48 protein-coding genes and 2 tRNA genes (2 of these 50 cut by a window edge) are annotated in these 57,671 nt (G+C 58.5%); 14 read left to right on the top strand and 36 right to left on the bottom strand.

The features are described 5' to 3' along the window. Positions 1 to 811: the 3' portion of a plasmid partitioning protein RepB C-terminal domain-containing protein gene (locus NCS58_RS01020; protein WP_250537653.1), read on the top strand. 164 nt of this gene lie to the left of the window's left edge; only the last 811 of its 975 coding nucleotides appear in the window; its start codon lies off the left edge, out of view; the stop codon is at positions 809 to 811. Positions 812 to 1,551: 740 nt separating this feature from the next. Here NCS58_RS01020 and NCS58_RS01015 read toward each other — a convergent pair. The 6 genes from NCS58_RS01015 to NCS58_RS00990 form a co-directional block, all read right to left on the bottom strand. Further along, on the bottom strand, positions 1,552 to 3,504 hold the full coding sequence (locus tag NCS58_RS01015) for a hypothetical protein (protein WP_250537652.1): 1,953 nt from the start codon (positions 3,502 to 3,504) through the stop codon (positions 1,552 to 1,554). 462 nt (positions 3,505 to 3,966) lie between these two features. Continuing rightward, a complete protein-coding gene (locus NCS58_RS01010) occupies positions 3,967 to 5,409 on the bottom strand; it encodes an FAD-dependent oxidoreductase (RefSeq protein WP_250537651.1) in 1,443 nt (480 codons plus the stop codon). Continuing rightward, positions 5,406 to 5,867 carry a hypothetical protein gene (locus tag NCS58_RS01005; RefSeq protein ID WP_250537650.1) on the bottom strand — a complete coding sequence of 154 codons (462 nt, stop codon included), beginning with the start codon at positions 5,865 to 5,867 and terminating at the stop codon, positions 5,406 to 5,408. Before NCS58_RS01005 ends, NCS58_RS01010 begins: the two co-directional genes overlap by 4 nt. A gap of 128 nt (positions 5,868 to 5,995) precedes the next feature. Then, the gene (locus NCS58_RS34310) at positions 5,996 to 8,623 is read right to left on the bottom strand and encodes a helicase-related protein (RefSeq protein ID WP_250537649.1); all 2,628 of its coding nucleotides are present in this window, start codon (positions 8,621 to 8,623) and stop codon (positions 5,996 to 5,998) included. Next, positions 8,620 to 10,629: a hypothetical protein gene (locus tag NCS58_RS00995; RefSeq protein ID WP_250537647.1), complete on the bottom strand. Its 2,010-nt coding sequence runs from the start codon at positions 10,627 to 10,629 to the stop codon at positions 8,620 to 8,622. The genes NCS58_RS34310 and NCS58_RS00995 overlap by 4 nt, the downstream gene beginning before the upstream one ends. Next, positions 10,626 to 11,978: a hypothetical protein gene (locus NCS58_RS00990; RefSeq protein ID WP_250537645.1), complete on the bottom strand. Its 1,353-nt coding sequence runs from the start codon at positions 11,976 to 11,978 to the stop codon at positions 10,626 to 10,628. Before NCS58_RS00990 ends, NCS58_RS00995 begins: the two co-directional genes overlap by 4 nt. 342 nt (positions 11,979 to 12,320) lie before the next feature. Here NCS58_RS00990 and NCS58_RS00985 point away from each other — a divergent pair. Then, positions 12,321 to 12,396, top strand: a tRNA-Ala gene (locus NCS58_RS00985). Between the two features lie 206 nt (positions 12,397 to 12,602). On the opposite strand, the gene NCS58_RS00980 is transcribed toward NCS58_RS00985, so the two are convergent. Further along, positions 12,603 to 13,718, bottom strand: a complete 1,116-nt coding sequence (locus tag NCS58_RS00980; RefSeq protein ID WP_250537643.1) for a site-specific integrase — start codon at positions 13,716 to 13,718, stop codon at positions 12,603 to 12,605. Between the two features lie 794 nt (positions 13,719 to 14,512). Between NCS58_RS00980 and NCS58_RS00975 the strand changes: the two genes are divergently transcribed. After that, positions 14,513 to 14,722 carry an AlpA family transcriptional regulator gene (locus NCS58_RS00975; protein ID WP_250537755.1) on the top strand — a complete coding sequence of 70 codons (210 nt, stop codon included), beginning with the start codon at positions 14,513 to 14,515 and terminating at the stop codon, positions 14,720 to 14,722. Here NCS58_RS00975 and NCS58_RS34305 read toward each other — a convergent pair. Next, the gene (locus NCS58_RS34305; RefSeq protein WP_250537762.1) at positions 14,642 to 14,836 is read right to left on the bottom strand and encodes a hypothetical protein; all 195 of its coding nucleotides are present in this window, start codon (positions 14,834 to 14,836) and stop codon (positions 14,642 to 14,644) included. The genes NCS58_RS00975 and NCS58_RS34305 overlap by 81 nt on opposite strands. On the opposite strand from NCS58_RS34305, the gene NCS58_RS00965 reads away from it, so the two are divergent. Beyond that, positions 14,835 to 16,013 (top strand): hypothetical protein, encoded by a 1,179-nt coding sequence (locus NCS58_RS00965; protein WP_250537642.1) that lies wholly within the window; start codon positions 14,835 to 14,837, stop codon positions 16,011 to 16,013. The two genes, NCS58_RS34305 and NCS58_RS00965, sit on opposite strands and share 2 nt — an antisense overlap. A gap of 57 nt (positions 16,014 to 16,070) precedes the next feature. Here the strand turns inward: NCS58_RS00965 and NCS58_RS00960 are convergent, their stop codons facing one another. From NCS58_RS00960 to NCS58_RS00925, 8 genes are all read right to left on the bottom strand, one after another. Continuing rightward, positions 16,071 to 16,571, bottom strand: a complete 501-nt coding sequence (locus tag NCS58_RS00960; RefSeq protein ID WP_250537641.1) for a phospholipase D-like domain-containing protein — start codon at positions 16,569 to 16,571, stop codon at positions 16,071 to 16,073. Positions 16,572 to 16,637: 66 nt separating this feature from the next. Next, positions 16,638 to 17,381: a type IV toxin-antitoxin system AbiEi family antitoxin domain-containing protein gene (locus NCS58_RS00955; RefSeq protein WP_284502089.1), complete on the bottom strand. Its 744-nt coding sequence runs from the start codon at positions 17,379 to 17,381 to the stop codon at positions 16,638 to 16,640. Positions 17,382 to 17,686: 305 nt separating this feature from the next. After that, positions 17,687 to 18,742, bottom strand: a complete 1,056-nt coding sequence (locus NCS58_RS00950; protein WP_250537638.1) for a hypothetical protein — start codon at positions 18,740 to 18,742, stop codon at positions 17,687 to 17,689. A gap of 997 nt (positions 18,743 to 19,739) precedes the next feature. After that, positions 19,740 to 21,245 carry a TniQ family protein gene (locus NCS58_RS00945; RefSeq protein WP_250537636.1) on the bottom strand — a complete coding sequence of 502 codons (1,506 nt, stop codon included), beginning with the start codon at positions 21,243 to 21,245 and terminating at the stop codon, positions 19,740 to 19,742. 1 nt (position 21,246) lies between these two features. After that, positions 21,247 to 22,185 carry a TniB family NTP-binding protein gene (locus NCS58_RS00940; RefSeq protein WP_250537634.1) on the bottom strand — a complete coding sequence of 313 codons (939 nt, stop codon included), beginning with the start codon at positions 22,183 to 22,185 and terminating at the stop codon, positions 21,247 to 21,249. Between the two features lie 12 nt (positions 22,186 to 22,197). Further along, complete coding sequence (locus NCS58_RS00935) at positions 22,198 to 24,114, bottom strand: Mu transposase C-terminal domain-containing protein (RefSeq protein ID WP_250537633.1); 1,917 nt, start codon at positions 24,112 to 24,114, stop codon at positions 22,198 to 22,200. Positions 24,115 to 24,125: 11 nt separating this feature from the next. Beyond that, positions 24,126 to 24,797 (bottom strand): hypothetical protein, encoded by a 672-nt coding sequence (locus NCS58_RS00930; RefSeq protein WP_250537632.1) that lies wholly within the window; start codon positions 24,795 to 24,797, stop codon positions 24,126 to 24,128. A gap of 453 nt (positions 24,798 to 25,250) precedes the next feature. Next, positions 25,251 to 25,694 (bottom strand): helix-turn-helix transcriptional regulator, encoded by a 444-nt coding sequence (locus tag NCS58_RS00925; RefSeq protein WP_250537631.1) that lies wholly within the window; start codon positions 25,692 to 25,694, stop codon positions 25,251 to 25,253. A 375-nt stretch (positions 25,695 to 26,069) separates the two neighbouring features. Here NCS58_RS00925 and NCS58_RS00920 point away from each other — a divergent pair, with 375 nt between their 5' ends. Further along, positions 26,070 to 28,649, top strand: a complete 2,580-nt coding sequence (locus NCS58_RS00920; RefSeq protein ID WP_250537630.1) for a DNA phosphorothioation-associated putative methyltransferase — start codon at positions 26,070 to 26,072, stop codon at positions 28,647 to 28,649. A 138-nt stretch (positions 28,650 to 28,787) separates the two neighbouring features. Here NCS58_RS00920 and dndE read toward each other — a convergent pair whose 3' ends face one another. The 10 genes from dndE to dnaA form a co-directional block, all read right to left on the bottom strand. Continuing rightward, entirely contained in the window at positions 28,788 to 29,153 is a 366-nt protein-coding gene (dndE, locus tag NCS58_RS00915; protein WP_250537628.1) for a DNA sulfur modification protein DndE, read from the bottom strand. Continuing rightward, complete coding sequence (dndD, locus tag NCS58_RS00910; RefSeq protein WP_250537626.1) at positions 29,143 to 31,164, bottom strand: DNA sulfur modification protein DndD; 2,022 nt, start codon at positions 31,162 to 31,164, stop codon at positions 29,143 to 29,145. Before dndD ends, dndE begins: the two co-directional genes overlap by 11 nt. After that, complete coding sequence (dndC, locus tag NCS58_RS00905) at positions 31,154 to 32,638, bottom strand: DNA phosphorothioation system sulfurtransferase DndC (protein ID WP_250537625.1); 1,485 nt, start codon at positions 32,636 to 32,638, stop codon at positions 31,154 to 31,156. Before dndC ends, dndD begins: the two co-directional genes overlap by 11 nt. Positions 32,639 to 32,671: 33 nt before the next feature. After that, on the bottom strand, positions 32,672 to 33,754 hold the full coding sequence (gene dndB / locus NCS58_RS00900) for a DNA sulfur modification protein DndB (protein WP_250537624.1): 1,083 nt from the start codon (positions 33,752 to 33,754) through the stop codon (positions 32,672 to 32,674). A gap of 350 nt (positions 33,755 to 34,104) precedes the next feature. Next, positions 34,105 to 35,322, bottom strand: coding sequence for a hypothetical protein (locus NCS58_RS00895; RefSeq protein ID WP_250537623.1), 1,218 nt, complete (start codon positions 35,320 to 35,322; stop codon positions 34,105 to 34,107). Next, a complete protein-coding gene (locus tag NCS58_RS00890; RefSeq protein WP_250537622.1) occupies positions 35,319 to 37,424 on the bottom strand; it encodes a hypothetical protein in 2,106 nt (701 codons plus the stop codon). Before NCS58_RS00890 ends, NCS58_RS00895 begins: the two co-directional genes overlap by 4 nt. A gap of 12 nt (positions 37,425 to 37,436) precedes the next feature. Then, positions 37,437 to 38,057 (bottom strand): hypothetical protein, encoded by a 621-nt coding sequence (locus NCS58_RS00885; RefSeq protein WP_250537621.1) that lies wholly within the window; start codon positions 38,055 to 38,057, stop codon positions 37,437 to 37,439. Between the two features lie 259 nt (positions 38,058 to 38,316). Next, entirely contained in the window at positions 38,317 to 40,800 is a 2,484-nt protein-coding gene (gyrB, locus tag NCS58_RS00880) for a DNA topoisomerase (ATP-hydrolyzing) subunit B (RefSeq protein ID WP_061116704.1), read from the bottom strand. 112 nt (positions 40,801 to 40,912) lie between these two features. Further along, complete coding sequence (dnaN, locus tag NCS58_RS00875; RefSeq protein WP_061116703.1) at positions 40,913 to 42,016, bottom strand: DNA polymerase III subunit beta; 1,104 nt, start codon at positions 42,014 to 42,016, stop codon at positions 40,913 to 40,915. 264 nt (positions 42,017 to 42,280) lie between these two features. After that, the gene (dnaA, locus tag NCS58_RS00870; protein ID WP_061116702.1) at positions 42,281 to 43,861 is read right to left on the bottom strand and encodes a chromosomal replication initiator protein DnaA; all 1,581 of its coding nucleotides are present in this window, start codon (positions 43,859 to 43,861) and stop codon (positions 42,281 to 42,283) included. Positions 43,862 to 44,265: 404 nt separating this feature from the next. On the opposite strand from dnaA, the gene rpmH reads away from it, so the two are divergent. From rpmH to yidC, 4 genes are read left to right on the top strand one after another with little or no spacing between them, the layout of a single operon-like run. Further along, complete coding sequence (gene rpmH, locus NCS58_RS00865) at positions 44,266 to 44,400, top strand: 50S ribosomal protein L34 (protein WP_004198824.1); 135 nt, start codon at positions 44,266 to 44,268, stop codon at positions 44,398 to 44,400. A 23-nt stretch (positions 44,401 to 44,423) separates the two neighbouring features. Further along, positions 44,424 to 44,948, top strand: a complete 525-nt coding sequence (gene rnpA, locus NCS58_RS00860) for a ribonuclease P protein component (RefSeq protein ID WP_409241521.1) — start codon at positions 44,424 to 44,426, stop codon at positions 44,946 to 44,948. Between the two features lie 59 nt (positions 44,949 to 45,007). Then, positions 45,008 to 45,325 carry a membrane protein insertion efficiency factor YidD gene (gene yidD / locus NCS58_RS00855; RefSeq protein ID WP_061116925.1) on the top strand — a complete coding sequence of 106 codons (318 nt, stop codon included), beginning with the start codon at positions 45,008 to 45,010 and terminating at the stop codon, positions 45,323 to 45,325. 8 nt (positions 45,326 to 45,333) lie between these two features. After that, entirely contained in the window at positions 45,334 to 47,004 is a 1,671-nt protein-coding gene (yidC, locus tag NCS58_RS00850; RefSeq protein ID WP_250537620.1) for a membrane protein insertase YidC, read from the top strand. Positions 47,005 to 47,074: 70 nt separating this feature from the next. Here yidC and NCS58_RS00845 read toward each other — a convergent pair whose 3' ends face one another. Further along, complete coding sequence (locus tag NCS58_RS00845) at positions 47,075 to 47,491, bottom strand: transcriptional regulator (RefSeq protein ID WP_250537619.1); 417 nt, start codon at positions 47,489 to 47,491, stop codon at positions 47,075 to 47,077. Positions 47,492 to 47,803: 312 nt separating this feature from the next. On the opposite strand from NCS58_RS00845, the gene mnmE reads away from it, so the two are divergent. After that, positions 47,804 to 49,192: a tRNA uridine-5-carboxymethylaminomethyl(34) synthesis GTPase MnmE gene (gene mnmE, locus NCS58_RS00840; RefSeq protein ID WP_250537618.1), complete on the top strand. Its 1,389-nt coding sequence runs from the start codon at positions 47,804 to 47,806 to the stop codon at positions 49,190 to 49,192. A gap of 169 nt (positions 49,193 to 49,361) precedes the next feature. On the opposite strand, the gene NCS58_RS00835 is transcribed toward mnmE, so the two are convergent. Next, entirely contained in the window at positions 49,362 to 49,598 is a 237-nt protein-coding gene (locus tag NCS58_RS00835; RefSeq protein ID WP_061116924.1) for a hypothetical protein, read from the bottom strand. Between the two features lie 469 nt (positions 49,599 to 50,067). Here NCS58_RS00835 and NCS58_RS00830 point away from each other — a divergent pair, with 469 nt between their 5' ends. Continuing rightward, complete coding sequence (locus tag NCS58_RS00830) at positions 50,068 to 51,204, top strand: sensor histidine kinase KdpD (protein ID WP_250537617.1); 1,137 nt, start codon at positions 50,068 to 50,070, stop codon at positions 51,202 to 51,204. Between the two features lie 96 nt (positions 51,205 to 51,300). Here NCS58_RS00830 and NCS58_RS00825 read toward each other — a convergent pair whose 3' ends face one another. Then, positions 51,301 to 51,771: an SgcJ/EcaC family oxidoreductase gene (locus NCS58_RS00825; RefSeq protein WP_250537616.1), complete on the bottom strand. Its 471-nt coding sequence runs from the start codon at positions 51,769 to 51,771 to the stop codon at positions 51,301 to 51,303. After that, entirely contained in the window at positions 51,768 to 52,394 is a 627-nt protein-coding gene (locus tag NCS58_RS00820) for a LysE family translocator (RefSeq protein ID WP_250537615.1), read from the bottom strand. Before NCS58_RS00820 ends, NCS58_RS00825 begins: the two co-directional genes overlap by 4 nt. A 400-nt stretch (positions 52,395 to 52,794) precedes the next feature. Between NCS58_RS00820 and sap1 the strand changes: the two genes are divergently transcribed. Further along, a complete protein-coding gene (gene sap1 / locus NCS58_RS00815) occupies positions 52,795 to 53,139 on the top strand; it encodes a surface attachment protein Sap1 (protein WP_250537614.1) in 345 nt (114 codons plus the stop codon). A 261-nt stretch (positions 53,140 to 53,400) separates the two neighbouring features. Then, entirely contained in the window at positions 53,401 to 53,952 is a 552-nt protein-coding gene (locus tag NCS58_RS00810) for a YaeQ family protein (protein WP_250537613.1), read from the top strand. Between the two features lie 10 nt (positions 53,953 to 53,962). Here the strand turns inward: NCS58_RS00810 and NCS58_RS00805 are convergent, their stop codons facing one another. The 6 genes from NCS58_RS00805 to NCS58_RS00780 all read right to left on the bottom strand — a co-directional run bounded on the left by NCS58_RS00805 (position 53,963) and on the right by NCS58_RS00780 (position 56,839). Continuing rightward, the gene (locus NCS58_RS00805; RefSeq protein ID WP_250537612.1) at positions 53,963 to 54,370 is read right to left on the bottom strand and encodes a VOC family protein; all 408 of its coding nucleotides are present in this window, start codon (positions 54,368 to 54,370) and stop codon (positions 53,963 to 53,965) included. Positions 54,371 to 54,481: 111 nt separating this feature from the next. After that, a tRNA-Ala gene (locus NCS58_RS00800) sits at positions 54,482 to 54,557 on the bottom strand. 66 nt (positions 54,558 to 54,623) lie between these two features. Beyond that, the gene (locus tag NCS58_RS00795) at positions 54,624 to 54,968 is read right to left on the bottom strand and encodes a c-type cytochrome (protein WP_250537611.1); all 345 of its coding nucleotides are present in this window, start codon (positions 54,966 to 54,968) and stop codon (positions 54,624 to 54,626) included. Then, positions 54,965 to 55,771 (bottom strand): BON domain-containing protein, encoded by an 807-nt coding sequence (locus NCS58_RS00790; RefSeq protein ID WP_061116920.1) that lies wholly within the window; start codon positions 55,769 to 55,771, stop codon positions 54,965 to 54,967. The genes NCS58_RS00795 and NCS58_RS00790 overlap by 4 nt, the downstream gene beginning before the upstream one ends. A 23-nt stretch (positions 55,772 to 55,794) precedes the next feature. Then, positions 55,795 to 56,382 carry a phosphoheptose isomerase gene (locus NCS58_RS00785; protein ID WP_061116675.1) on the bottom strand — a complete coding sequence of 196 codons (588 nt, stop codon included), beginning with the start codon at positions 56,380 to 56,382 and terminating at the stop codon, positions 55,795 to 55,797. 103 nt (positions 56,383 to 56,485) lie between these two features. Continuing rightward, positions 56,486 to 56,839 (bottom strand): YraN family protein, encoded by a 354-nt coding sequence (locus NCS58_RS00780; protein WP_250537610.1) that lies wholly within the window; start codon positions 56,837 to 56,839, stop codon positions 56,486 to 56,488. An 80-nt stretch (positions 56,840 to 56,919) separates the two neighbouring features. Here NCS58_RS00780 and rsmI point away from each other — a divergent pair, with 80 nt between their 5' ends. After that, positions 56,920 to 57,671, top strand: partial view of a 16S rRNA (cytidine(1402)-2'-O)-methyltransferase gene (rsmI, locus tag NCS58_RS00775; RefSeq protein WP_250537609.1) — the 5' portion only. It continues 139 nt past the right edge of the window; 752 of the gene's 891 nt are visible here — the first part of the coding sequence; the start codon lies at positions 56,920 to 56,922; the stop codon falls past the right edge of the window.

The raw sequence follows: 57,671 nt of genomic DNA, 5'->3' as shown, positions 1-57,671 counted from the left end.
ACCGGAAGACAAGTCTACTGGGCAACATGTACTGCTTGACGGACACATTCGGCTGCTTGCAATGCAAGAGCTGCAGTTCCCAGAGGCCGTGTGTCTGATCGCCACGGACGACGAAAGCTATACATACAATAATCGCCTCAACAGGCTTCCGACAATCCAAGAACACTTCATGATCCGGAGAATGGTCGAAGGCGGCGTTTCTCCGGACCGCATTGCGAGGGCACTTGCCGTTAATGTCACCTCAATCATCAAAAAGATGACACTGCTCGAAGGTATCTGCGATGAGGCTGCAGAGCTACTTGGCGACAGACAGTTCTCCGCAGAGCTGTCCAGGGTTCTTCGAAAAATGAAGCCGACACGGCAAGTCGAATGCGTCGAGCTGATGGTCGCTGCAAATAATGTGACGGTACGGTATGCCGAAGCTCTGCTGGTGGCAACACCGGTCAACTCCTTGATTGCCGGCAAGAAGCCGGCCAAGGTCAGCGGCATCACGTCGGAGCAAATGCTCAAGATGGAAAACGAGATGGGCAACCTTCAGGAACAGTATAAGCTCGTGGAGCAGACATACGGGCAGGATGTACTGAACCTCGTGCTCGCTAAAGGGTATCTTGCGAAACTGCTGGAAAACGAATCTGCCTGTCAATACCTGCGACGGCACCATCCTGATCTGTTTTCGGAATTCGAAGCGATTGTTGCAACGATTTCCCTAGAGCAACAGCAGTTCGGGATCGCCAGTGCAGCTGGCAATTTAGTAGCAGCGCCGAAGAGAGCGCGCGAGCGAGCAAGCGGTGACTCTGCGTCTCCCAAATGAACAGCGCCCCCGTATTCGATACCACTGGTGCATCGCTCGCTGTGTTCCTACAGTGATTTTCTTCCCTTCGCGCAGCTTTCGGTTAAGACCAACAGCTGGCAGGCTTTTAGTGGGCGATTGAACGCTCGGCCACAAAATAACTGATCGCCCCCTTGTTCTCAAACAAGCCGATCCGAAGATCAGGACAGGGTTACTTCTTAGTGACGTTGTGAATTTGCGAACCCGCAGGACGCGAGATTGGTGCGACGGGGAGCGCGCTCGGGCTAACGGCACCGAGATTGAAACGACTGACACTCCGCGAAAGTTGCAGACATTGCCGGAACGACCACATGACCAGGCATCCGACGTGTCGTGATAGTAATCGCGCGATTGCAGCGCGAGCGGAACGCAAGGCGAGATGCTGGACGCATCGCAAAACTGACTGCGTCATCTCCCGTCAAGCTGTGCGCATCGGCCTTCTGCCTCCTCTGCGACGTAGTCGGGGCCCTCATTGCAAAGATGAACCCGTGGACCACGTACATCGCCGTCCTGTCGGCCTCCTGCCATCGCAGCCCCATTTGGATGGCCCTGTACGGTGGATACGGGAGCACAGCGCTCGGGCGTCGTGAATGCTGGAGCGCCGTCCGGTTGCGGACATAGGCCAGCTCGTGCGGACTCAGGGAAGTCTAGGTGCATCTGCTGCGCCCATTACAGCACAACCGATGGATGCGACCGCATCGGTAGCTAAAACATTGCATGCACTATGCGACGACTGACGATGCCATGTCTGACGTTCCCCTGTCAGCAACATCGCGCCTGAATGCTTTCTCGCCACTTTCTTTCCCCAACGAGAAATAGGCTTGGACGAAATCGTCATCGACAAACTGGTTGACCGTCGGCTCATGAGGGAAACCGGCATCGTATGCCGCGCGCAAACGCAGAGGCAAAGAGTGCGATTCGAGTGCCGACAGCTTGATATAGATAAGCTCTGCCGGTATCGCCTTGCTTCCTTTCCCGTATTCTATCTTTCCACGTGTCACCACAGTCGGTTGACCCCGTTTGATATCTAGATTGATAGTAGCGCCGAAGTCCTCGAAGCAGCGGCGCGCTGCGATCGCGAGGTCAAAGTACTCGTAGTTGGGATCATAGCCTGCGTCGACAACAATGATTCGTGTGCATTTGCGTGCCACAAGTTCATACAAACCAAGATTTTCGAAGTGACCGCCGTCGCTTAACCGAATCCACGCGTCCGACGGAGCATTCACTTCAAGGAAATTTCTGATATTGCACGTAAAGCTCGGCCACGATGTCGCAAGCTTCGCGGTTACGGCAGGATTGCGAACCCATACGCCCAAGCCAATATTCAAGAACGCAAGCGTCATACGCTTCAGTGGTGACATTCGCGTTGGATGTGTGTCCACCGCAGCGGCCGATGCTGCGACAAGCGTCCAGAATCGGTCTTGCGCGCTGGACGTGAACGTTCCTCGCGATTCCCACCGGGAAGTTGCAAGATAATCTGTCGCTCGCGATCCACAAAAGTGAGGCGTGCAAGCGAAGTTTACCCCGCCCCGACGCTTCATTTCATTGATTGGATCAACTGGCGCACCTTCAAATCTCTTCTTCAATACATCTTTTGATCGGCCATTTACGCGCGAAAATTGCGCAAAGCAGTTGATGATGTGTATAGGGAATGTCTCTGTTGACGCGGTATCCCGTAACTTCAACCCGAAAAGCTTTTCCCATGATGGTTTAAATGTAAATCGCAAGCTGAATCGGTAGTAAAGCAGCGCGCCGTTCAGCGCGTTTGGACTTACCCATACGATCAGCGCGCAACCCAACGCAATGAGGATAGTCAAGATCGACACGTTTTCGAGCCCTAACCACCGGCCGAACCCCTCGATGCGACCCCGTCCAGCGAGTAGACACAGCGTCACCGAGAGCATGGCCACTGGCAATACGGCGGGCTTGATCAACCTCTGACGCCGCCTGATGTGGGGTTTGTCGGGCGTGGCGCATAACAAGGCAAGAGCGACGAAAATCAGTCCGGCCGAGATCGAAGCATAGAGCCATAGGGCATTTGACGACGAAAATCCAAAAGAGCGGGCTATGAGGAACAGAGCTGAAAATACGAAATAGGTGATCGTAAGATCTAGAAAACTTGCAAATTTATCGTTCTTTCTAAAATAACAGACAAAGCTGCACACAAGAAGAATGATAGTGCCACCTCCAAAAGCAATTGCTGGCAGCCATAAGTGTTGTAGTGCGGCTACTGCCAACGTCGCTGCTACAAATAGAAACGCCGTGATCGGGAGGGCGACTGAGAATGCAAACGTGAGCAGAAACGGAATTACCGGTAGCAACCAACTGGACAGGAAGCCGCCTCGAGTTTTCATTCTTTCGAGACACTCACTGATCATCCGTTCGTTCAGACGTACGTTGCCTTTCATGCGTCGTGCGAGAGCGGCTGCTGTGTAACCTCCGCCGGAAACGCTGGACACGTAATCAACTTCGTTCCAGCGTCCTTGCGTAAACATGGCCGAGATAACGCCTAAGCAAAAGCAAGCGGAACGTATCCCGCCGCCAGAAAGAGCGAGACCAATCCTACTGTCGGCCTTGGAATCTACACCCAATTCTTTGCGCCGCGCGAGATAGTGCTTCTTCTCGTCAACCAAAATTTCATCAAACGTTGCCGTATTCGTTTTTTTTTCAGTCACCTATCTGCGCCCCGCAATCATGGTCTGATATTCATTGCCTTTGTAAAGCCACGTCTAACTTGCTTTCTATTTGAGCGGGCAATGCGCTGACCTCTCCCACTGCCCGCTACGCGCCGATCGAGTGTACCACCCGTGATTGGGACTTCGAGCGGTCTATGGGAGTACAGAACTTACCCGCAAGTACACCATCCGTAAGCTAGCCGCTGCAAATGGGCCAACACATGAGCGTAACGCGCGAGCAAATGTGTGCGAAACCATGAAACGCAACTCAGGATTCGAAAGGCACCCTTTTTGCGGTTTCAGTGTGGCGATGAGGTTGACGCAAATAGCTAGCGTCTCTTGTACCGGCCCGTCCGATTCTGACTCGATCGGACACTCCGTAGCCGTTCACGCTACCTTGCTAATCCGATTCGAGGATGCCACTCCGCTGTTATTGGGCCCGAACCCTTGCTGATTGCTCCGTTAATCCGGAACCATGAGTGGCAGCGGAATAGCCGCCATACTCGTACGGTCGGCGCGGGTTTTTGGGTTCAACTTGACCATCTTCGACTGCGGTACGGTGTCGGAGTCGGCACCATAGCGGACTGCGATCCAGCGGAAGAAATAATGCTTCGGGTCGTCCTCGAGGGAAATGAAGAACCCGCGTTTCCCATCACGAACGGTCGGCCTGGCGTCTGTGATGCTCGCTTCCCGATGTACGCGGTAGGTAAGTACGCGCCTGTATGCCCCGAGCTTCTGGCATTGTTCGATCAGGTGTACCACAAACCGGTTCAGCAGGTATGCCTTGCCAAAACACCGCTCCCGCATGACATGATGGACTTCACCTCGACCCTCGCGTAGTTGTCGCCGTACGGCCTCCCGCACAACGGCCTCCCCGGCGAGCGCCGCTGCAACCGATTGGCACCGCGTATCGATATCCTCGAAGCTTCCCGTTCCAGACCAGGTGGTCACAAGCCGACTCTGCCGTTCGAGCGCTTCGAGACTGGGCGCCCAACGATCAATCGCTTCTGCAACCGCCGTATCCAGCCTCAAATCGCGGATCAGCTGAAGCGGATGGTCATGCTTCGTCAGAAGACGCAGGACGTCCTGCAGCGCGCCATCGCCACCACCAAAGACGCAGGAGTTGGCGTGGCGAGTTTTGTCCAACTTCAGCTCGTCATTGTCCCAGAAGGACTTCCCCCTGATGCGCGGAAAGCCAGGAAGTGCGACACGCTCCTCTCCCATCCCCGCCGCGAGCACAATGTAGTCCGGGCGGAATGACGTTCCCCCATGTGCGGGCTTCCCTTGGTGATCAAGGCACCCTTTGGGAAGCACATACTCGGGACCTGGCGGCACACCCGCGACCGTCTCCGTACCATGGTATGCGACGAACGCACGCACGTAAGCTTCCACTTCCGCAGGCACGACACCAAAATAGAAGCGTGCCGTCCCCGGCAAAAACCGATGCGCGACCAACCAGTCGTCCAAATTTTCCGCGAATTTGGCTGCCGGAATCGGATGCGCAGCCGTCCATTTCGGCGTCGCATCGGACGGCTGACCTAGGGCACCCGGCGGCGGATAGTCTTGGCAGTCGTGCCCAAGCTCCGGCCATTCATACATGAACGGCCCGACAAATCGGCTCGTCACGCCAGCCTGCAGGCTGAACGGCTTGTTCTGGCTGTCAACGAGCACGACATCCATATCGAGTTCGCACGCCATCGTGGCTGCGGAAACCCCGCCGACTCCGCCGCCAACGATCAGGACGCGATTGCATGTCGGATCGTTTTCCCTCAAGTCGCGTATCAGCAATTGAGCGCGCACGATCTGATCGCGCATGCTGGCATGGACTACGCCCGTCGAGAGGTCGAACGTCCTTGCGGCGCACTTGTGCGCCAGCAGCGCAAGTCCATTGGTTCGCTTCGTCACGAGCGGCCTCCGATACGAGCGAGCAGGCGATCGAAATCGTCGGGCATGGACGAGAATAACAAAGGATGCGACAGCACTTCGCGATATCCGGCGCCCTCGCCGTCCCCACCACCACTGTCGGTGCCTCCCGGTGGCACATCTGGCGGCCGGTTGCCCGGCGGCAGCAGTTGTGGCTCGTCGTCCGACGCAGCATCGAGAAGTGAAGGGCGCGCGAGGTCGGATCTCGGCTCGAGCGGGTGTATCAACTTGTAGCGGCCAGCGCCATCTCCTCTCACCGTCGCAGTGGATTCAAGCGTTCGCAGCACGGCGCCAACGAGCGGCTCCCAACGTTTCGGAAGCGGCGTCCATTCTTCGGAGTGCCGGGAATGGGCGTCCCTGATCTGGTGGATCGTGAACTCAGTCGATCCGTTGGCGTGAAGCTGTCGGATTATTTCAACGATCTGCTGCTCCCTGGACATGTCTAGTCTCGAAGAATATTCGGTTTTCTTGTTATCTCACGCGGCGGCGCTCGCGCAATTCGCGGCACCGCAGTCGGGCTTGCTCAGGTTCGACGCCGCGGTCGGCTTCAACGATGAAGGTCCCATTCTTACGCGCTGTGTTGAATGAATGGTCCAAATAGTCCCGCCGGCCGGAAGTTCGGCGCGGCCTCGTTGATCTCATCGACGACCGACTGCGGAATACCTGCTTCCTGCGCCATGCGAGGTGAGATCACTACACCGTGCAGTTGTGCACGCAGATCGTCCCAGCGCGTTCGTAGCACGTACCAGTTCCACTCGTCGTAGGTGCCCGTGAAGATCACCGGCCGCACGATGATGCGCGGCGTGTCTTCTGCGCTGGTCGCCTCGGCGACGGCCTTATCGAGCGACTTCTGCCACAGACTCCCGATGCGGTCGACACGCCCGATTTGCTGCTCAACCACGCCTGGATTCCATTCGTGATGCAGCAGCACGACCGTCTTGCAAGCCTTGTGTAGATTGAGCCCCTCGCGCCCGACCATCGATTGAGCGACCAGCACCCTTGGAAAACTGTGATCGCGGTTGAACGCTAGTTGCAGCAAACGGCGCGTGCGCTGCGCGGTGTCGCCGTTCATCAGGCGCGCGAAGCCGCCCTGGGGCGCCCTGAGTTCGCTCGAGATGCGCTGCCACAGTGGCATCGCGTCCTGTTCGTCAGCGTCTGTGTCGTCAATATGCTCGCCGCGGTCCACCGACGCATCCACGAACTCGATGAACGCGCCCGCGATCGCCGCCGGCTCCACGGGCGCGTCCGCCGCGTTCAGTAACTCTTGCAACGTGCGCGCGACCTGCGCGAGCGGCGAGGCTTCGTCGCTCTCTTCAGCAGCGGTCACGGAGCGCTGGAAAGCATCGAAGAGACGCAGGGCGAGCGCGTGCTTTGGTACAGCGCCGAGACCTTCGCCCAATTGTTTGATGAGCCGCGTGCGGAACGAACGCCGCTGATTTTCGATTTGCCGGTATTGATTGGCGAGGCGGATCTTGAACGTCTCATAGGCAAGATCGTCGGTACGTCTGAGTTGCCGGTGAGCCGCTTGCACCGCGGTCCATTCGCTATCCGACAGCGTGGCCTGCGGCCACGGACGGCCCGCGTCAAGGCTCTTAAGCATCGAGCGTGCATTCAGCAATTCGGTCAGCGCGCGCAGCGGCGCGGTGAAACGCCCGAACACGAGCACTTTCTCGCCGCGGTCGCACACCTGCTCGATCTCCTTGACGGCCTCCAGAATCGCCGGGTGATCGAAAAGCGGATGTGAGTCATCATCGCGGAACGCCGCGCCAAGCACGCCTTTCCACCAAGCGGCGCGTTGCTTGCGCTTGTAGGTAACCACATCGGGCGGATCGGCGCCGTCGTCAATCGGTGGCGGTGTCGCCTCATCTACGGTCTCATCCTGCTCGGTCTGCCGAAGCCAACCCGCGATGCCGTGCCCGTTCGCTAAGGTCAGATACAACCGGTTGGCGCCCGCGTCCTCGGCGCGCCGCGTGGTGAGCGACAGTGATTCCGCTGCGCATACCGCGCGACGCCACGGCAGCGAAAGCTTAGCCGTCTCCACAAAAATTTCTTGGATCGCGCGATAGGCATGATGCGGCTCACCCGTGTACCGTTCGAAGTCGCTTACATGTCGATCCTCGCGTTTGTCACGCCTGAGCAGATACGGCGCGAGCGCGTCCTGGAACGCTCGCGCAGCATGTTTGTACACATCACGCGTGGGCCGATCCATTGGCGTTTCACGCACGCGCTCGACCGCGCGCGCGTATTCATCGATGCGCGCGTCGATCTCGGAAGACGCCACTTCTAGGCGCGCGAGCGTAGATTTCCAGTCCTGCACGCTCAATTCGACGGGCGTCGCGCTCAGAGCGAGGCAGCGCGCGTTTGTATTGCGCTGAATGACGCGCCCGAACAGCGATGACAGCACCGACTGTTCGCCGCGACTCTTGTGCGCTTCGTCGAGAATGATCAGGTCGAAGACGCCGAGGCCGAGTCCGATCGAGCCTTCGAGCGCGCCGCGCATCGGCCCGTCGCTGCGATAGGCGTCGGCGTGGCAGGAGCGCCGCCAATCGGTGATGGTGCCGAACAACGCATCAGCAAGGCGGCGCGGCACGGCGCGCGGCGGCGCGTACATGGCCTGTGCGATGTACTTCGCCACGCTCGCCTGCCGTGCGCGCTGCGCGCGCTTTTCGCCGTCGGCGGAGTAGCCATAAGGGAGGCGCTTGTTCGTGTGCAGATGCCATTGCGCGTACAACTCGGGCATGAGCGCCCAACGCCACGTGTCGCTGCTGCCGCCGAAGCGCCAGTTGGCGAACGCGTGGGAGATCACGATCGCGTCGTGGTCAAACCACGGGCGTTCCGGTCGGTCGCTGGCCGGGAACCACGCGTCCATATACTGCCGCAGGCTGCGCAACAAGGGAACGTCGGCGATGCCGGCCTCATCGAGTTCTGCCTTCCACTGATACGGTAACGCGGGCGGCACCAGAATCGCGACCCGACCGCCCGCACGAATCACCGCGCTCGCCAAGGCCGCCGCGATGCGGGTCTTGCCCATGCCTACCTCATCGGCAACCAGCAGCCCATTCTGCGCGACCTGTTCGGCGATACGCGCGAGGCTCGCGCATTGCCCATCGTCAAGCCAGGACGAGCTACGGCTCTCGCGCGCGATGTCCCCAAGCCCGACCGCTACCGCCGCCCAGCCCTTGAATTGCTGCTTCACGATGCCTCCCCGATTGGTTCTGCACGCGCCATCTGCCATCTTTCGCCGATGCGATCGAGTAACGCTTCGTACGTTTGGCCATGCGGCGTCGCACCGCATTCGGCATATGTCGGCCGAAACGATTCAACGCGCAACGCCGCGAGCGGATTGAGTTGCATCTCGCGGAACGCGCGCACGCCGTCGCTGTCGGAGAGCAGCGCGAGCGTCTGTTCGAGGCGGCAGCACCACGCGCTCCAGTCCGTTTCAGCGACGGCCGTCTGCCGTTCGGCCAGTCGCTCGATGAAGTTCATCATTTCGCGTACTGCATAGCGCGCGTGTAAATGCTCGCCACTCGGCGGCGCCGGGTTCGGCGAGCCGTCGATGTCGGTGTCGCCACCATCAACGTCATCGCCGGGCGGCTGGGGGAAACTGGCGAGGTGCCACCACGCGTCCTCCAATTCGAGCGCAGGCAGCGCCGCAGCCGCGACACGGCCGAACTCGTCGACCACCGGTATGTCCGCGATCCCAACGCGATCGCCCGCCTGCCAGCGCACAGTGACGACGCGCGGTCGCGGCCCGTGCCAGAGGAATATGTTCGCGCCGCTCTTGCGCGCGCAGGCTTCGCCCGACACGCCTATAACCTCGAACGATCCTCGAGCGTCGTCGCTGACGGCGAGTTCGCCGCTGTCGTCGCTTGTCGGATGCCACGCGAGCCAGGCCACCGGGGCTGCAAGATAAGCGTCCTCGCGCTCGGGCATGTCGCCGCCCACGGTCAGCGCGTCGGGTTCAAGGGTGTCCCGCCTATGCACCGGCAGCACGTTCTCCACAAAATGATGTGGCTCAAATTCCCGCTCGCGCGACCAGATCAAATCGGACGTGGAGAACACGACGCCCGCTTCGAGATTGCCGCCTTGCCGCGCGGCGCGCTGAAAGCCCGGCCCGGTCAGATTGCCTGAGCCGAGATAGACCCACGCGCTCAGGCAATAGGGCGAATCGTTGCGTGCTCTGTAGCCGAGCAAGAATTTCGCGTGCAGCGCGCGGGCCCGTCCGTCGCCGAAAATCGTAGCCGGCTGCGCTGCCGCACGGATCGTCATGTTGGCCTTGTTCATTGCTTTGGCGCTTTGTGCGACGGCTTGGCACGCGAGCGGATTGACGAACACGTCCACCGCCGGATTCGTGGACAGCAGTTTCTTGGTCTTCAGTCGGGCGACGATCGCGGAGAGCGTCGTGGGCACGGCGTTCGACTGCGCGGCGCTTTCGTAAAAGCCCGAGCCCATTGCTAGGCGATTGCTTGCCACGTCGATGCCCGCCTGTGCGATCCGTTCGGGCAACTGGTCAAGCAGCGACTCATCCTCGCTATGAACAAACCGCGCGACGCCGCTCGGCGCGTGTTTGACGCACTGCGCGATCCACGCCGATAAGTCGTCGATGGCGAGTCCCGTGTCGCGCTCTCGTACGGGCGCAGCGGCGTCCAGCAGACGCGTGTCGAACAGCAGGGAAAGACGTTCGAGCATGCCGCGCGCCGCTTGGATGTCCGCGCAACGATGCAGCGTTTCCGCGTCGGGCGAATGGGCTTCGCGCAAGTCGTGCGAATATACGTCGACGCACCACGCGAGATCCAGGCTTTCTTCGACGGTCTGCCGCGTCCAGTTGCCCGTCGAAACGATGAGCCGCACCATCCACTCGCCCCCGCGGTCACGATGACGAAAGCCAAGCAGCGCGACCTTCGCATGCAGCAATGCAAATCTCTTTTCTATGTCGGCACGGATCGGCAGATGCGCAACGCCAGGCGCTTCCAACATCGAAATGGCGGGATTGCCGGGATCGAGCATCACGCCAAGCGCGATGCCGCCCGCATGCGCGCGCTGCGCCGCGGTCTGACGCGTGAAGAGTTCGGCGGCGAGATCGAGAAAATCGGCGTCCGCGGAATAGCCGCACAGCCAGCCGAAGCGGCCTACCCAAGCCTCTTCCGGACCCGCGAACCATTGTGCAAGCGACGGTGGGTGAAGTTTCTCGTCGCCTCTCATACGGCTTCCTCCAACTCGCTTTCGCTCATGGGCGTGACGGCATTCTCCCTATTCAACCAGCGCTCAAGATCACCGTGCAGGTCGGCGTTGAGCAGGAACAGGTTCCGAACTCGGAACGAAAGGCCGGCCGGCCAATCGATCGACGTGTCCGGCGCAGCGGATTCGCCGTCGCCTTCATTGCGCGCCGGTCCGGCTTCGCGCTGCTCCCGGCCCTGATAAGCCGAGCCGGGCACAACGTCGTCGCCACGTAACCGGAGCACCCGACCATCGCGTTTAACGAGTTCGCGTAAGAGGCGTTTGTCGTCAGGCAAGAGGCAGTCGTCGCAAAAATGGTTCGCCTCGGATTCGGTGCGCTTTTCGTCATGGAAGCGTTGCGCGGCGCCGCGCAGCGCGTCCAGCTTGGGGCGGATTCCGCCGGGAAGAACATCGCGTAGCGACAGGGCCTTGCCGTTGCCGCTCTTCTCGTTCTTGCCGATTTGCGCTTCAAGCGCGTCGAGCACGTCAATCGCGGCATCGCGGGCAAGCGTGAAGAACGCGCCGGCGCGCAGGTCATTCCAATGCGCGTCGCTCTCGATCTCGTACGGCCGATCGTCCCAGCCGATCAATACCGAAGGTCTGAGGCGAATCGCCTCGACCCAATCGAGCGCTTCGCAACGGCGCTTCTGTATGTTGGCGGACTCGTTGCGGCCGCGACTCCTGAGGCGCTCGGTCAGCAATGCGCGCGCGCGTTCAGGTAACGGCAGGGTCGGCATGAGGGCAATGCCCAGCGTGTCAAGAGAGCCGATCGAGCTCCCGTCCCCGGTCCAGCCGATCAGGTGATCGGCCACTGTGCGGTTCTTCGGACGCGCGTGAGCGCACGCCGCCTCGATGAAGGCCTGTCCCGCCTCTGAGCACGCGAAGGTGTTGAAACGCGTGCCGTTGGCATCGACGAGACCGAGCGCGGGCAGCGCCTCAACGGTCGACATGCGCATCGGCTGCGTCACATAGAATTTTTGCTCGCGAAGGCGGCGGAACGTCAGCTTTTCCTTAGTCACGCCGCGCATCTTATTCACACCGCGCAGGCGCGGCACCGCCTGCCAGCGGCTCCTTTCGAATCCGAGCCAGCACGCGAGCGCCTCGATCGCATTTGCCGTCTCGATGTTGTTGACCTGACGCTGATACTCGCGTGCGCCCTGCGCGACCATCACGCCGAGAGTGGCGAGCATTACCTGCTTGCCGAACCACACTCCGCCCAAACCCGGCACGGCCAGCTCATTGAAATGCCGCACGGATGCGGAAACACCAAGCGTTCTCACACGCCTTTCGGCCGCCAGTTCGCCCGGGCCGAGTAGCCCCCAACTCAAGGTCATGAATGATTTCCCCGATGTTCTTTTCTTTTCGATGTTCCCCGCCGTCGCGGCCTCTCAGGTTTGCCGCATTCGAACCGGTGCCCGCGAAGCGACGGCAAAGTAGCGCGTCGCGGCACGACCTCCCGACGCGAGCGCACCCGAATCACACACGAAATTGGGGCGTCCGCGCGGTATAGCACGCTCACATGCGCCAATCGAGACGGTGCACACGAGGCAGTCCGAGCGTTTTATCGGCTTGCCGGTGTGAATCTGAAGCCTTGTGAGAAGATTTACCTCGCGCGAATCAGAGTGCCCCCGCTGTGCGCAAGTCAAAAACGGCTTGTGCTAGAATCGTTTGGCAGTGGGGCGGTAGCTCAGCTGGGAGAGCGTCGCGTTCGCAATGCGAAGGTCGGGAGTTCGATCCTCCTCCGCTCCACCAAGAAATTGTCTTTAAAAACAGCGCACTACGTTTCGAATGTGGTGCGCTGTTTTGCATTTGAAGTGGCACGCGGCGGCTACCACGCCCGCCGCTTCAGTCCTACGCGCTACGAGACCGTGTTGCCCGCCATGCGGGACGCTGCAATCGTCGGCGTCCCGGGCCTGTCACACCAGTGGATGCGCCAATCAAGACGAAAACCCGAGACGTTACGAAAGCCTCTTCGCGAGGGCCTCGACGCTTGAGTGGTAGTAGCGCATCAGCATGCGTGGGTCCTTATGGCCCGTAATGGTCGTCAACTCATGCAGCGAGAATTGTGACGCCAGCCGTGAGACCGCCTCATGGCGCAGGTCCTGAAAACGAAGATCAACAAGAAACCTTGTGTCTGGCGTCCCTTTTGCCTCCCGGCACTCGTCTTCGTAGCGTTTCCGTGCTCTTGCTACTGCCCGTTCGAATGCCCTAGTTACGGCATCGCTCCGGATGTCAAAAATGGAGCCGGTCCGGTCCGCTCCAGCGTCGGACTTCGCAGCGCTACCGCTATCTTTCAGCGATCGGAGGACGGCAACTGCCCGAGAAGAAAGCGGTACGTCGCGGGCCGTCCCGCCTTTTGTCTCTGGTAGATGCAATACCCTGTGCTGCAGGTCCACATACTCCCATCGTAATGACACGATTTCGCCGCGACGCATGGCGGTTTCGACCGCCAGCCAGACAATGGACGGCAACAGTGCGGATTCGCTGGCTGTCACAACCCGCTCGAGTTCACTATCGCACGTGCCCCTATCGGCTTCGAGGACCTCTTCAGTCGCCTTGTGAGCCGAGTCTGCAACCAGGCGGCGCTTACGGGCGCTGGCCGGCTCCGGCTTGCGCAACAGTTCCACTGGGTTATGGAGACTTTCGATCCCCCATTCCTTACGTGCCACACTGAACACGTGCGACAAGACGGCCATTCGCCGCAGCACAGTCGCCGCCTTGTAGTCTCCCAGCCATTCGTCTCTCAGCTTTGCTATCTCAACGCTACGAATCGACGCCATCGGTCGCCTAGCCAGCGGTAGCCCCATCCAGACTTTGAGGATGGACGCCTCTTGGACCCAGCCTTTCTTTTCTCGGGATATTTCAGTCTCATACCGTCGCAAGGCCTCGAGGAGGGTGGCAGCCTTCGCCCGACCGCGGCTCACCCACACGCCCCAAGCCATTTCCGATTCGACCATTCCGGCCCAAGCTTCTGCTTCCGCCTTCGTATCAAACGTTTTGCTTTGCGCCGGGTGGCCGCGTCGCCGCACTTGGACGCGCCACTGAGAAGGTCCTCGTTGCGTAATTGTCGCCATCGCGTTGAAGGGAAGGGTTGTCGCGTGCTGCGGGTCTCAATATTTTGCAGTAAAGGCAATAAAGCCCGCTACGCACGTTTTCATTTTCGTTCTCGCAATGCGAAGTCGAGAGCTGATGATCTCAGGTACGCCAGTCACCCTCGATGAATGCGACTGGGGCCGATATTCTTACTCGCGAAGACCGTGTCATGACCTAGCTTGCCTGCAAAGAGGGAGACAAACTGTTTTGCCTGACGAAGACCTAGCTGGTTTGCCACGGGGTACGCCCTTCGACCCGGCGGTACCATGATGGTCGCCGTGCCTCATCCAGCGTTTCCGTTCGTATCTTCCCGACGCTACTCCAGTGTGCCACTCAATAAATGCTCGATGCACCCCCAGATTGGCGCATCTACACTTCTTTCATTCACGGAAAACCGAAGGAGGTCGGCATGCGTCAAGAGAACCAACTATCCGGGCGAGCAGGGCGTGAAGCTGCGCACCTTCGGGGTGCGCGACGAAAAATCAACTCACGTGCTGCCGACGCAGGGATTTTGGCACGTCTGTCCCCATCGGCACTAGCAAATTGGCCAGCCGTAGCCACACAGTTGTCCGATGCAGGTGTGCTGGATTCCGTTGGTGGCGAATCTCTGGTTTGCTATTGCGAAGCATACGCGCGATGGCGTGTAGCTGGGGATCAACTGGCAACGATGCTGATTGAGCTTGGTTTGACAGCCAGTCGCCGGACACATGCGCCAGCGGATCTCCCGCAAACCGCGCCACGACCCGCTGCGACTACAGAAATCAGGCCGGAACCGATTCGACGTGCGTCTAACGCGATCATACGTCGAGCTGAGGTCGAAAGTGAAACGGGCTTGTCACGATCAACCATCTATCAGCGTATCAGGGCCGGAACCTTCCCACCGCCTGTGCGCCTCGGCGCCCGTTCAGTGGGATGGCGTGTCGCTGATATTGACGCGTTTTTGGTCTCGCCTGCCGACTATGTGGCGAACGCCGGAGGCTTCTAAGGTCAAGAACGATTTCCATAGACGCGGCACGCAGTTGACGATGTCGGAGCCGGCTCCGGTCTGCATCTTTTTGTGGTGCATCGTTGTTTTGACCATGGATCGAGGGGTGGGCATGGGTTACTCGTTCACGCGCCAGCAACTTTACGAGTTGGTGTGGACTGGACCAATCTCGACGCTCGCCAAATCGTTGAAGGTATCCGACGTCGGATTGGCAAAGGCCTGTCGGCGCGGCGACATCCCGTTGCCACCGCGAGGCTATTGGGCGAAACTGCACGCCGGCCGACGCGTGACACGTCCGCCACTGCCGCCTCGCGGACCCGGCGCGTCAAGTCGCGTCAGTATTGGAGCCGGGGCGCCTCATGCGTATCGGGCCGACAGTGTCGATGGGTGCGCGAAGCTGGAAGATACGCCCCCTGAGCCACCGACTTATGACGAAACACTCGACGAGGTCGAGGTGCGCATCCGACAGGCGCTCCCGTCGAAATTCCGTTACATGCGCGCGCTCGACAATCCTCATCCGCTCATTGCTCGCCTCCTGCGCGAAGACGACGCACGGCGAGAAGCCACGATGAGATCGGGTTATAGCTGGGATAAGCCACGCTTCGAAAGCCACTTTGAGCAGCGGCGACTCACCATCTTGAGCAACCTGTTCACGTTGCTCGCGGCGGTCGACGTGTACGCTACCGTCCGCGGACGGGAAGCGCGCGAGCTCCTCTTGCAAGTAGGCTGTCAGCATGTGGAATTGAAGGTTGACGCACTGGAGGCGCTGAGACCTCGCAAAGGCCGAGTTGCAGGAAGACGCGGCGAGCCGATGGCGGTCGAAGTGCGCGTTGCCCGCTGGAAACATGGCGAGGCAGAAGAGCGATTGTTCTGGAGCGACGGTGACGCCGGGAGGCTCGAAAATCAACTACGTGACATTGCTGTGGCTCTGGTGCTGACTGGAGAACGACAGTATCGGAAGGCTCGCCAATTTGCCTATGAATGGGACAAGCACGATTTTGAAGAGCGCCGCGAAAAAGCCCGTCAGGCACGCGAAGCTGCCGAAGCACTTGAGCGCGAAGAGCGTGCGCAAGCCGAACGCGACCGGGTCGGACGGCTGCTCGCACAAGTTAATGCTTACCAGCAGGCGCAACAGATCCGCGAGTACGTTGGGAAGGTTGTGGCTTTCCCCCTTGCGATCCAAGGGCGCGCCTTCGACGGAGACCGCGAAGCCTGGGCTCGCTGGGCATTAGCGGTCGCCGAACAGCTCGACCCGTTGACTCCGTCGGCAAATAGCAGGGCAAACGACTGAATAAGTTGCGGCGTAAGGTAGGATTGAACGCTTCCTGGTCAATGGAAATATTGCGCATCAGCGAGGTGTAGCAAGCCGGTCAGCAGCAGATATGTTGGCTTTCGAGCGCTCCGACAAGTGATCGAGATAAGTCTGCAGTTCCTTCTGGATCGGCTCACCGATCAGACCAGTGATCTTTACAGACAGTTCTTCATTCGTTGTCATCGCGCCGTGCGTTATGTTGGCTGATCCGACAAACGCAGTGAAGCGATCGCACGTTTCAAAGTAGTAAAGTTTTGAATGCATGTAGCAAGTGTCGACGACAACAAAGCGAAGGTTCATTGCCTTAAGGGTCTTGCGAGCTTTGGCATCCTTCGAAGTCTTGTCGTTGACGTAGACGGCAATTTCAGCCCCGTTCGAAATCGCGGTTTGAAGCTGTGGAAGCACACACCGGAGACCACCCATTTTCAGCCAGCCCGAGCATATGACGATCCTGTTGGCGGACAGAATTGATTGCGTGATCGCCTCCATATGTCGTGGTTCGGCGTCGGTGTTGTATACGAGATCGATGTCGGCCATATTTTTGTGTTTCTAACGAGCGATTTTTAAACCCTTCAAAGCGACACCGGGTTGGAGTTGCCTTCACTAACTATCGCTGGAGATCGATCTTCTCATGGCGATGAGATGTCGCGCCAATTCTGGCAATTCGGACGCCCACGCATAGCCAGTTCCTTGGCTCAGGCGACGCACCAGATCAATCGTTTTGATCTGCCTGCAATGTGACAGCAGAAGCTTGAGCACGTCGAGTCTCATGTTTCGGAGCCCCCCTGTCAGGTTCGCAGCATGTTCATAGGTGAGACCTTTGCCGATTTCACTGACGAGTTCCAACAGTGCTCTTTCCGGCGTCGAAACGAGAACGCTCGGGTCGCCATTGGGTATAGGTTTGAGTTGGAACATGTAATCCATATCAGCATCGAATAACCGCGTCGTCTGGTACGAATAGAGCATCGTATCGGAGACCCATCCCGGGATCACGTACCGCCTCGTTCCCCAGAGAACCACTCTCTCCCGGTAAGCGATGTAGTGCCGCACGCCATACCATGCCAGCGCGGTCTGGCCACCGACATGAAGTCCGTGAATGCGGCGACCGAGGAACGATATAACACCGTCCCGAGTCGCAGCGTCGCCCGTCATGAGATACGCGCCCTTTGATAACCGGACCATCCATCCGTCGTCGACAAGCTGGTTCGCAGTTTTGATGCTTAACCCAAAGGTCCGCAAAGCCGCTGCGTCCATCGGTCGCCCTTTAGGTGTCGCCCTTAGAAGGTGCTGCACGACATCCGCTACCGAAGCGGTTCCTACCAGGCATAGTCTGCTGCCGCTCTTCATAGGGTAGTTGATATCGGTGCGGTGTCTCCTTTGCTTAGGTTGCATGTTAGTCTTTCCCGGTTGGCCCAAGGTCTACGCCTCGGTCCGCTTCGATGTCGGCTGATCGCGCGTCTCTACCCTTCCACGCCCAGAGTTCGATCTGCTGTTCGACTGTCCTGTACTCGTTTGCCGCAGCCTCTTTCGCTGCCGCGAGTAGCTCTCGCGACAAATGAACTGGGCGGTCGGCGACCGGGCGACTGGCCAGCCAGACGCCGCCACCGATGAAAACGGCACCCAGCAAGGCGATCGTTATCGTCAGTGTCATTTCAGTCCTCGCCTCGTAGTTCGCTTGCTGCCGGATGGTCCACTTTCATCAGTTTCCCGCGGCCCCGGCGTGCCGGTTCACAATCCGGGGGAACACACATGACGAAATATTGGCGGCCGTTGTCGATCGACGGACCGGAAATCAGGTCGATACCGTTTGCCCGCGCCCACCGAACCGCCTCACGTGTGCCGACCCCGGCGCGCGACGCCGCCTGCACTAGCGGTTCAACCTCCTCTGTGAAACGCAAGATTTCTGACTGTTGGATTACTTTCGCCGACCTGCGGCCCAGTCGAGCGACGACCGTCCGAACAAGCCCTACCTTGACCAGGTGATACATGACTTCCTGCTTCAGACGAAGCGCCTTGGCCGCCTCGGGTATGGATAACGCCTCGCCTTCCTCGGCTTCGACGTTCCCCATGAAAGCTTGCAGGGCTGACGAATTTAGATGTAGCGTTTTGAAATGAACAACGTCACCGTTCATCCTCGTGAAGACTGGCAGGCGACCCTCGCACACTGCGTCGAAAAACTCCGTTGTTCGAGAAACAGGCACCCGATATCTGAGAGCTTCCGCGACAGATATTAAGTCGATTTCGGCACCGTCAGGACAAGGTATTGCATGTTTCCCGGTCCCCTTCAGTAACAGGTCGATGGAACTGCGACGAACACGACCATGGTCCAACGCCAGAAGGCCGGCTTCCGCTAGGGAGCGCAAACGGTTCGTGGAAAGGCCGTATTGTCTGACGGTGGCCTTGAAAGACAAGGAATCGTCTCGCAGCCCCTTCAGACCGATCAACTGCGATTCCCCAACGATAACTTTGGTGCGACCGGACCGCGTGGTCCGCACCCGTGGAGTGATGCCAGCGCGAGACAACATCGCGATCATGCGCCGGGAGCGAGCCTTTGTCTTCGCCATTCGTTTAGACGGTGAGGGCGTCTTGCGATCGAACTTCCGTTCCCAGATGACAGGCGTGTCACTGTCGATTGTCTGATGAGCATAAGAGGCAACGAGGTCAAATATCCACTGACGTTCGACGGGAGAAAGTTGCTTCCTTGCCATGACCAATAGCTGCGGAAAGGCCTGAGACAATAACTGTAGATTTCCGTCGGCGTGTGTCGGAGCACGAATTGCGGCAAGAAGTCGGTGTCCCGCTGCGACACCCTCCATCAATAGCGAAGCGCCAGCAGTCATAACCCGCCGTTCGACTTCGACAGAGGATGAAGAGGCTTTCTTGAGTGGCTTCCCGCGAAGACCGTACGTTTCCAACGCCCCAACGAAGCCAGCAAGGCGCCATCGCTGATTCGCATCTAGCGGACTCAGCCATGCATCTGGACCGGCTTCTCCCGCGGCCAATTGAACGACTTGCGCCGATAGGTACTGCGTTTCAGCTTCTGACAAGAGCGCACCGCACGCGCACGTCAGAAAGCGCAAGCGCTTCCAGGTCGTAGCGCGGCCACAGCGAGCGCATGTGTCCGTCAACCAGCACCCATGTTCCCAACATGCCCCCGCTCCCGAGTCCCAGCTTTCCTTCCAGTAGGCGTCGGCACCTGAAAGACAGAGCTGACACCGTCGAGCCTTGCCTGAACTATTGCGCCTGGATCTCGCGACGTCACGTGACTGCAGCCACGCTGGTCTCACGAGCCCGTTGGCGTGGGCCACGCGAAGCCGGTAGCCGTGGTACGCCTCGTCTGGATTCACTCGAGGGCGAACAAGCAGCCCTCCCTCGAACAGGTCGCTGCCAGCGCGACGCCAGGCGTCATCGACGTTTGATTTCGGCATGATTTATCCCCATTGCTCGTCGCTTCGATCTTGTCCGCCGCATATCGGCCAACGTCCGCGGTAGCGTGAGCGGTAAGTGCGCTTCGTTTTGTTCTGCTGGAAGTCGCAGCCTTTGACGCCGATGGCGAGGTGAGCGGAGCGTGTATCGATTCGAAAGCGTTCCATCGCATTAGCATACGAAGAGAAGCTCGCCTGCCCAGACTGCGGTCCAATAGGCAACACTGGCAGAGTCTGAGCAGGCTTGAGTGATTGAGGCAAGGAAGAGCCAACTCAATTGTCATCCCGGCAACTCCAGCGTGAGCTGACGATCCACAATAGGCGCCCGCAGCGCCCGCGCCTTATACGCAGCGCTGGCACGACGAACGCCCTCCAAAGTCTCGGCATCAAGGAAGAACGCCGAAAGTCCCGGCTCGCCGAGCTTCTTATACAGCCGTCGTCGGCCACTCACGAGGTCAACGAACGCATCTTTGAATGCTCCATCCGAGCACCCGCGACGATTCGCCCAAAGGTGGGACAACGGAAATAGATGAGCGCTTTCATCGGAGATAGCGCACGACACATCCTCGAGCTTCGCGAGAAACGCTTGCGCGTCGCACCGATGGAACCAAGCCCTGCAGGCGATGTTCTGCGGTCGGAGAATGCCCATACGCAGGAGGAACCAATAGCCGACACGATCAATAGCAAAGTGCGCAAGGATTTCGTCGATTGACATCAAGGAGCTGAACCATCGGCGACATGCGAGCACCTCGTCGTAGCGGATGAATTTGTACCGCTTGCGGCCATGTTCGATGCACTGAACGTTTGAGAACGCGCCCTTTCTCACCAGCTCGTACAGCATACCCGGCGGACAGCCAATCGTTGCCTCCGCCGCTTCGAGGCTCAAATGCCCCGCAGGATGCGTGGGCTTGGGCAACGCGCCGAACCCGCGGATCCGATGGCTTTCCGGATGGGCCGCCATGAGCCTGTCATGCAACGTCTGGAGCGGCAGTGAAGAAAGACACGTTCGTCTCCGCGATTCTTCCTTTATCTGATATGCAAGGAACCTCAGTGCCGCCCGTCGATGTGCTGGCAAGCGAAGTCCGTCAAGCATGGCGACAACGGCCTCCTTCGTCGGAGTCGCACTCAAGCCGAACTTCTTCGACCAACTGGCTCGATGGGCCAAGCGAGCAATGTCCTTCGGCGGATAATCTATGCCTCTGATCGATGTTGCGAGAGCATCGAGCAACCGCTCAACGAGCAGCGTCCACCCGAGGTGTTCAGCTGCTCTTTCTTCGTCACCTGCCACCACAGCCTTCTCGAAGGGACGCCAAAGCTCCATCACATGGTCGAGTTCGTCGTAAATCGGGCATACGGCTCCCTCCCATAGTTGCTCGACTGTCGCATCGCAGATGACGTATCGTCCCGGACGCGCGTAATTGCCCGTGAACGCTGGTTCGACAAGATCGTCTTTAAGCCGGATGTGATGAACTGTGCATACCTCCATGTATGGCATGCGCCAGCGAGCGCGGATGTATTTCGCTTCCGCCATACAGGCGGGGCAATAGCGGACCTTCGCGGCGCGTCCGGCGACTGCCCAACCAGGCGAAGGCAAGTGCCCGTACTGAGGAATACCCTCCGTCGTGGGCGGTGGATCGGGGAAAAGTAATCTGCGAAGTACATCGAGATCGTTCCGCCATGGACGCTTGACGCCCATGGCGCGGGCGACACGGCCCAAGTATGATTCCGTCCATTCGTCCGGTCGACGCCGTGGACGCACCGGCAGCGATGCGTTATGAGATTGCATGCTAACGCTCCACCGGCGCGAACGGTTCGCCGACAATGGTGAGCGGAACCGCCTTAAATGCGGCTTCGAACGGATTCCGGTCTGGCGGTGCATCCGCATAAATAGCGCTGCGGAAAGCTTGTGAGAGTATGCTCATCGTGAGCCGTGGGCTCGGCAGCGCGTATGCCAGCTCCACCGATCTGACAAGAAGCGAGCGAATCTCCCGCAGACGCCCGTCCGTTGCGAAGGCGAATGCACGCGTGAGTTCGCGGCTCGAGAGGTCGATCGAATCAAGGTTGCAGAACAACCGTTGAAAGCTTTTAAGGACACCTCTGAAGCGCTTCTCTGTCTCCTGGTCAGCTACAGAAAAGCGGTCGATTGAGATCACCTCGCGGAATCGACCGCGCAACTGGTCGTTCGTCTCGAGCAGACGAATCGTGCGAGGAATGCCAGCTAACACAAAGGAGATCCCCGCCGCATCTGCGACGGTTTTAAGCCAGTCCGCAGCGTTATGACGCGTCTTTTCGCCTCCTCGGTCCACCAGATGGTTCGCCTCATCGATGATAACGAGGCGAACCTTGCACGCACGTAGCAGGGATAGGAGCTGCACCTTGCGCTCCACAGCGTCCCCTTTGCTCCAGAACGGCGATTCCATGGCCTTCAGCAAAATTCCGGCGAGCGTCTTCGGCGTCGGTGCTTCGTCCAGCCTGACTAAAAGAATGGGGATTTCGGTGTAATCCTCGTGAATGATCCTCGGATGGGACTTCTCGTATCGATTTAACAAGGTTGATTTACCTACGCCCGACTCACCGATGATGAAAAGGTGCGCGGGCTCCTCATGCTCGCACTCGTACGAGTACAGTCGATCCAAGGCAGCGACGGTTGATTCGACGTGCGGGAAATTCACGAAGCATCGACGGATGGCCGCCACAATGACCGAAACATCGTTGTTTCCTTTCATTTCGTCTCCTGGTTAAAGGACATCGATATTGAAGTCTTGAACGTCATCGTTTTCATTCCCGACCGCAACGCTTCGCGGCACCGAAACGTCGCGTTGTTTCATTGGCTTATTGATGTTTCGAGACGCAGTGTCTGCTGTCCGTGCTCCACGCTTGCGCTTCTTGAGTTCCTTCGAGGCCATGGCTTCTTTTGCCTTCTGCCGGATTACCTCCTTCGCGTTCGCGCGCGTCCTGCGATACTCATCCTCGATGGCTTTCTTTGCCAATTTCGCCTGCTCAACTGTGAGACCCACGTAATCGTCCTCTTTGTTGTCGGCGCGTATGTATGTATTGGCGATGGGGTCCCATACATGGATGTGACCGGCGTCGTGAAGCGGGTACTTGACGGTTACTCGCGATTTCGGTGGTAGCAGACGCCGAAGACCTAGCAACTCAGCCGAAACATAGGTGAAGGTGTTCAGGTCAATGCCATAGTGTTGCAAAGCCGACTCCGCCAGTGCGCCCAGTTCTACCTCTACCTCGTCTGCATCAAGTTTCAGTTGTGGGGGGAAGGCTTGCGCACTCTCGTTCCAGACTTGAATTGGGCTGCGCCGGTTGAGCCCGCGATGAGGTCGAATGTGGTAGTAGCTGGCGATCCATATGTGAATGATCTCGTTCACCTGGCCGAAGGTCAGACAGGCATCCTCTTCCGCTTTAAAGCCAACACGCTGGTGGATTTTTGCAAGAGTTGTCCCGGGCAGTTTATGGAAGAGGGAGTAGTTGAGCGTCTTCAGGAAGCGCTCGACGTGAGGTTTGTCATTCGGATCTCTGGACGCCGCGAATTCGAGAACGATGCCCAGGCTAATCATCGCGTCTTTGAACGCGTCAGCGTGAAACTCTGAGCCGTTATCCGCGAGGATGCGCTCGAACCACCCGAAGCAATCCCAGCTTAGTTGCAAGTCGGGAAAAAGTTCCGTGAGGTATGTCTTCGGCATCAGCGCATGACGTACAGCCTCGAAGACGGTGTGTGTGCCATAACCAGCCAGGCTAAGCGAGAAGCCCAGCACGCAACGCGAGAACCTGTCGAGCACAACGGTGATAACTGGCCGTCCAATTGTGACGCCGTTTTCATCGGCCACCATGCAGTCGATGGGCGTATGGTCAATCTCAACCAGTTCGAGGATACGACTGACTTTGCGCGCGTACTTCTGATCGGCAAATCGTCGTTGGGCTTCCCGCTCACCATATTTCGCGACCGCACGGTCGTAGGCGCTGATCTGGCTGATGCGTCTTTGAATCGTCCGAAAGGAGGGGACCCGCAGCCACTCGGATTCAACGCGCGTTGTATTCGCGTGCTGGATGGCGAGGAAGACGGCATCGTACAGGTCCTCCGCATTACAGCTCTTGCTGGCGAGATAGACCGACTCGATCTTCTCCTCAATAAGTGCCTCGACCGTGTCCAACAGCCGCGATTTTCCGCGTCCGCCACGACGGTCGACGTTTGCAATGAGTGATCGGATGTCTGCTTGCGCAATGATGTATCGCCGGCGCCAACGATAGACCGTCGTGATGTGCGGCGGACGGGGATCGTTCAACTCGATTGAGACGCTCTGTATTAGCCTGCGCAACTCCTTGTGATTCGCGCCAAACGCCTTCAGTCGTTCCAGGCGAACGAGATATTCGACTCGGCGACGTGTATCAATCTTGCCTGGATTGCACGCAGCGTCTCGCGAGACGTCTATGCTCGCCCTGATTGACGGCGCCCGAAATGTTCTCCCGATGCCTACGCGGAGATACCCGCGCATGTACTCTTCGCTTAGCTCGTCGGTGGAGCTGTTGACGTATTCACCGGTAGCGGTGTTTTCGAGTTGGACGTTGCCTTCGGTGGACCTGATGATCCGGAAGCTCGCATCGCCACGAAAAACGATCTGGTCTTTCGGAAAAGTGCTCATCGATTCCTCCCTCAGCGCTGTTCAGCGGGAAGCAGATCGTCAGGATCCCGGCGCATGACTCGCGCAAGCAACTCGTCGCACTGTCGCTGGGCGGACTGCCATCGTTCAAGCATCGCGGGTCCAGGACTGGTTCCGCACTCCGGGTCCCAAAGCGTCGGGTCAATGTTCGCCCGATAGCGGCCTCTCGGCGGGCGGGCGCGTAGCAATTCACGGATCTTGTTCGGCAGATGGCTCGCTGCGAGTTCGCTCTCAAGCAGGAATCGAAGTACGTGGCCTTCGCCTCGCAGGTGGTTGACTGCGCGTCGCAGTCGGGTAACGGTGTCACCGTCGGGAGCCAACGCCTTGTCGTATTTCACTTCGAAGTAGGTCGTGCCTACGGCTGACTGAGTGGCGATATCCGGGGTGTATCGACGTGACGCATCGCTGTCACAGAACTCAAAGACAGTCGGTTGCGTCTCGATATGCGTGATCGATGTCGCGATTTCCAGTACGAGCAGCGCCATCTCTTCGGCGAGGCTCTCGAACTCGGCCGGCTTCGAGGATTTCCGGCTAGGAAACACACCACGGACGCCGCGACCTGATCGGGTCACGATTCGACGCACGCGACGTGGCTGCGCGATTTGCCACTCCGAAATCATGTCATTGCGGATTTCACTGCAGGAACGTTTGCGGTTCGTAGGCATGAGCATGCTCCTGCGCACCGTGCGATGGCGCGCAAATGAAAAATGGCACTTGGAGGCAATTGGTGGTCATCGCGTAGTAGTCCGTCTACGCACGCGTCTGACGGCATTCCGTCGGCGAAACCGTCGCGATGGCTTGTAGACCGCCGCGATCACGTTTTGTTGCCTAGTCCATAAGTTCGTTCCTCCCCTTCGTGTCTGACGCAATGACTTGGCGGCACCGAACAGACATGTGTTTCACGCGCCCGCAGTGCTGAACGGGGGCGTACAAATGCCTGCCTCTGGCAATGCAGACGCGCGCGGTCACTGGACGAACAAGAGGGGAGTTGACTTCGGGACAGCCGGGAGCAATACTCAATGCGCCAACAGTGAGTATTAGCTCTACGGAGCCCGGAGCAACGTCTCTTGTTCTCCACGAAAAGGCGAGCGCTTAGCTCGCCTTTTTGCTTTTCTGTCTCACTCCATTTCCGTGTCCTCCATCTGTTTGATCGGTCGGTCTCTGCGCCGCTTGATACGAAGCCTGTCGGGCTTGTGATCATCGAGCGACTCGCCAGTCATTCGCGCGGTTTGGCGGAAAATCTCGATCTGAGCTGGGCAAAGGTGGTCCATCGCCCTGCGAATTTCATTCAAGGCCTCGTACAGCGCTCGCGGCGCGTCAGCAGGGATTTCGATCGTTCGGCATGAGTCTTCCCATGCCTGTAGCAATTCTTCAGCGTCTTGATCGCGCAGGCTCAGAACTTCGACAACCTTCAGCACAAATTCGCGCGTCGGCCGCCCTTTGCGCCCCACTTCCAGAGACGAGAGGTACGACTGTTCGTATCCGAGCTTTTCGGCGAGGTCGGATTGCCTAAGGTTGCTGCGCAGGCGGAACTCGTGAAGAAGGATGCTGAACGGACTCATGTAACCCAGTGCGGTGATCAGTTGGTCTAGGAATGGTGCTACAAGATTCTTCCCGCGTCTACGGTAACTTATTGATTTTTATAGATATTTTTATAGATACTTGTTGTGTATTGCGGGCAAGTTATTGATTTTTCGTGACTTTCGCCGGTTCGGTGTTCCACGAGGGCCCGTTATCGATTCTTTGTGTATCGATTTCATGCTTCGCGGCACGAAAACGCCGTGTGGACTCAACACACTGCGCGATTGTCTCGGCTGCGAGGGTATAGTCGAGTAGTCTCCGCCGATGGCGCGAAAGGAAGCGGATGGTGCGGTGAGCGCAGCCACACCTAGCGAGTTACACTAAGAAACGCAAGTTGAAAGTCCAAGGGTGAGCGAATGGCTGCCATTGGTAAGATCGTAGTCAACGACTTCTATATTCATCTCTCGGCCGTCGGGCAGCTGAAAGATGCGGAAGTCAGATCACGAATAGAAGCTGCCGTCCGGGCGGTGTCTGCTTGCACTGATGCGACGCCGAATATAGCGAAGTACAACTCTCAAACTCGACGCGTCACTCTTCTCGACTATCCCGAGTTCTTCGACGAACCCTTTCCTCGCTTGGCACGTTCTTGGGTCGTTCCTGACGGCGCACGGGAACCCACCTCGTGTCGCCATTACCTAGATTCACTTAATCCTCCGATCCTCCACAGAAAGGAGCTCCTGGTCGGAAATAAACACCCAAGCTATTCCCAGTGGGCGGAGCTAACTGCGACAGCTGAGGCGTTTGGTTTATTTGACGACACGCGAACCATTGGATTTTCTGCAAACTGGGACAAGGTGCTCCGTGAGAAGGGTTTGCAGGTCGTGGGTCACTCAATTTCTCCGCTGGGCAATGCTGTTTCCACTGCGGATGAAATATCGACTGAGGCATGCGATGCCGGGGCCGTCCCAAGGCATTTGACTGCGCTTGCACGCAACTCGATCTCAGCGCCCGTACAATTGTTACAAAGGTACGGTTATCTAGAGCCTGGACGGACCTTCTTTGACTACGGATGCGGGAAGGGCGGGGACATAAATGCGTTGGGTGCCGTCGGGATCCTGGCATCAGGTTGGGATCCATACTATCGTCCCGCTGAATCGTTCGCAAAAGCAGACGTCGTCAATCTCGGGTTTGTCATCAATGTCATTGAAGATGCAGCTGAACGCACGGAGGCATTGACCAAGGCTTTTGCGCTAACAAACGTGGTCCTTTGCGTTGGCGTGATGCTAGATACGGGTACTGCAACCGGGAGGCCATTTCGAGATGGCGTATTGACTTCCAGGAATACTTTTCAGAAGTACTTCACGCAGGCAGGATTCCGAGACTATCTTGAAGTCGCACTCGGTCGAGACGTCTTCATGGTCGGACCAGGAATCGCGTTCGTTTTTGCGACGTCCGACGCAGAACAGCGTTTCATAGTCAATCGATATCGACGGCGCGGAATATCGAGAACCTTGACACGCGTGCATCAAATCCATCGCCCCCGATCAACGGTTAAAGCGGATAGATTGCTTGCGGCGGACGCACTCTTAAACGCCGAGCGGCAGAAACTAGAATCGTTATGGACAACAACGTTGGAGCTCGGCCGGTATCCAGAGCTTGAGGAGGTGCTGGGTGGGGCACTTCTGCTCGAGGAATTCGGAAGCGTCAACGAAGCCTTGCGCCGGCTCCGAAAACACTTTGATCTCCGGCTCCTTGAGGCCGCTACTCGCGTGCGTGCCGACGAGCTGAGTTTGACACTAGCTATGCAACGCTTCGATAACAAGGCGCCTTTCCAAAGCTTGGAGCGGCGGCTTCAACGCGATATCAAAGCATTCTTTGGCACTTACCGTACGGCTCAGGACGCGGGACTGCGTCTCTTACAAGGCGCGGCAGACCCCAATGTAATACTCGATGCTTGCCAGAAAGCGGCTTCAGCTGGATTGGGATATCTCGATGGAACACACTCGCTCCAAATACACATCTCCCTTGTTGAACGCTTACCGTCCGTCCTGCGCCTTTACATTTCCTGCGGTCTACGGCTGTGGGATTCGGTCAGCGACGTCCAGCTCGTCAAGATTCACATTGTTTCTGGCAAGCTCAGCCTAATGGAGTACGAGGACTTTGACACGTCGCCTCTACCGAGGCTACGTCGTAGGATCAAAGTGTTCTTGAGAAGGCTTGATTATCAAGTATTCGATTACGGTAGCGCCGAATATCCGATGCCCTTGCTATATCGCAAGAGTCAATATCTGCACGAGGAATACCCGGGTTACGCGGAACAGCAGGCCTTCGATGAGGCGCTAGATCGTATCGGTGTGCCGGGTGATAATGAATTCGGCCCGACCGCCGAAGTACTCGCGCGAATGTTGGAAGCCCATAGGTTACGCATCGCCGGATCGAGTGTCGCGCCTAGCGTGACTTTCCCAGACCTAGACACGTTGTGCGGTACCCGCATCACCTATCGAGAGTTGATTGAATGCGGCGAAACCCGCGGTCGACTGGGTTTGCAAAATCTACCACTCAATGTTTCCACATACAACGCACTCTACGCGCTTGCTGTCAATGTCCTCGACCCCGTGATCGACTACTTTGGGTCAATTCGAATCACGTACGGCTTCTCTTCGCCTGAACTTTCGAAGCAAATCCGAAGTAGCATCGCCCCTAAACTCGATCAACATTCAAGCTGCGAGCACTCCGCCAGAGGCAAGCTCTTGTGCGAGCGTGGAGGCGCCGCTTGTGACTTCATCGTCGACGACGAAGCTATGGACGAAGTCGCGCAGTGGATCATTGACCACACGCCATTCGACCGCCTCTACTATTATGGGGCAGACCGCCCCATCCATGTCAGTTACTCGGATGTTCCGTCGGGCCTAGCGTTTATGATGATTCGCTTACCAGACGGAAAGCTGATGCCTCGGCCTTTTTATAGTGGCGGGCGCGTTGGCCGGCACGATTGAGAGTGCTTGCTATCCGCGCTCACCCCTCGGCCATTAATTCATGGAACGCGAGCCAGCGGGCGCCGGTCAACAATGGCCATTACATGAATCCAACCGGAGCCGACTAACGCATCGAGCGATGACCCATTTTCGCTCGTCTCACGCAGGTCGTTTGCTTAACCCGCTGTGCCGAACGAGGTCCAGCAACGAACGCGACTTTCGAAGAGCTTCGAGCCCGTCGTCGATATGACTAGCTAGCACCGCTGCAGTCGCTTTGTTGTCGAGCTCCCCATGGACCTGGCGAACCAAGCATTCGAAAAGAAGGCCGTATTCACCGAACAGGGTGGGCGCATTGAACTCGCTTCCGGCTGTGTCCGTGATTTTCAAGCCCCCCTCTTTCCCGCTCTCAAGCGAGGTTAGGAGGGCCATACGGCATACGATGTTTGGTGTTACGCCCGTCCTTGCCTTCAGCAGTTTCAAGGTGTCCGCCGCGGACTTTGATATGCGAATCCTCTTAGGCAGCATGAGCATTGTCCTCGCGCTTCCAGAAATATCCCTCATCGACGCTCGTGTAACCTAGTTGCTGATCATATTTCAAGTGATAAGCGTGTGAGATATATGGCTGCAAACCCTGATAGAACATCTGATCGACCTCAGTATCGGTCGACAATACGATGACCTGATGGCTCGCTACCGGGAAGTATGATTCAACGAGTTTGCTTCGATGGTGACTGTCCAATCTGCCGAGCGGTGTATCGATGATGATGGGCAGGTTCCGACCCGAGGTTTTGGCCAACGCTTCAAGCATCGCGATTGCAAAAATCTGCTTTTCTCCCGCCGAGAGACGCTTCTTCGGAATCGTTGAACCGTTCCGATCACTTAAAGTTAATTCAAATGTCTTCGGGTCGATCCGCGCATCGGCAACGATGTCGTCCTTTCTTGCCAGGCGCTTGAAAGCCCGGACGAAGTGCATTCTGAGTAGATTGCATTTCTCTTCGGCAGCTGCGATCTTGAAGGATGTCAGAACGCCCTGGATATCCGAGGCCAACACGTCCGCTTGCGTTGAGGTCCCGACTTGTTGAAGTCGCATTTCAGCTTTCTTCTGCTTCCGTGTCACGTCGATCGCAGCCCACACCTGACTACGGATAGACTCGAGCAGCGTCCGCTTCCGGATTTCAAGTTCAGCAACTGCCTTGGTCGCGTCCTGAAGCTCAGCAAATGCATCGCGGATTGAGTCATCCGACGGCGCGTGCGAGAGCCTATCCTGGAGCTCGACCTCGCGCTGCAAGATGTTTTCGGCGGCGTGATGTGTAGTAAACAAGTCCCGAGCACCCGCTACGACTCCTCGCTTGAAAGCGTCCGTAAACCGCGAGGCATCCGCAGCCGTCAATCCGTGCAGCGGCCTCTCGCCTCCGGCGCCGAAATCGCCCGATACTGCTTCAACCCAGTTGTCGACACACGCATCAACCATTCGCTTGCTTTTTCGGATCTCTTCAATTTTGGCTAGCTGGGCCTTCAGAGCCCTAATCTTCGACGCGAGCGCGCGGCCAACTGCGGCACGCTCCGCGCGAGCATGCTCCTCCTCAAGCGTGCCGAGAACAGCTACAGATAGCTTTGGTACAAGGTTGAAGATAGCCAATCCGGACAATTGCTCGCGAAGTAGGGCCTCCTGCGCTGTGCGTTTCTCGCGTAGCTCTTCCAGCTCCTGGACAATAGCGTTACGGTCGACCGCCCAAGCTCCGCCACGATCACTCAACGCAGCCTGCTTACGCTCCATCTCGAGCTTTTTGGCATCAAGCTGCGGATAGACCTCGTTCGTCAAAGACTTCTCCGCCTCATTGATGCCGCGTATAAGCTCGTCGTGACGTTGCTGGAGCTCTGCCAACTCCGTTTTGACGCCGTCGTCCATGTCGGACGCTTTTCGGTTGCGCTGGTAGATACTTAGGTCGCTTGAAAGGCGGTCTGCGACATCGAGGCCTAAGAGGCGACGAATTGCATCTGCCAAGACTTCGTTGCCGTCGTCGTTGGCAAGCTCCGCAATCTTTTCGCCGTCGAAGAAGAAGAATTGCGATACGCCTTCAGGAACTAGTTGGGATAAGAACGCTTGCGCCTGCTCGCCGGCTAGGAGTGGCGTGTCAGCGCCGTCCTTGTATACTCGTAGCGTCTCGTCGACGGTCGCGCCTCTGTCCACCCAACTACGCTGCACGCGGTAGTGGACTCGCTCTCCAAAGCGGGCGTATGCGAATGTCAGTTCGATATATGCTCGATCTGCTCGGACGAGCTGGTTCGCCGGCGCATGAATGAGGCCTCGGAGGAAGGCGTGATAGTCCTTCTGCGTAACGGAAAGGTCGACCGACTGCCGGCCGTAAAGCGCGAGGCGCACTGCTCCCAAAAGCGTCGTCTTTCCTGCACCATTTAGTCCGCCGAATAGCACAATCGGCCGTTTCACGCCGTACTTCGTTCTCGGAACAAGGTCAATGATGTGCTGACCGCGATACGTTCCAACGTCATTAATTGTTAGCCGTTCAAGCAGCATCGCCCAATACCTTTCCAAGTTCAGCGTATTTTTTCAACAAATCTTCTTCCTGCTTCACGTAGCTACCGATCTTGACCTTCTTGTCTGTCTCTCGACGCACGGCGATCGCATCCTCGGACCAATCGCGGGAGAGGAGTTCAGACAACTCCCGCTGCAAATTGGAACGGCGGGCGTATCCTTCATACGAGACTTCAAGCTCAAGCAATTTCATGAGCAGTTGCTTAGGAAGCCCCTGCTCCGAACAGAGCCGATCGATAAGTCTTGCCTCCTCACCTGTGAAGATGAAGTCGTCATTGACATCCCAATCGAGCGACTTACCCGTTACCCCTTTATATATTGCAAGTACCGAGTCTTCCCAATCGGGCTCGTTGGGATCCTGACGCCACTCTACGCGTATGCGTTCCAGCTCTGGCTTCGTGATCAACTCGTACTCGACGCCAGGATTGTTCTCGTTGACTAACAATTGGTTCTCCAGAAGCTGCCGAAGCAATTGTTTCCGGTACTCAAGCCGATAAGGACCAAGGACGTGCTTACCAACCTGTTCAGCACCTTCTTGTTTAACGAACACGGTGATCGACCCGTCTCTTCGACGAGCGTTCCGGAACTCGCTTTTTCGCTCGGGCGACGTTGTGGCGTGGAGCTGATTCCGGAAGTCCCGCAGCGGAATCATCCATGTGTGGCCGGTCTCAATAAGCCCGTCCATCGCTCGGTCCTTCTGCACGACGGTGCATACCCAGCAACCAAAGCGCGAATTCCCGCACGATGGGGTGCTCGTGTCGATGACGAGCGGACATTCGCCCGCATTCGAATCTTTGTAGAGGTCAAACAGCGCCTGATGGTCGCCGCCCCAAGGGGCCGGGCCAGAGAACAGATATTCCCATACATCGTCGGCGCTCCACAGATCGATAGGCGTAAAAACATAGGCGTTAGGAAGCGAGACGTGTCGCGCCAACCGCGAACCTTCGATGCGGTGTTTTTTCATCACCTGTGCGCGAGAAGCGCTTTCCTGCATGCGCGAGCCCAATACAACTATGACTTCCCCATGAGTTGCGACTTTATCTGTGATGAATTCGCTTACGGGGTCGATCTTCATCCGCTCAGTACACCAGCGGAACTGACGCGTTGGTGCCGGATATCCTTTGCCAATCAGGTTCACCCAAAAAGTCTCAGCGACCTTCGGAGTGACGGGGTCCGCGACCTCAATTGGAAGCCCCTTTTCGGCCGCCGCCACTCGCAGGCTAGCCAAGGTGTCGCGGATCAAGTTGACCACGAGCGGTGTTTCGACGAGTGTATCGGACGAAACAATGTAGACGGGCTTCGTGCGCTTTGACTTCGGTAGTAGTTGTAGCGCCTCGAAAACGAGCCGAACAACAGCAGTGGAGTCTTTGCCGCCGCTGTAACCTATAACCCAAGGCCGGGAGTCAGCTTGGTAGACACGGAGGATGTCTTCGCGGGAAAGCTCGAGATGTTCCATTTATTCAAGATTCGATCAGTGGAGGGACGGCAATTACTGGAGCTGCTGCTCTAGTTCTGCTTCGTCCGGCGACAAAGAAAGGCCTAAAGTAGTCTTGATACTGTTGGCTGTCAGTTGGACGTTCGAGGAGGCTTTGCTGATTCGTCCATGCACCATAGCGCGCCCTTCCCACAGTTTGTGATTGGAACGTGACCAATCGACTTGCCGCAAGGCCTTGAGAGAGCTCTTCCAATTCCGTGGCCGCCTAGCTAGTAGTTCAGCCCCGGCAATCCCGAGTGCCTGCAAAGTCACACCATGTGCGTGAATGAACTCTTGACGCAGCTCCGCAGTAGATGCCTCTCGTGCCCGAGCTCTTCCCCAATCAGGAATATTGTCTGCCACCGCATCCCAATACTCCTTTGCGACGAGCTTCTCTTCTGTAGACACTTCGTCTTTGAGCTGTTTTCTGAGTAGCGCCCGACTTGCGTGTTTAATGCTACTCAACGTAAACAGTTTCGTCGACCGATTCGATATGCTCGACTTTTCCATCTCTGTGAGCCCCCGAAAAGCTAGACACTCTGCCGCGAGATATCGGGCGAGATCGGAACCGGGATCCCTGTAGTCATAGAGGGTCCCCAGAGAGTTGCTTGGCCGAACAGCGTACTTGTTTAGGTCGGCGAACATCTGCTGGCTGCGCATCAGGCCTTCGTCTACAAAGAACAGCACTGGAACATTGTCCTGCCCCAGCTCCGGCGTCTCCCGTATCGCTTCTTCGATAGCTGCTCGGCGATGCTGTCCGTCATTAATTAGGATCCTGGCATCCATAGGGATTTGAAGATGTCCCAATGAACCATTGCGCTCCACATCAAAAGGCACGAATCGCACACGTGCATCGACTGACGCCGTCAGCGCAGACAACACATATGACTGTGGGTTGCTTGTCAAATAGTGTGCGATCTCCGGAACTCGGGCTCGGTTGAGCGTTCTCTGCGCTCGAAGCTCCGGCGGCACCTCCTCTTCGTCGAAGACGAACAGACGAGGAATCATCCGCAACGGGCACATTGCAATGAAAAAATCTCGTCCGGCCTGTCGCCCCTGCGCCGCCGGAAAAGTATGGAAGTATCCTTGTTCGTCCATGACGCAGTATCGATGATGTCACGTGCGTAACTTTATCACTTCCAGGAAGGCAATTCTAGGCAAATGGGGGCGTGCGACTGACTAGGACTGCGTCGCAACTACGGGTCGGGGCGGCTAGGGGTAAATACCCATGACCGATTGCCAAACCGCGACGGCAATGCCCCCGGAATAATTAGGGTGTAAATGCGATCGCCTACTAGAGCAAGCTGCGAGCTGTGTCGGATGGACGATGCAGACTTCAAGAACTTCGCTCCGAACACCAGCTCTCACGAAAGAATCTGAAAGACTAATGGCTGGGGCATTGTTGCGGCACAGGTGATTGTCCGAAGCCCGGTGAGAAGCAGTTTTGTTTATCTGTGCCGCTGGAAGCCCGACAGAGCCTTAGCGATAAGCGGACGCAGCACCGAGAGTGAAGGGGGCTGCGATAGGTCCCACAAGACAGTCCATCTGGCGTGAGACGCGGAGTCAGTTTCCTCAAAAGCCTCAAGCACTCGACGCACGTCTGAATAGTACGATGCGAAGACCTGCTTCGGTAGCTTCTGTACGCCATGCCCATAAAAACCGCGGTTTCTCAGCCTTATTACTGTTTCAGTTGCTGAAATTGCTACGGAAAGTGCTGACTTGGTCGAGTCATCAATGCGATTTAGGACTTCATTCCACAATTCGCCGGCGCCGATCACCTTGACGTTATTCGCAGTCCAAAAAAACGATCCAAAATCGAATCGAATAATACCGGCTTCTGCCAAATAATATGTCGAATAACACTCAATGCTGCGCACCAATAATGCAAGCGCTTCAGCGGTATCATTGATTGAATGTCGTAAGTATGAAATTCTAAGTAAGAATATCGAAAGCCATGCGAATATTGCGTACTGCGGCCGGGTGGCCCTGAAAGCGACATTGACCAAGTTGGTGCCTTCGATCATGAATTTCAATTGAGCCGCTAGAAGCGGTTTGAAATCCGGCTGCTCACGAACGAGATCTGCGAGGCTATCGACTTGCGCCTTCAGAAAGAATTTTAAATCAGTGTCAATACCTCTCTTGCACAGAATATCGCCCGTGCCTGGAAAAACAGGCGTCCTACAGCGCTCCATACACTCCCCGAGGAGCATGGACCACTTGATACTCTCCGCCAGCGATGCTGGGAAGGGACGTGGCTGGGTTTGCAGGTGCCGTCGCGTTGCTCCCGCCACCGCCGACGCCGGAAGCAGGAAGCCGTTTGCCAGCAGTTGCTCGGCGAGATAAAAGTTTAACTCGTCATGCCTGGCTTCCTCCTTGTGAACAACATTCCAGTCTGCATCAACGATCACGTGCAATCGGTGCGTCTCCCCCAACCAGAAGGCAGTACACGCGCGCAGCAAGGAAGCATCGATGTTAGGCACATCATATAAACGTACCGCCGCCGGTAAACGAGTCGCAGTCCAATCCGCGGGCAGATTGCCACAGGAAACGACCACTTCTTCAGTCGTCGTTTCTTCTGCACTCTGCCAACTTCCCATTGCCATTAGAATTACGTCTTCAACATCATCGGCGCCGATTGAATCGTGCAACGTTACGAAGACACTCACTCCTCTTCCTCGCTACCGTCGAGGGTGTTGTCCAAAACAATCTCGACGTCGTAACCCAGCGCGTCCCGAAGATCTTTGGTCGCCAACTCGACCTCTGTGCCGACATGCCTATTCACGCACGCAAGGAATGCTGACTCAGCGGCGAGAGCCTCTCCCTTCGTGGCCTTTTTGTCACGAAGGTTTTTTCGTACTGATTCGTGTCTTTCCTGCAGTTGTTGAAGCTCATCGCGCTCATCTTGTGGCAAACGAAAATCTGTTACCCAAGATGCGATAAATTCATCACGCCGTTGAGTGCGATAGTGCGTCGCAAATACGGTGGCTTTTGAGAAGCCGAAATCAAAGAGCTCTTGATAAAGTCTGTCTTCAGAAGCAACGCCCAACTTTTCTACAAATTCTCGCAAAACGTCGCGATTTCCGAGACAAGCATGGATCAAAGCTGTGAGTGCTCCACGAGTTCCTTCGGACGGCTTGATCACGCCGGCCACCTTGAAAATCGAATGTGACATGTAGCGAGAACGATCCGAAAATAGACCTCGCTCCCGTTTCAAGCAAAAATCAAGTAATGCGATGAATCCACTCGTAATCTGATCGAGCGAGATATCATCTCGATTTCTCAAGAAATCCACGAGTTCGAGCCACGCGTGAATCATGGCACGTTGAAATATTGAGTAACGGATAATTCCGTTTGTATTGGCTTCGTACCGACCACCGACCGTATCACCGAATTTCTTCAGTTCGGCGCGGACTACGTTATTCGAATCCGGAATCGGCCTATATTCGAGAACATGCTGTAAGACGGCACTCGCCGCTTCGAAGTTTTCCTTTTTGTTAACGAACTCTCTATACTCATTCACAACGGCCATAAATTCTGTGCGGGCCGTACGAAACGCTTCGGGCTCAAAAAAGATGCGCAACAGTCCCTTCTTAATCAGTTCGATTCTGATCTGATCCTCAAGAATGAGTTTTTGTGCCGGGGAAAATCGATCCCACTCAATAGGTTTAGGGTAGTCGTATCCAGACTCGGCTGGATACAGTTGCGGTTCAACCAGGCCCAAGGAAAGCAACCGCTTCATGAGCCCGCGACTTTTCGCCTTGTTTCCAATTGCTTTCATTAATGCCAACTCAATCACGCCGATGCTTGTCAGTGAATAGCGCCTCGTAATCTGAGTGGCATCTTTAACACTCCGCACATTCCACTCTACTAACGCTAGTCCTTCTTTCTGGTACGAGTGAAGTACTTGTTCACAAAAAACTCTAACTGCCAACTTCCCAATGTCGCTATCAGCCAAGAGCAAATTAAAATGTCCGCCAACAGCCACCGCATTTTTGTTCACGTCGACGAAAAGTTCTCGGAACACCCGCGAAATTGGAAGCGTCAGGGACGGTTCATCGGCCTCTCGCGCTTCTGTCGATTGAGGAGCAATAATCAGACATACGGGGACGACCATTTGTTTAAGCAACTCTGGTGACATGGTCGCCAATTTCCTGATAGCCGACAAGCGATGTTGGCCATCGATTACCACCAGTCCAATGCCATCGTCGTTCCCATATTCTGGAAATTTTTTAATTTGAATCCGTACGGGAAAGGCATCAACGCTTACGCCCGTTCCTGCATTACTAGGGGATTTTTCAAATTCGAACGAGCCATCGCCGTCGCGATTGACGTAGTATGTCATCCGCACCAGCTTACCCCAGCTACGTACGAATGCATCGCCGTCCTCGCTCAGCATCGCCTCTTCTCTGACTTCAGCCGGTAAATAGGGGAGCATTTCTCGGCCACGAAGCGGAATAATGGCGGCCAGGAGAGGCGGAAAGAATGTCGGCCGTGTGCGCAGCTCGGCTTCAGTCTTTTCTGGACTCAAATATTTGATGATTTGTTTATCGACGCGATCGACGTCGATGTCCCGTTGCATAAGCAATTCAAAATCGGGTTCAGAGGGTGACAAGTCCTGTGCTAACGTTAGGTGTTGGAGCTCGCTTACGGCGAAAGTCGTAAGAATGTATTCGATCGGGTAGGACATCCCGGTTTGAAATCGTCCAAAAGTGCCCCACTTTTCAAAGAGTGCGGGCTTCGGATTCAGTTTACGTGCGATCGATGACATTTTGGTCCTTTATTATTTAAGGCTGCAAATCGGATGCGTCAATGCGTGAAGGTGACGTTCCGCCTTGCGAAGTGCAGAACGATCTGTAGTCGGGTGGGATAATGGTTTGCAACAAAATAACAAGTCGTCCCAATCGAGCTCGAGATCGCGAACACGGCCACCGAAACCTAGGGTCCCGAGGTCTGAACGGAATGCGGCCCTATGTTGAACATAGCGCTCATACAGCGTTTGCTCGTACGTGATGCCAACATAAAGCGGCTGCGAAAACGTCGCCGTCTCGTGCATTATCTCCGCGTATTCCCGGACGCTTGTAAGCGCGAGTTGTTCTAATTCGTGCGCTGAAGTGAATGACGTTTTCTTTCGAGCTGAAATTGAATAGGCTGCCTGAAGGGGGCCAGTCTTATCTGCCTCCGCCAACATGCCTTGCAGTTCGATCGAGTGGGCAATGCTCATGTGTCTTTGAGCGCGTCGCACTAAAGCAACCTTTGCCTTCTGTAAGGTTGATTGATCCCAAGGCCCCTTCCCCGCGAGCCCAATTTTGGCTGGCGAAATCAAGTCGAGAAAAAAGGCATAAACGCCTTGTAATCGAGGAATATCTTTCGCTTCAGCGTCGGTAAACGTTCGATCTCGCATGCATCGGAAGTTCTCAGTTTTACAAAGGTAAAGGCAATGGCTCGCGGAGACTCGAGGGCAATTCTCGCGCTATAAGCGGTGACCCTTTCGCAGCGCCGAATTACGGATAGCCTCTCCAAAAAAGCTGCTCGTTCCCTGTTCTTCAATGTGCGGACGCGTCGGGGATACCCGATAGGTCAGTAGCATCATTCTCGTCGCGCAGTCGCAAAACTGTGGCGCCAGTCGCAATTACTCTGGCGCCCTACGTCTACATTTTGAATCAAACGTCGATATTCCCCGCCCGCAACGCATTACTTTCAATAAACGCTCTCCGCGGTTCGACATCATCGCCCATGAGCGTCGTGAAAATGCCATCCGCAGCAATCGCGTCTTCGATCTGCACGCGCAACAGACGCCGCACGTTCGGATCCATGGTCGTTTCCCAGAGCTGTTCGGGATTCATCTCGCCCAGCCCCTTATATCGCTGCTTGCTGACATTGCGTTCCGCATCGGCGATCAGCCACTTCATCGCGGTCTTGAAATCGGTGACGGCCATCGACCGTTCGCCGCGCTTGATCAATGCGCCTTCGCCGATCAACCCCTTGAACGTATCGGCCGTCGAGACGAGTTGCTTGTAGTCCGCCGTCAACTGAAGGTCTTCATCGAGCACCGTCACCTTGACATTGCCGTGATGGCGCCGCTTGACATGCAGCGAGCGCAACTCGCGCACTTGATCGTAAGCCGCTTGAACGGTCACTTCAGGCTTCAACGGATCGGCACGCAGCCGTTCTTCCAGACGCTTCGCCGACGCATCAGCCGCTTCCTGCGATGAAAGATCGATGACGACGCCATCCATCACCGCTTCGAGCGCCGCCGCGTCGTAGATGCGGCTCAAGCGATCGACCACAGCCTGCGCGAGCAGATACGCGCGCGCGAGTTCGCCCAGCGCATCGCCGGAAATGGGATCAGCGCCCTCGCTCGGGACAAGTTCCGACCCTTGAAGCGCCAGCTTCAACATATGCTGATTGAGTTCGTGCGCGTCCTTCATATAGCGCTCGTCCTTCCCCGCCTTGATCTTGTAGAGCGGCGGCTGCGCGATATAGATATATCCGCGCTCGACGATCTCCGGCATCTGCCGATAAAAGAACGTCAGCAGCAGCGTGCGGATGTGCGCGCCGTCGACGTCCGCGTCGGTCATGATGATGATGCGGTGATAGCGCAGCTTGTCGAGGTTGTAATCATCCTTGCCGATACCGCACCCGAGCGCCGTCACCAGCGTGACGATCTGCTCGGACGAAATCAGCTTGTCGAAACGTGCCTTCTCGACGTTCAGCACCTTCCCGCGCAACGGCAAGATCGCCTGGAACTTGCGATCCCGCCCTTGCTTCGCCGATCCGCCCGCCGAGTCGCCCTCGACGATATAAATCTCCGACTTCGCCGGATCCTTCTCCTGACAATCGGCGAGCTTGCCCGGCAAGCCGATGCCGTCGAGCACGCCCTTTCGGCGCGTCATCTCGCGCGCCTTGCGCGCCGCATCGCGAGCGCGCGCCGCATCGACGATCTTGCCCGTGATGATCTTCGCGTCGCTCGGCGTCTCCTGCAGATAGTCTTCGAGCGCCTTCGCCACGACTTCCTCGACCGGCGCGCGCACTTCCGACGACACCAGCTTGTCCTTCGTCTGCGAGCTGAACTTCGGCTCCGGCACCTTCACCGACAGCACGCACGACAGACCCTCGCGCATATCGTCGCCGGTCGTTTCGACCTTCGCCTTCTTCGCGATCTCGTTATCGATGATGTACTTGTTGATGACACGCGTCATCGCCGCGCGCAGTCCGGTCAAATGCGTGCCGCCGTCGCGCTGCGGAATGTTGTTCGTGAAGCACAGCACGCTCTCGTTGAAGCTGTCGTTCCACTGCATCGCCACTTCGACGGTCACGTTCTCGCGCTCGCCAACCGCGTGGAAGACGGTCGGATGCAGCACCTGCTTCGCCTTGTTGATGTACTCGACGAAGCCCTTCACGCCGCCCGCGAACGCGAAGTCGTCTTCCTTGCCGGTGCGCTGATCCGTCAGGCGGATACGCACGCCGTTGTTCAGGAACGAGAGCTCGCGCATGCGCTTCGCGAGAATGTCGTAGTGAAATTCGACATTGCCGAAGATGGTCGCATCTGCGAGAAAGTGCACTTCGGTGCCGCGATTTTCCGTATCGCCGACGACGGGCATAGGCGAATACTGCACGCCGTCCTCTTCGACGATCTCGCGGTTCTGCACGACGCCGCGCGCGAATTCCATGAAGTGCTTCTTGCCGTCGCGGCGCACCGTGAGGCGCAGCCATTCCGACAGCGCGTTCACGCACGACACGCCCACGCCGTGCAGGCCGCCCGACACCTTGTAGCTGTTCTGGTCGAACTTGCCGCCCGCGTGCAGCTCGGTCATCACGATTTCGGCGGCGCTGCGCTTCGGATCGTGCTTGTCGTCGCGCTTCAGGCCGGTCGGCACGCCGCGGCCGTTGTCGGTCACGGAAATCGAGTTGTCCGCGTGAATGACGACGTGAATGTCGTCGCAATAGCCAGCGAGCGCTTCGTCTATGGAGTTGTCCAGCACTTCGAAAACGAGGTGATGCAAACCGGTGCCATCCGACGTATCGCCGATGTACATGCCCGGCCGCTTGCGCACCGCCTCCAGACCTTCGAGGATCTGAATGGACGAAGCGCCATAGCTATTGTCGGGCTTGTTGTCGGGCTGCGGGTTTGTGTTTTCAGTCATGGAATTTTCCGGTTCTGCGTCACTGCCTGGGTTACTGCTCGAACTTTTCAAAACACCTTAAAAACGCCAAAGGGGCGCGCCGCCCCTTGGAGTGTTCCCGGTATTGCGCGCGTCAGATGCGCATCGGCATCACCACGTACTTGAATTCCTCGTTCTCGGGAATCGTGATGAGCGCACTGGAATTGGCATCGCCGAGGCTCACTTTGAGCGTGTCGATCTTCAGATTCGCGAGCACATCGAGCAGATACGTGACGTTGAATCCGATATCGACGGTATCGCCCTGATAAGCGATCTCCAGTTCTTCCTGCGCCTCTTCCTGGTCGGCGTTGGTCGACATGATCTTGAGCTGGCCCGGCTCGACCAGGCAACGCACGCCCTTGAACTTGTCGGAAGTCAGAATCGCCGCGCGCTGCAACGAACGCTGCAACTCTTCACGGCCGATTTCGAACGTGTTCTTGTGAGACTTCGGGATCACGCGCTGGAAGTCGGGGAATTTGCCCTCGACCAGCTTCGACACGAGCTCCACCTGGCCGAAGCTGAACTTCACCTGCGTCGCGGCGATGTCGATCTTCAAGGAATCGTCGATGTCTTCGAGCAGACGCTGGAGCTCGAGAATCGTCTTGCGCGGGATGATCACTTCCTGGCGCGCGAACGAGCCTTCGATCTTCATCGACGAGAACGCGAGACGGTGGCCATCGGTCGCGACCGCCATCAGCTGGTCGCCGTCCACCACGAGCAGCATGCCGTTCAGGTAGTAGCGGATGTCCTGCTGGGCCATCGCGAAATAGACCATGCCGAGCAACTGGCGGAATGTCTTTTGCGGAACCGAAAGGCTCGCGCCGAAGTCAGTAGCCTGGTTGACCGTGGGAAATTCGTCGGCGGCGAGCGTCTGCAGCGCGAAGCGGCTTTTGCCGGACCGCACCGTGAGGCGCTTGTCGGAAAGATCGAGCACCACTTCGCCGGAAGGCATCGCGCGCAGAATGTCGAGCAGCTTGCGCGCGGCGACCGTGGTGGCGACCTGGTCGCTGCCGACGCCGAAATCGGCGTGGGTCGTGATCTGGAGTTCGAGGTCGGTCGAGAGGAACGACACATCTGCGCCGTTCTTGGTAATGAGCAAATTCGCGAGGATCGGCAACGTATGGCGGCGTTCTACGATGCCGCTCACGGTTTGCAGCGGCCTTAGAAGATTATCTCGTTCGGTCTTGACCAGTTGCATAGAGTTCCTTCGTTGATGTGACGGCCTGTCCGCCGGTTTCGCCACCAGATTTGCCCAACGGACAACCTCGTAACACGCGTTGCCGGCCCCCCGCCGGTCACTCGCGAAAACTGCGCTCGAAAGCCGCCCAGGCCACGGACGGCTAAACCTATATTGTGCCTCAAAACGGAACCGCCCCCTAAAAATGGGGGCGTTTTCATCAAAAAACAGGCGCTCGAACGCAATAAATGACGCGTGCGTTCTCCGCGCCGCGCCCGCAGGCCCTTAGCCCTTCAGCGTCTGTTCGAGCACGTGCAGTTCGTGGTTCAACTGCGCATCAGTGCCGCGCTCGGCCGCGATCTTGCGCACCGCGTGCAGCACGGTCGTGTGATCGCGTCCTCCGAACAGTTCGCCGATTTCGGGCAGGCTCTTCTGCGTCAGCTCCTTCGCCAGATACATCGCGATCTGGCGCGGGCGCGCAATGTTGGCCGGCCGCTTTTTCGAGTACATGTCGGCGACCTTGATGTTGTAGAAGTCGGCGACCGTCTTCTGAATGTTCTCCACCGAGATCTGCCGGTTCTGCACCGTCAACAAATCTTTGAGCGCTTCCTTGGTCAGCTCGATCGTGATGTCGCGGCCGTGAAACTTCGAGTACGCGAGGATCTTGCGCAACGCACCTTCGAGCTCGCGAACGTTCGAGCGCAGATGCTTCGCGACGAAAAACGCGACGTCCTCCGACAGGCTCACGCCTTCGGACTGCGCCTTCCTCATCAGAATGGCCACGCGCATTTCCAGCTCGGGCGGCTCGATCGCGACCGTCAGGCCGGAGTCGAAGCGCGAGATCAGGCGGTCGTCGATACCGGAAATTTCCTTCGGATAGGTATCGCTCGTGATAATGACCTGAGCCTTGTTCGCGACGAGCGCCTCGAACGCGTAGAAGAACTCTTCCTGCGTGCGCGACTTGCCGGAGAAGAACTGAATATCGTCGATGAGCAGCAGATCGAGCGAATGGTAATAGCGTTTGAAGTCGTCGAACGCCTTGCGCTGATACGCCTTCACGACATCCGATACGTATTGTTCCGCGTGAATGTAACGAATGCGCGCGCCCGCCTTGTCCATCAGCAACTGATTGCCGATGGCGTGAATCAGGTGCGTCTTGCCGAGACCCACGCCGCCATACAGGAAGAGCGGGTTATACGAAATGCCCGGATTGTCGGCGACCTGAATGGCGGCCGCGCGCGCGAGCTGGTTCGCCTTACCGGTGACGAAGTTGTCGAACGTCAGCACCGGGTTCAGTTTGGAACGCTCGTAGGCGGAATCGGTTTCACCGCCCGCCGACGGCGCGCCGCCCGGGCGCCACGTGCGCCGGCCGGCGGCGGCTTCGTTGGCGTCGAGGCTCGGCAGATCGAGATCGGCCTGGTCGTCCTGCGTGGCTTGCGCCTGTTGCGCCGCTTCTGCGGCGAGCGCGTTGATATGCGCGGTGGCATTCGCGTGCGCAACCACGGAAGGCGCTTGCGGCACCGCCGCCGACGGCGCCGGAGCGCGCGGCGCGGCGGGTGCGCTCGCGGTCGGGCGCGGCGCGGCGCTCAATCCGCCGCCGATCGCGTTGCGCGCAGTTGCTTTGGGGTCAAGTACGAACTGAACATCGATGGGTGCGCTGAAGAAGTCGCGCGCCGCGTCGGCGATGCGGCCCGAAAACTGGCTTTTCACCCAGTCGAGCTTGAAGCGGTTGGGAGCGGCGATGCGCAGGGTGTTTGCGTCGGCATCGAAGTCGACCGGGGTCAGCGGCTTGATCCACGTGACGTACTGCTGCGGCGTGAGTTCTCGCGCAAGCAGTGCGGAACAGTGTTCCCAGAAATCGTTCATCGAATGCGGTCGTTATGGTTGCTCCGCACCTGCGGGCCGTGCTTGCCGAACGTTCGGACAAGTCCCGGCACAGCCGAGCAGGGATGCTCCGGAGGCTTACGCCACAAGGGTTTGCGGGCGGACGGCGGGCCGAAGCAGCGGGCGGATATTTGGGAGTAAGGCGAGATTCTAACGCCAAACGAGGGCGGCGCGCGAGTTATCCACAGGGTCAAATCAGCACGTCGACGAGGCCGCAAATCCGCCGGAATGCGCGTTCGCTCGCGCTAACCTATTGACGGTCAATAGGAAAACGGTTTAAATAGCGGGTTCCGCGAAAACAGAATTCCTGAACCTCCGGCCATCGCGCTTGCAGTGACCACACTGGAGCCAAGCCCGCGCGGTCAATCAACTCAAGTGAGAGCACCATGAAACGTACTTACCAACCTTCCGTGACGCGCCGCAAGCGCACCCATGGCTTCCGCGTTCGCATGAAGACCGCTGGCGGCCGCAAGGTCATCAACGCTCGCCGCGCGAAGGGCCGCAAGCGCCTGGCCATCTAAGTCTGCCGAATGCCCGCTCGCGGTTGGATCTTGCACTCGACAGCGAGCCGCTCACGCGCCGCACAGAAGTCTTGAAACAGGACATCGTTCAGTTGCCGGCGCAGGCCGCGTTCCCCAAGGCCGCAAGGCTGCTGAAAACGGATGAGTTCTCATCCGTTTTTCGTTTGCGCCCCTGGCGGCGTTCGCCGCACTTCGTTTTGTACGGCAAGCCGTCCGGGACGCAAGCGCGGCTCGGGCTCGTGATCGGCAAGAAGCAGGCGCCGCGCGCCGTCACGCGCAATCTGATCAAACGGCTTGCGCGCGACACGTTCCGGTTGCGGCGTGCGCAGCTGAACGGATTCGATATCCTCGTTCGGCTGCACGCGAAGATCGACCGCAAGGCGATGCCGAGCGCGAGTTCGCCGCCGCTCAGGGCGCTCGTCGGCAGCGAGCTTGAAGCATTGTTCGACCGTGCCGTGCGCGAAGCCGCGCGCCGCAGGGCCGAAACCGTGGCGGCGCCGCCCGAGGCGCCCGCCGTCGACGAATCATCCGGCCCGTCAGGGTCATGAAGCGCGGTTGCGCCAGACGTTTGCCTTTTACGGCGGGTCCGGCGTACGGCGCGAAGACTATGCAAACGGCACTCATCGCGTTGTTGCGCTTCTACAAGGTTGCTGTGAGCCCGCTGCTCGGCAACCGGTGCCGTTTTTATCCTTCCTGTTCCGACTACGCGCGCGAGGCAATCCAGTATCATGGCGCCGCGCATGGCACGTATCTCGCCGTGAAACGGCTGTGCCGCTGCCATCCTTTTTCGGCGGGCGGCGTCGATCTCGTGCCGCCTCCCCGCGGACACGTCGGCTCTGACGACGCGTCCGAATCGCGCCCGGATTCGGGGCAAGACAAGCTTTCAACACTAAACGGCGCTGAAGCGCTTTCCGATCGACACTGAGACAACGCATGGATATCAAACGCACCGTCCTATGGGTCATCTTCTTCGTGTCAGTTGTCCTGCTGTTCGACAACTGGCAACGGGACCATGGGCGCCCGTCGATGTTCTTCCCGAGCGCGACGCAACCCGCCAAGACCGCCAGCAACCCGGCACCGGGCTCCGCCGCATCCGGCGCACAGCCGTCCGAGCTGCCGAACGCGCCCGCGGGCGCGGCCGCCCCCGGCACCGCTACGCCCCCCGCCACGGCGCAAGCCCAGCTCGTCAAGTTCACAACGGACGTGTATTCCGGTGAGATCGACACGCGCGGCGGCACGCTCTCGAAGCTCGCGCTGATGAAGGAAGGCGACGGCAAGCAGCCGGACCTCTACATCACGCTCTTCGATCACACCGCGAACCACACGTACCTAGCGCGCACGGGCCTTCTGGGCGGCGACTTCCCGAACCACAACGACATCTTCACGCCGGTGCCCGGCAAGACGTCGCTGACGGGCGACGAAAAGACGCTGAAGATCGCGTTCGAATCGCCGGTGAAGGGTGGCGTGAAGGTCATCAAGACCTATACGTTCACGCGCGGCAGCTATGTGATCAACGTCGATACGAAGATCGAGAACGTCGGCACCGCGCCCGTCTCGCCGAAGCTTTACATGGAACTCGTGCGCGACAACACGCCGGTCGAGACGCCGCGTTTCTCGCACACCTTCATCGGGCCGGCGGTCTATACGGAACAGAAGCACTTCCAGAAAATCGACTTCTCGGACATCGACAAGAACAAGGCAACGTTCGAGCCTTCGTCGGATAACGGCTGGGTCGCAATGGTGCAGCATTACTTCGCGTCCGCGTGGATTCCGCAGCAAGGCGTGAAGCGCGACATCTACGTGCAGAAGATCGATCCGGAACTGTATCGCGTCGGCATGACCCTGCCCGCGCAGACGATCGCGCCGGGACAGACCGTGAACGTCGATGCGCGTCTCTTCGCCGGTCCGGAAGAAGAACGCATGCTCGAAGGCATCGCGCCGGGACTGGAGCTCGTGAAGGACTACGGCATGGTGACGATCATCGCCAAGCCGCTCTTCTGGCTGCTCGAGAAGATTCACAGCTACGTGGGCAACTGGGGCTGGGCGATCGTGCTCCTTACGCTGCTCATCAAGGCCGTGTTCTTCCCGCTGTCGGCGGCGAGCTACAAGTCGATGGCGCGCATGAAGGAAATCACGCCGCGCATGCAGCAGCTCCGCGAACGCTTCAAGAGCGACCCGCAGAAGATGAACGCCGCGCTGATGGAGCTCTACAAGACCGAGAAGGTGAATCCGTTCGGCGGCTGTCTGCCGGTCGTCGTGCAGATTCCGGTGTTCATCTCGCTGTACTGGGTGCTGCTGTCGTCGGTGGAAATGCGCGGCGCGCCGTGGGTTCTCTGGATTCACGATCTGTCGCAGCAAGACCCGTACTTCATCCTGCCGGTGCTGATGGCCGTCTCTATGTTTGTGCAGACCAAGCTGAACCCGACGCCGCCCGACCCCGTTCAGGCGAAGATGATGATGTTCATGCCGATCGCGTTCTCGGTCATGTTCTTCTTCTTCCCGGCCGGTCTCGTGCTGTACTACGTGGTGAACAACGTGCTGTCGATCGCGCAGCAGTACTACATCACGCGCATGATGGGCAAGAGCAAGCAAAAGCCGGCGTAAGCGGCGGCTTTGCTCTTCCAGATGTGGAAACGCCCGGCTTGCCGGGCGTTTTGCTTTTGTGGGACCGGATTTACCCCTTCATCGAACCATAAAACTGCTCGATGAGTTCTTCGAGCAAATATCGATGATGCGGCGACAGCGCTTCGATCTTCGTCGCCAATTCGAGCGTCTCCTCGGACGCGGGATACCGCTCGTCGCGCGCGAGCGGCTTCGGCGTCGCTTGCGGATTGCCGCTCGGCGGCGGCCCGTAATGCAGCCAGTGCTGATCGACCTTGAACCATTCGGCGAGCGTCTTCAGCTTGTCGAAGGTGGGAATCGAGCGTCCGGTGAGCCACTTGTGCGCCGTCTGTGGCGAAACCGATTCGCCTTGATAGCGCAGATTGAAATGCAGTGCGAGATCAGTCGCGCCGCGCATCTTTTCGGGTGCACGGGTCATCGAGAATTTGAGCCGCTCGGAAAAATCGGCCTTTTCTTGGGGTGTAGGCATGGGCTGGATTGTGCGAGGCAATCGCTGCTTACCAGTCAACCATCCGGGCTAGATTTGGCGCGACTCCGCGTGCTTTTATCTTGAATACGCACGCGAGTTGACTGCTATGTGGCAACAAATTTCCGGCGCAACGTGAGCTTCCGTATGCCTCATCCGTCAGACGGCGTGAAAGTTTCCGTTTCAGCCTCAGTGTAACTTTTTATCTCAAAAGGGCTAACACTCCCGGTGTTGCTGCGCGAGGGCGCGAGAGGCTTCATCCGTACCCCGCGATACAATGCCCGCACTTCGAAACCATCCGACGACACGACCGCCATGCTGAGCAACGACACCGATCCGATCGTCGCAATCGCCACCGCGCCCGGGCGTGGCGGAATCGGCGTGGTGCGTCTGTCGTTCGGCCGTGCGGGCGAGACCGCCGCGCAAAAGGCGATGCACGCTTTATGCGGTCAGGGGCTGGCGGCGCGTCACGCGAGCTATGTGCCGTTCATCGACGGCAACGGCGAAGCCCTCGATCGCGGCATCGCGCTCTATTTCCCCGCGCCGCATTCCTACACGGGCGAGCACGTACTGGAACTGCAAGGCCACGGCGGCCCGATCGTGCTGCAACTGGTGCTGCAACGGGCGCTCGAAGCCGGCCGCGAATTCGGCCTGCGGCTCGCCGAGCCCGGCGAATTCACGCGACGCGCGTTTCTCAACGACAAGCTCGATCTCGCCCAGGCAGAAGCCGTCGCCGATCTGATCGAAGCCAGTACGGAAGCCGCCGCGCGCTCGGCCGGCCGCTCGCTGGAAGGCGCGTTCTCGCGCGAAATCCATGCGCTCGTCGAAGACGTGATCAATCTGCGCATGCTCGTCGAGGCGACGCTGGATTTTCCCGAAGAAGAGATCGACTTTCTCGAAGCAGCCGATGCGCGCGGCAAACTCGCACGCATCCGGCAGCGGCTCGACACCGTGCTCGCCGACGCGCGGCAGGGCGCGCTTCTGCGCGAAGGCTTGTCGGTTGTGCTCGCGGGTCAGCCGAACGTGGGCAAGTCGTCGCTGTTGAACGCGCTCGCGGGCGCGGAGCTCGCGATCGTCACGCCTATCGCCGGGACGACGCGCGACAAGGTCGCGCAGACGATTCAGGTCGAAGGCATACCGCTTCATATCATCGATACGGCTGGACTGCGCGAGACGCAGGACGAAGTGGAGCGGATCGGCATCGAGCGCACTTGGGGAGAGATCGAGCGCGCCGATGTCGTACTGCATCTGCTGGATGCGCGCGAAGGCTTGACACCGGAAGACCAGGCCATCGCGGCGCGCTTTCCGGCGGGCGTGCCCGTCGTGCGAGTGATGAACAAGACGGATCTCGCGGGCGCGCCGTCCGCGGCACATGAGGGTGAAGGTCACGCGCGCGAGGTCAACCTGTCGGCGAAAACCGGCGACGGCATCTCGCTGCTGCGCGATGAACTGTTGAAAATCGCAGGCTGGCAGGCGGGCGCGGAAAGCGTGTATCTGGCGCGCGAGCGTCACTTGATCGCACTGCGCGAGGCGCGCGATCACCTCGGATTTGCCGCCGGACATGCCGACCAGCACTCGCAGGTGCTCGATCTGTTCGCGGAAGAGTTGCGGCTCGCGCAGGACAATCTCAACTCGATCACGGGGGAGTTCACGTCCGACGACTTGTTGGGCGTGATCTTCAGCCGCTTCTGCATTGGCAAGTAGCCCTGCTGTCGTGCACGGCGACGATGTCTGAAACTTATCCCTCACATTCAGCGACCGCCTGACGATGCGTGGCGGACCGTCGAACGCGGCCGTATCGCGCGCGGCGCCTTTGTCTGTTCTCGACGCCGGTGTCGCGGCGCGCTGTGCACCCAGAACAGCTAACGCGAGTTCAGTCCGCAGGGCCCAACAAGACGTCGATTGCAGCCTGTCCTGCAACTTCTCCGACGAGATACGCCCATCGCTCCGTAAAAGGGCCGTTACGCAGTCTTACGCGATCCGCCCGTGCCCCGAGTACCTCGATGTTCTCGGCGCCTTTGATCTGGACGATCACGTCAAACAGGTCCTGCGCAGAAGGAGTTAGCTCGACATGAATCTCAAAACCTCGGTACTCGATCGTCCGCTTCATAAAACCTCCCATTTGGCAGCGGAGACTAGCACGGAAGGCGTCGTCGACCGGACGGTCACGGAGAACGCAAGTCCCGCCACCGAAGGAGATAGACACGAGCCAGACGCAACCTGGCGTTCCAGCTGCGCCGCGAAGGCTTCGGGGATTGGCCTTATGACCTTCCCATGAAAAACCAGGCGCGTTCCAAGCCGATTATGGGCTTCTTTTCTGCTCTGGACCTTGCAGGTATTCCGATGCAGATTCGTCAGGCTCTCGCTTTTTCTTTACTATGAAGCAGCGCACTCCCTCGACGCCGCGCCACACAATCGACGTCCTCGAATACCTTGACTGACTGCTCCATCGAGGCTCACGATTTTCGTGCGGGCGCACCGGTCTGGCTTTCCGCGGTGAAGAACGGCGAGTTCTGGAACCGAAGGGCCGCACCAGATCTCGTAGTTCGGCTACCGGCATCCACCGTGCAGGAGGCGCCATGCTTCACACATTTCTGGCCAATAATCGCGACGAACTGATATCGCGATGCAGGATCAAAGTCGCGCAACGGCCAGCGCGCGGCGCTTCCGTGCTGCAACTCGAAAACGGTGTTCCGCTGTTCCTCGAACAGCTGATAGAAACGTTGAGAATCGAGCAAACAGACCGCCCCGCAGACAGCGTCATCGTGTCAGGCTCGTCGGGAGGCAACTCCGGCCGATCGGAGATTGGCGAGGCCGCAGCCCGGCACGGACACGAGTTGCTACGGCTGGGGTACACGGTCGACCAGGTCGTCCATGATTACGGAGACCTGTGTCAGGCCATCACGGACCTGGCACATGAACGCGATGCCCCGTTTTCGATCGACGAATTCCGCACGCTGAACCGCTGCCTGGACAACGCGATCGCCGACGCTGTGACTGAATTCAGTTATCAACGCGATTTCAGCATGGCCACTCAGCACGCACTGGAAGAAGGCGAACGCATGGGATCGTTCGCGCACGAGCTTCGCAACTTCCTGCACACGGCGACTCTCGCATTCGCCGCCGCGAAGGCCGGGAACTTGCCTTTGTTCGGTGCTACGGGCGCCGTTCTGGAGCGCAGTCTGGCGGGCTTGGGGAAACTCATTGAGCATTCGATCGAAGACGCTCGCAAACCCTCTGGCGATGCCGCGAAGTGGACGCTGTTTTCACTTTCGGACTTCATAAACGAAACGAAGCACGCGGCAAATCTGGCCGCACAACTACGCGGATGCGGCTTTGTCGTAACGCCAGTCGATGCCCGGCTCGCTGTCAGCGGCAATCGCGAGCTGCTTTATTCGGCGCTCGGCAATCTCATACAAAACGCGATCAAATTTACGCGACCACATTCCGAAGTGACCCTGAACGCATATGCCATCGCCGACAAGATTCTTATCGAAGTGAAGGATCATGGCGGCGGTCTCCCGCCGGGTAAAGCAGAGCAGATGTTTCTGCCATTTACGCAGTTCGGAGCGGATAAATCGGGGCTTGGGCTGGGACTGTCCATTGCACGCCGGAGCGTCGAACTGAACGACGGTGTTCTGAGCGTGCGCGATATTCCGGGCGTCGGATGCATATTCACGATCAGTCTTCCGCGGCATACGTTGATGAAGAAATAAGCTTCTGAGCCTAACTGAATGACCGCGCGGACCGTGGAAGCGACATGCGACACAGCCAGCGGGGGCCCAAACCGACTTCTCTCTTCAACGAACAATTCACGCGCCCGGGGGTTTGCCGAGTGCGCGCAGTTCCGCGTTGAGTTTCTCGGCTTCCTCCGGCCGTCCGTGAAACGCCGCTGGCGTGTTCTGGAACATTTCGATCAGATAAACACCGTCGGTGAGCGACAGCACCATCGTCTGAATCGCACTCAGGCTCGGTTCGAGTTCCGTGGCACCGCGCGGCCACATCCCGGCGACGGCGCGCAACAGCAGCGTTTGACCGTTTGCCATGCGCCTCACCTCGCGCACTTTCGCGACGAAGCGCGGTGTGGGATGCCGGGCGAAGATCGGCTGAAGATGCGCCTCGATGCTCGCACGCCCATCAATAGCGCTGCCGTCGAAGCCGACCATGCTGCCGCGCTCGGTAAACCGCGCGGCCATCGTGACCGCGTCCTGCCTGTTCCAGTCGTCGAGCAGGCCGTAGTACACGCGCCGCGCATTCGCGGTCCAATCGTCGGGCTGACTCACGTTGCCTTCTTCCACGCCGCCGCGAAAACGCCCGCGCCCATCAGCAGCGCGCCGCCCGTGCGGTTCACGGCGCGCTGCACGGAAGCCTTGCGAATCGCCTTGCGTGCTCCAGACGCGAGCAGCGCGTACGCGAATGCGTTGGCCGCCGCGAGGCCGACGAAGGTCGCTTCGAGAATCGCGATCTGGGACACACTCGCCGTATGCGGATCGACGAATTGCGGTACGAACGCGACAAAAAAGATGATGCTCTTCGGATTCAGCGTGGTGACAGCGTAGGCGTGCGCCATGATGCGGCTCGTGCGCAGGTCGCCGGTGGGCTGGACGGCGTCCGCATCGACGACGGGCGCGTTCCACAACTTGATGCCGAGGTAGATGAGATACGCCGCGCCGATCCACTTCACCACCATGAACAATTCAGCCGATGCCGCCAGCAGCACGCCGAGCCCGAGCATCGACGCGGTCATCGCGGTAAGGTCGCCGAGCGCGACGCCGAGGGTCGTCGCAAAGGCGTACTTGCGGCCGTGGCCGAGCGCGTAGGACACGACGAGCAGCACGGTCGGGCCGGGAATCGCGACGAGAATCGCCGACGCGATCGCGAACGGCAGCCATTGGGCGAGGGTCATGCTTGTTCTCCTGAGTTCGATGCGTCGATTTATCCATGAACGCGGATCGCTTGCAAGAGGCCGTTCGGCCAGCTTGACGTCGCGCGCCACGCCGATCGTGAACTGTCGTGCACACCTCACCCGTGTTTAATGCGCCGCACCAAAAGACGCGCGGAAGCAAATTGCGACACTTTCGCGACTCCAAATGTGGGCTTTCATTCTCCTGAAAGCGTAAATTCGACGATTTTTTATTAATCCGCGATTTGCTCGCGTCGCCGTATAGACCTGCGACATTCTGACTTGTTGCAGCCGCACACAACATATGCTTGCAAGTTAGGCTGACTCATCTAGCATGAGTCTTGCGGTTATCCGCTTTTAAATACATAGCTAATTGCGAAACGGCTTCGTTAGGAGGCTATACATGCAGAAACGCGCCGGTGCTCTTTTTGCGATGATGGGTTTGTTCGCAGTCGTTTCCGCAGTGCAGGCTCAAGACAGCGTCATACAGGCTCAGCAGACCTTCACGTTCCGTCCCAATTCGTATGGCTGCTTGTCCAAAGACAAGTTCGATTCGGCCGACCAGCATGCGAAAGCCGGCGAGCATCAGAAAATGCAGCAATTTTTCGAGGGATTCGAATGTATTTCGACTCCGGTCGATTCGCATTTTCGCGTGATTCGCGTGGTGGGCCATGACGTCGAATTCGTCAACGCCGCCAATAGCGACACGCAAGGAATGTGGACCGCGGATCGGTTCATCGATCAATAAGCGTTTTCCCCGTTCCCGTGCCTGCAGTCCGGCGCGATTTCTAATCGCGTCGGCGCTTCGATTTGCGCGCGAATTAATCGTTGGACGTAATTCGACGCTGCATTCGTGGGCATCGCTCTGCGCCGCGCTCTCGAGCGCGCGTCTCCCGCTGCCTTCCACATTTCCATCGATTCGCCGCACAATATCGGTTTCGCGCGCCCATCGAACGGGGCGTTCCGATATTCCTTTTTCGCCGGCCAAAAAACCGGCGCCTCATGCTGAATGGCTCTCAAATCCACGATTTACAAGGCCGACCTTCAAGTTGCCGACATGGACCGCCACTACTACGGCGATCATTCCCTGACTATTGCACGCCATCCATCGGAGACCGACGAGCGGATGATGGTTCGCGTCGCCGCGTTCGGGCTGTTCGCCGACGAGCGACTCGAATTCTCCAAAGGCCTCTCGGATACCGACGAACCCGATCTCTGGCAGAAAGATCTCACCGGCCAGATTCAAGCCTGGATCGAGGTCGGCCAGCCCGACGAACGGCGCATTTCGAAAGCGAGCGGGCGCTCGGAGCGCGTGATCGTCATCGCTTATGCCGGCAAGACCGCTGACATCTGGTGGAACGGCGTGAAGGGTAAGGTCGAGCGGCTACAGAACGTGACCGTGTGGTCCCTCGCCGATGGCGTCGCCGAAGCGCTCGGCAGGCTGGCCGAACGGACGATGCGTTTGCAATTGATGGTGCAGGACGGGGACGTGACGCTGAGCAGCGAGACCGTCGATCCGGTTGCGATTCGTTGGAACGTGCTCAAGGCGGGGTCGGCCTGAAGGTCGACGTTCAGGCTTCCGGCGGACCTTTGAGCTCCACCATGTTGCCTTCGGGATCGAACAGATAGAGAGACGGACCGAAACCTTCGGCACCATAGCGCCGTGCGTTTTCCCCGATGCGCGCGCCGTGCTTTTCAAGATGCGCGCGTAACGCATCCGCATCGAACGGCTCGACGCGCACGCAAAGATGATCCATGTTGCGGCCTCTGCCGGGCTGGCCGCTCTCGGGCCGATCGATCTTCGCGCCGACGGCCAGTAGATCGATCAGCGAACGGCCCGCGCGCATTTGCACGAGGCCCAGATCGCGCTGTTCTTTCTCCACTGGACAGCCCAGCACGGTGCGATAGAAATTCACCATGTTGGCGAGATCGGCGCAGCGGATCACGACGTGATCGATTCCGTGGATGTTGAAGTGCATGTCGCCCTCTCACAGTCGATGTGAGATTGAGTCTAGCGCGAATGGGAAAGGAGGCGGGTGGGGGAACAAATGGAAAAGGGCTTGGCGTTAAAGCCGAGCCCTTTGGATTCGTGGTGGAGAGGAGGAGGATCGAACTCCCGACCTTCGCATTGCGAACGCGACGCTCTCCCAGCTGAGCTACCCCCCCAACGAATGCAGATTGTATCACAGCCAGATCGCCCACAGGCAAGCCTTCGGACGATTCCACTCGCGCCTACTTCTCCGGCGCTCCGGCCAGGATCCATCCGACGACTGCCTTGATATCCGTATCGTTCATCCGGGGATGCGATGGCATCGGAATGGACCCCCACACGCCTGCGCCGCCATTCTTCACCTTCTTCTCGAGCTTCGCGCTCGCCTGCGGATCGCCCTTGTACTTCTCGGCGACCTGCTGAAACGACGGACCCACAAGCTTGCGATCGATCGCATGACACCCCATGCACGCATTGCTTCGCGCGATCGCGATGGCACTCGCGGATGACACGGACTGCTTTGCGGCAGACACACCGAAAGACGCGGCGACGATCACCGCGCCGAAAATCACACGCACCATACTCATTTCGCCGCGGGAGCCCGATTAGGATTGCCCGGATGCACGTCTGAGTTCTTCACCGGCGCGGGCGACTGCATGTCGAGCGGACGCGACGTCACGCCCGAATCGGGCACCGTGCCGACCGTCGCGTCAGCGGCAGCGGGCGAGCTTGCCGCCGACACCGCGCTCGCATCGGATGCGGCCGCGGCCTCCAGCGCTCGCGCCTCTTCAGGCTTGATGTACTGGAACACCTTCACGACCTGCTCCACGCCTGGCACGCGCGCGGTGACATCGGCGCCATGCGCGCCCTCGTCCGGCGTGACGAGACCCATCAGATAGACGACGCTGCGCTCACACACCACCTTGTAGTAATTCGCGCGCAAGTCCTTTTCGCCGACCATCGCGGTCTTCACACGGGTTTCGAGATAGGAGTCGTTCGCACGCGACGAGATCGAACTCGCGCCCTGAATCGACAGTTCGTTGACGATGCTGCCCACGTTATTGATATCGCGCACGACGGCCTCGGCCTTCTGCTTCGACGCTTCGTCGGGCACCTCACCGGTCAGCAGCACGCGCCGGTTGAACACGGTCACGTTGACATGCGCCGTATCGGGCAGGTTCTCGTTGATCCGCGAAAGCGCCTTCACCTGAATCTCGCGGTCTTCGGTCTGCGCACCGAGCGTGCGGCGATCCGTGGCGATCAACGTGCCGCCAGCCGCCGCGCCGACGACCGCGAGCGCGCAGCCCTGCAACGTCAATGCGACTCCCGACAACATGCTCACCACGAGCGTGGCTTGGGCCAGCGTCGCCTTGACGCGTGTCTTGTTCATCAACTCCGTTCCCCCTTTCAGTTTCAGTCGTCGCCGAGCAACATCGCATCGATGCCGTCGCACAGACAGTGAATGGTCAGCAGATGGACTTCCTGGATGCGCGCCGTTCGATCGGACGGCACGCAGATGTGAATATCGGTTTCGGCAAGTACGTCGGACATCGCACCCCCGCCCTTGCCGGACAAGGCAATCACGATCATCTCGCGGTCATGCGCTTCCTGAATCGCCGCGAGCACGTTGACCGAGTTGCCCGACGTGCTGATCGCGAGCAGCACATCGCCCGATTGACCGAGCGCGCGGACCTGGTTCGAGAAGATCTGCTCGAACGCATAGTCGTTGCCGATGGCCGTGATGATCGATGTATCCGTCGTCAACGCGATGGCCGGCAAGCCAGGGCGCTCGCGCTCGAAGCGGCCGATCAACTGCGCGGCGAAGCGTTGCGCATCGGCAGCCGAGCCGCCGTTGCCGCAGACGAGAATCTTGTTACCGTTGGCAAGTGCGCCGAAAAGCGTGTCGACAGCCGCCGCGATCGGAACCGCCAGCGCATCGAGTGCTTCGAGTTTGAGTGCCGCGCTGTCGCGGAATTGCTGTTGAATACGTTCGACTGACATCGACTCTCGATCATCGGCCGCGGCGCGCGGCGGTATGTGGCTTGAACGCTCAAAGCGTCGGTTGTTGCGCAGTTTACCGCATGCATCATGCAACGAACCTCGCTCATGCCTCGTCGGCGCGAAACGCATCGGGCAGCCAATGCACGCGACCCGCATCGAACGCGACGACATCGAAGCGGCACGCCGGCAACGCGCCGCGCCAGGTCGCGAGGAAATGCTGGGCGGCGTGCACGAGGGGCGCACGCTTTCTCGCATCGACACTCGCGGCTGCATTCGCGTAGCGCCTGCTCTTCCTCGCCCGAACTTCGACGAACACGAGCGCGCCGCAAGCATCGAGCATCACGAGATCGATCTCGCCGCCCCGGCACGTCACATTGCGCGCGACGAGGCGCATGCGCTGCCGCTGGAGAAATTCCAGCGCACGCGACTCGAAAACATCGCCGAGCGTTTTGGACAAGGCTCCTCCCTAAAAGTTGTCGGCGGGCCATGCTAATCGCGCGTGGCAAAATGACGTCCTTTCCTTCAACGCCCGCGCTCATGCTCCAGATCTCCGAACTCGCCGCCGGGCAGCACTATCCGACAAGCGCGCTCTACGTCGTCGCCACGCCGATCGGCAACGCGGCGGACATCACCGTGCGGGCGCTGCATGTGTTGCAACTCGCGGATCGCATCGCGGCCGAAGACACGCGCAACACCGCGCAACTGCTCGCGCGCTACGGCATCTCGAAGCCCTCGATCGCCGTGCACGAGCACAACGAGCGCGCGGCCGCCGAACGCGTGATCGAGCATCTCAGGAACGGCGAGCGCATCGCGTGCGTATCCGACGCCGGCACGCCCGGCATTTCCGATCCCGGCGCGCGTCTCGTCGACGCCGTGCGCGAAGCCGGGCTGCCGGTCATTCCACTGCCTGGCGCGAGCGCGCTGACGACGGCGCTCTCCGCGGCGGGCGCGTGGGTAAGCGGCTTCTCGTTCATCGGCTTCCTGCCGACGAAGCCGAAGCAGCGCGCCACGCAATTGCGCACGCTCGCGAATCATCCGATGGCGCTGGTGTTCTATGAAGCGCCGCATCGCATCGTGGAGACGACGCGCGCGCTCGGCGAGACGCTCGGCGGCGAGAGGCAACTGCTGATCGCCCGTGAACTGACGAAATTACACGAGAGCCTGCATCGCTGCACCCTGGCCGAAGGGCCAGCGTGGCTGGAAGCCGATGCGAATCGTCAGCGCGGGGAATTCGTTCTGGTGGTGGAAGGCGCGCCCGAACCGCAAGACGCCGACGACGTGCACGACGC

This window comes from Caballeronia sp. INML3B, from assembly GCF_023631305.1.
GTDB lineage: Bacteria > Pseudomonadota > Gammaproteobacteria > Burkholderiales > Burkholderiaceae > Caballeronia > Caballeronia turbans.
This window is presented reverse-complemented; position numbering and strand designations above follow the sequence as displayed.

Bases quoted from the DNA above. Each gene is read 5' to 3' on its own strand.
- yidC (WP_250537620.1), top strand. From the start codon at position 45,334: ATGGATATCAAACGCACCGTCCTATGGGTCATCTTCTTCGTGTCAGTT.
- dndB (WP_250537624.1), bottom strand. From the start codon at position 33,754: ATGGACGAACAAGGATACTTCCATACTTTTCCGGCGGCGCAGGGGCGA.
- NCS58_RS00965 (WP_250537642.1), top strand. From the start codon at position 14,835: ATGGGTTACTCGTTCACGCGCCAGCAACTTTACGAGTTGGTGTGGACT.
- NCS58_RS00920 (WP_250537630.1), top strand. From the start codon at position 26,070: ATGGCTGCCATTGGTAAGATCGTAGTCAACGACTTCTATATTCATCTC.
- sap1 (WP_250537614.1), top strand. From the start codon at position 52,795: ATGCAGAAACGCGCCGGTGCTCTTTTTGCGATGATGGGTTTGTTCGCA.
- NCS58_RS00955 (WP_284502089.1), bottom strand. From the start codon at position 17,381: ATGAAGAGCGGCAGCAGACTATGCCTGGTAGGAACCGCTTCGGTAGCG.
- NCS58_RS00995 (WP_250537647.1), bottom strand. From the start codon at position 10,629: ATGAGAGGCGACGAGAAACTTCACCCACCGTCGCTTGCACAATGGTTC.
- NCS58_RS00950 (WP_250537638.1), bottom strand. From the start codon at position 18,742: ATGGCAAGGAAGCAACTTTCTCCCGTCGAACGTCAGTGGATATTTGAC.
- NCS58_RS00930 (WP_250537632.1), bottom strand. From the start codon at position 24,797: ATGCCTACGAACCGCAAACGTTCCTGCAGTGAAATCCGCAATGACATG.
- NCS58_RS00890 (WP_250537622.1), bottom strand. From the start codon at position 37,424: ATGTCATCGATCGCACGTAAACTGAATCCGAAGCCCGCACTCTTTGAA.
- NCS58_RS00835 (WP_061116924.1), bottom strand. From the start codon at position 49,598: ATGAAGCGGACGATCGAGTACCGAGGTTTTGAGATTCATGTCGAGCTA.
- NCS58_RS00845 (WP_250537619.1), bottom strand. From the start codon at position 47,491: ATGCCTACACCCCAAGAAAAGGCCGATTTTTCCGAGCGGCTCAAATTC.
- yidD (WP_061116925.1), top strand. From the start codon at position 45,008: ATGCAAACGGCACTCATCGCGTTGTTGCGCTTCTACAAGGTTGCTGTG.
- NCS58_RS00790 (WP_061116920.1), bottom strand. From the start codon at position 55,771: ATGAACAAGACACGCGTCAAGGCGACGCTGGCCCAAGCCACGCTCGTG.
- NCS58_RS00945 (WP_250537636.1), bottom strand. From the start codon at position 21,245: ATGCAATCTCATAACGCATCGCTGCCGGTGCGTCCACGGCGTCGACCG.
- rpmH (WP_004198824.1), top strand. From the start codon at position 44,266: ATGAAACGTACTTACCAACCTTCCGTGACGCGCCGCAAGCGCACCCAT.
- dnaN (WP_061116703.1), bottom strand. From the start codon at position 42,016: ATGCAACTGGTCAAGACCGAACGAGATAATCTTCTAAGGCCGCTGCAA.
- NCS58_RS00940 (WP_250537634.1), bottom strand. From the start codon at position 22,185: ATGAAAGGAAACAACGATGTTTCGGTCATTGTGGCGGCCATCCGTCGA.
- NCS58_RS00805 (WP_250537612.1), bottom strand. From the start codon at position 54,370: ATGCACTTCAACATCCACGGAATCGATCACGTCGTGATCCGCTGCGCC.
- NCS58_RS34305 (WP_250537762.1), bottom strand. From the start codon at position 14,836: ATGCCCACCCCTCGATCCATGGTCAAAACAACGATGCACCACAAAAAG.
- NCS58_RS00990 (WP_250537645.1), bottom strand. From the start codon at position 11,978: ATGACCTTGAGTTGGGGGCTACTCGGCCCGGGCGAACTGGCGGCCGAA.
- dndD (WP_250537626.1), bottom strand. From the start codon at position 31,164: ATGCTGCTTGAACGGCTAACAATTAATGACGTTGGAACGTATCGCGGT.
- mnmE (WP_250537618.1), top strand. From the start codon at position 47,804: ATGCTGAGCAACGACACCGATCCGATCGTCGCAATCGCCACCGCGCCC.
- NCS58_RS00960 (WP_250537641.1), bottom strand. From the start codon at position 16,571: ATGGCCGACATCGATCTCGTATACAACACCGACGCCGAACCACGACAT.
- NCS58_RS00820 (WP_250537615.1), bottom strand. From the start codon at position 52,394: ATGACCCTCGCCCAATGGCTGCCGTTCGCGATCGCGTCGGCGATTCTC.
- gyrB (WP_061116704.1), bottom strand. From the start codon at position 40,800: ATGACTGAAAACACAAACCCGCAGCCCGACAACAAGCCCGACAATAGC.
- NCS58_RS00795 (WP_250537611.1), bottom strand. From the start codon at position 54,968: ATGAGTATGGTGCGTGTGATTTTCGGCGCGGTGATCGTCGCCGCGTCT.
- dndC (WP_250537625.1), bottom strand. From the start codon at position 32,638: ATGGAACATCTCGAGCTTTCCCGCGAAGACATCCTCCGTGTCTACCAA.
- NCS58_RS00925 (WP_250537631.1), bottom strand. From the start codon at position 25,694: ATGAGTCCGTTCAGCATCCTTCTTCACGAGTTCCGCCTGCGCAGCAAC.
- NCS58_RS00785 (WP_061116675.1), bottom strand. From the start codon at position 56,382: ATGTCAGTCGAACGTATTCAACAGCAATTCCGCGACAGCGCGGCACTC.
- NCS58_RS00830 (WP_250537617.1), top strand. From the start codon at position 50,068: ATGCTTCACACATTTCTGGCCAATAATCGCGACGAACTGATATCGCGA.
- NCS58_RS01005 (WP_250537650.1), bottom strand. From the start codon at position 5,867: ATGTCCAGGGAGCAGCAGATCGTTGAAATAATCCGACAGCTTCACGCC.
- dndE (WP_250537628.1), bottom strand. From the start codon at position 29,153: ATGCTGCCTAAGAGGATTCGCATATCAAAGTCCGCGGCGGACACCTTG.
- NCS58_RS00885 (WP_250537621.1), bottom strand. From the start codon at position 38,057: ATGCGAGATCGAACGTTTACCGACGCTGAAGCGAAAGATATTCCTCGA.
- NCS58_RS00980 (WP_250537643.1), bottom strand. From the start codon at position 13,718: ATGGCGACAATTACGCAACGAGGACCTTCTCAGTGGCGCGTCCAAGTG.
- dnaA (WP_061116702.1), bottom strand. From the start codon at position 43,861: ATGAACGATTTCTGGGAACACTGTTCCGCACTGCTTGCGCGAGAACTC.
- NCS58_RS00810 (WP_250537613.1), top strand. From the start codon at position 53,401: ATGGCTCTCAAATCCACGATTTACAAGGCCGACCTTCAAGTTGCCGAC.
- NCS58_RS00935 (WP_250537633.1), bottom strand. From the start codon at position 24,114: ATGAGCACTTTTCCGAAAGACCAGATCGTTTTTCGTGGCGATGCGAGC.